51 protein-coding genes and 1 pseudogene (2 of these 52 running past the window's edge) are annotated in these 57,671 nt (G+C 37.4%); 46 read left to right on the top strand and 6 right to left on the bottom strand.

Annotated elements, in window-relative coordinates:
• From AAGU76_RS07900 to frlD, 24 genes are all read left to right on the top strand, one after another.
• Positions 1-614, top strand: the 3' portion of a protein-coding gene (locus tag AAGU76_RS07900; protein ID WP_342484931.1) for an alpha-1,2-fucosyltransferase. It extends 397 nt beyond the left edge of the window; 614 of the gene's 1,011 nt are visible here — the last part of the coding sequence; its start codon lies off the left edge, out of view; it ends in the stop codon at positions 612-614.
• Positions 615-657: 43 nt separating this feature from the next.
• Positions 658-1,704 carry an N-acetylneuraminate synthase family protein gene (locus tag AAGU76_RS07895; RefSeq protein ID WP_342484930.1) on the top strand — a complete coding sequence of 349 codons (1,047 nt, stop codon included), beginning with the start codon at positions 658-660 and terminating at the stop codon, positions 1,702-1,704.
• Between the two features lie 4 nt (positions 1,705-1,708).
• On the top strand, positions 1,709-2,863 hold the full coding sequence (neuC, locus tag AAGU76_RS07890) for a UDP-N-acetylglucosamine 2-epimerase (RefSeq protein WP_342484929.1): 1,155 nt from the start codon (positions 1,709-1,711) through the stop codon (positions 2,861-2,863).
• A gap of 15 nt (positions 2,864-2,878) precedes the next feature.
• On the top strand, positions 2,879-3,589 hold the full coding sequence (locus AAGU76_RS07885; RefSeq protein ID WP_342484928.1) for an acylneuraminate cytidylyltransferase family protein: 711 nt from the start codon (positions 2,879-2,881) through the stop codon (positions 3,587-3,589).
• Positions 3,590-3,616: 27 nt separating this feature from the next.
• Positions 3,617-4,951: a hypothetical protein gene (locus AAGU76_RS07880; RefSeq protein WP_342484927.1), complete on the top strand. Its 1,335-nt coding sequence runs from the start codon at positions 3,617-3,619 to the stop codon at positions 4,949-4,951.
• A gap of 46 nt (positions 4,952-4,997) precedes the next feature.
• On the top strand, positions 4,998-6,044 hold the full coding sequence (locus tag AAGU76_RS07875; protein ID WP_342484926.1) for an acyltransferase family protein: 1,047 nt from the start codon (positions 4,998-5,000) through the stop codon (positions 6,042-6,044).
• Between the two features lie 44 nt (positions 6,045-6,088).
• Positions 6,089-7,078: a UDP-glucose 4-epimerase GalE gene (gene galE / locus AAGU76_RS07870; protein ID WP_342484925.1), complete on the top strand. Its 990-nt coding sequence runs from the start codon at positions 6,089-6,091 to the stop codon at positions 7,076-7,078.
• 52 nt (positions 7,079-7,130) lie between these two features.
• Positions 7,131-8,174: a Wzz/FepE/Etk N-terminal domain-containing protein gene (locus AAGU76_RS07865; protein WP_342484924.1), complete on the top strand. Its 1,044-nt coding sequence runs from the start codon at positions 7,131-7,133 to the stop codon at positions 8,172-8,174.
• A 229-nt stretch (positions 8,175-8,403) separates the two neighbouring features.
• On the top strand, positions 8,404-8,994 hold the full coding sequence (locus AAGU76_RS07860; protein WP_342484923.1) for a TetR/AcrR family transcriptional regulator: 591 nt from the start codon (positions 8,404-8,406) through the stop codon (positions 8,992-8,994).
• 130 nt (positions 8,995-9,124) lie between these two features.
• Entirely contained in the window at positions 9,125-10,510 is a 1,386-nt protein-coding gene (locus AAGU76_RS07855; protein ID WP_342484922.1) for an AbgT family transporter, read from the top strand.
• A gap of 6 nt (positions 10,511-10,516) precedes the next feature.
• Positions 10,517-11,701, top strand: a complete 1,185-nt coding sequence (locus AAGU76_RS07850; protein WP_342484921.1) for an MFS transporter — start codon at positions 10,517-10,519, stop codon at positions 11,699-11,701.
• Positions 11,691-12,887 carry a M20/M25/M40 family metallo-hydrolase gene (locus AAGU76_RS07845; protein ID WP_342484920.1) on the top strand — a complete coding sequence of 399 codons (1,197 nt, stop codon included), beginning with the start codon at positions 11,691-11,693 and terminating at the stop codon, positions 12,885-12,887. The genes AAGU76_RS07850 and AAGU76_RS07845 overlap by 11 nt, the downstream gene beginning before the upstream one ends.
• Positions 12,888-12,912: 25 nt before the next feature.
• The gene (locus AAGU76_RS07840) at positions 12,913-14,046 is read left to right on the top strand and encodes a M20/M25/M40 family metallo-hydrolase (protein WP_342484919.1); all 1,134 of its coding nucleotides are present in this window, start codon (positions 12,913-12,915) and stop codon (positions 14,044-14,046) included.
• 395 nt (positions 14,047-14,441) lie between these two features.
• On the top strand, positions 14,442-16,403 hold the full coding sequence (locus AAGU76_RS07835; RefSeq protein WP_342484918.1) for a flavocytochrome c: 1,962 nt from the start codon (positions 14,442-14,444) through the stop codon (positions 16,401-16,403).
• Between the two features lie 284 nt (positions 16,404-16,687).
• Positions 16,688-17,005 carry a type II toxin-antitoxin system RelE/ParE family toxin gene (locus tag AAGU76_RS07830; protein ID WP_342484917.1) on the top strand — a complete coding sequence of 106 codons (318 nt, stop codon included), beginning with the start codon at positions 16,688-16,690 and terminating at the stop codon, positions 17,003-17,005.
• 308 nt (positions 17,006-17,313) lie between these two features.
• The gene (locus AAGU76_RS07825; protein ID WP_342484916.1) at positions 17,314-18,759 is read left to right on the top strand and encodes a sensor domain-containing diguanylate cyclase; all 1,446 of its coding nucleotides are present in this window, start codon (positions 17,314-17,316) and stop codon (positions 18,757-18,759) included.
• A gap of 254 nt (positions 18,760-19,013) precedes the next feature.
• On the top strand, positions 19,014-19,745 hold the full coding sequence (locus AAGU76_RS07820) for a GntR family transcriptional regulator (protein WP_342484915.1): 732 nt from the start codon (positions 19,014-19,016) through the stop codon (positions 19,743-19,745).
• 46 nt (positions 19,746-19,791) lie between these two features.
• Positions 19,792-20,892, top strand: a complete 1,101-nt coding sequence (locus AAGU76_RS07815; protein WP_342484914.1) for an ABC transporter ATP-binding protein — start codon at positions 19,792-19,794, stop codon at positions 20,890-20,892.
• Positions 20,893-20,905: 13 nt separating this feature from the next.
• A complete protein-coding gene (locus tag AAGU76_RS07810) occupies positions 20,906-21,775 on the top strand; it encodes an ABC transporter permease (protein WP_342484913.1) in 870 nt (289 codons plus the stop codon).
• Complete coding sequence (locus tag AAGU76_RS07805; protein WP_342484912.1) at positions 21,776-22,678, top strand: ABC transporter permease; 903 nt, start codon at positions 21,776-21,778, stop codon at positions 22,676-22,678.
• Complete coding sequence (locus tag AAGU76_RS07800; protein ID WP_342484911.1) at positions 22,599-23,666, top strand: spermidine/putrescine ABC transporter substrate-binding protein; 1,068 nt, start codon at positions 22,599-22,601, stop codon at positions 23,664-23,666. The genes AAGU76_RS07805 and AAGU76_RS07800 overlap by 80 nt, the downstream gene beginning before the upstream one ends.
• Before the next feature lie 24 nt (positions 23,667-23,690).
• Entirely contained in the window at positions 23,691-24,686 is a 996-nt protein-coding gene (locus tag AAGU76_RS07795; protein ID WP_342484910.1) for an SIS domain-containing protein, read from the top strand.
• A 66-nt stretch (positions 24,687-24,752) separates the two neighbouring features.
• Complete coding sequence (gene frlC, locus AAGU76_RS07790) at positions 24,753-25,574, top strand: fructoselysine 3-epimerase (RefSeq protein WP_342484909.1); 822 nt, start codon at positions 24,753-24,755, stop codon at positions 25,572-25,574.
• 7 nt (positions 25,575-25,581) lie between these two features.
• Positions 25,582-26,376: a fructoselysine 6-kinase gene (gene frlD / locus AAGU76_RS07785; RefSeq protein WP_342484908.1), complete on the top strand. Its 795-nt coding sequence runs from the start codon at positions 25,582-25,584 to the stop codon at positions 26,374-26,376.
• A gap of 143 nt (positions 26,377-26,519) precedes the next feature.
• Here frlD and nhaC (AAGU76_RS07780) read toward each other — a convergent pair whose 3' ends face one another.
• Entirely contained in the window at positions 26,520-27,929 is a 1,410-nt protein-coding gene (gene nhaC / locus AAGU76_RS07780; RefSeq protein ID WP_342484907.1) for a Na+/H+ antiporter NhaC, read from the bottom strand.
• A gap of 326 nt (positions 27,930-28,255) precedes the next feature.
• Here nhaC (AAGU76_RS07780) and AAGU76_RS07775 point away from each other — a divergent pair, with 326 nt between their 5' ends.
• Complete coding sequence (locus tag AAGU76_RS07775) at positions 28,256-28,858, top strand: hypothetical protein (protein WP_342484906.1); 603 nt, start codon at positions 28,256-28,258, stop codon at positions 28,856-28,858.
• Positions 28,859-28,933: 75 nt separating this feature from the next.
• Here AAGU76_RS07775 and AAGU76_RS07770 read toward each other — a convergent pair whose 3' ends face one another.
• From AAGU76_RS07770 to AAGU76_RS07750, 5 genes are all read right to left on the bottom strand, one after another.
• Entirely contained in the window at positions 28,934-29,530 is a 597-nt protein-coding gene (locus tag AAGU76_RS07770; protein ID WP_342484905.1) for a chromate transporter, read from the bottom strand.
• Entirely contained in the window at positions 29,514-30,113 is a 600-nt protein-coding gene (locus tag AAGU76_RS07765) for a chromate transporter (RefSeq protein ID WP_342484904.1), read from the bottom strand. The genes AAGU76_RS07770 and AAGU76_RS07765 overlap by 17 nt, the downstream gene beginning before the upstream one ends.
• Positions 30,114-30,287: 174 nt before the next feature.
• Positions 30,288-30,962 (bottom strand): FadR/GntR family transcriptional regulator, encoded by a 675-nt coding sequence (locus AAGU76_RS07760; protein ID WP_342484903.1) that lies wholly within the window; start codon positions 30,960-30,962, stop codon positions 30,288-30,290.
• Positions 30,963-31,182: 220 nt separating this feature from the next.
• Positions 31,183-32,613 carry a Na+/H+ antiporter NhaC gene (gene nhaC / locus AAGU76_RS07755; RefSeq protein WP_342484902.1) on the bottom strand — a complete coding sequence of 477 codons (1,431 nt, stop codon included), beginning with the start codon at positions 32,611-32,613 and terminating at the stop codon, positions 31,183-31,185.
• A gap of 26 nt (positions 32,614-32,639) precedes the next feature.
• A complete protein-coding gene (locus AAGU76_RS07750; protein WP_342484901.1) occupies positions 32,640-33,581 on the bottom strand; it encodes an aminotransferase class IV in 942 nt (313 codons plus the stop codon).
• A 160-nt stretch (positions 33,582-33,741) separates the two neighbouring features.
• On the opposite strand from AAGU76_RS07750, the pseudogene AAGU76_RS07745 reads away from it, so the two are divergent.
• The 21 genes and pseudogenes from AAGU76_RS07745 to AAGU76_RS07645 all read left to right on the top strand — a co-directional run.
• Positions 33,742-33,852, top strand: a pseudogene (locus AAGU76_RS07745) (fructoselysine 6-kinase); the annotation flags it as partial.
• A 320-nt stretch (positions 33,853-34,172) separates the two neighbouring features.
• Entirely contained in the window at positions 34,173-35,339 is a 1,167-nt protein-coding gene (locus AAGU76_RS07740; protein WP_342484900.1) for a thiolase family protein, read from the top strand.
• Positions 35,340-35,379: 40 nt separating this feature from the next.
• Positions 35,380-36,600, top strand: a complete 1,221-nt coding sequence (locus tag AAGU76_RS07735) for a CoA transferase (RefSeq protein WP_342484899.1) — start codon at positions 35,380-35,382, stop codon at positions 36,598-36,600.
• Between the two features lie 74 nt (positions 36,601-36,674).
• Positions 36,675-37,985: a hypothetical protein gene (locus AAGU76_RS07730; RefSeq protein ID WP_342484898.1), complete on the top strand. Its 1,311-nt coding sequence runs from the start codon at positions 36,675-36,677 to the stop codon at positions 37,983-37,985.
• Positions 37,985-38,728 carry a 3-oxoacyl-ACP reductase FabG gene (fabG, locus tag AAGU76_RS07725; RefSeq protein ID WP_342484897.1) on the top strand — a complete coding sequence of 248 codons (744 nt, stop codon included), beginning with the start codon at positions 37,985-37,987 and terminating at the stop codon, positions 38,726-38,728. Before AAGU76_RS07730 ends, fabG begins: the two co-directional genes overlap by 1 nt.
• A gap of 32 nt (positions 38,729-38,760) precedes the next feature.
• Positions 38,761-39,615, top strand: a complete 855-nt coding sequence (locus tag AAGU76_RS07720) for a 3-hydroxyacyl-CoA dehydrogenase family protein (protein WP_342484896.1) — start codon at positions 38,761-38,763, stop codon at positions 39,613-39,615.
• 317 nt (positions 39,616-39,932) lie between these two features.
• Complete coding sequence (locus AAGU76_RS07715) at positions 39,933-41,531, top strand: helix-turn-helix domain-containing protein (RefSeq protein WP_342484895.1); 1,599 nt, start codon at positions 39,933-39,935, stop codon at positions 41,529-41,531.
• Between the two features lie 297 nt (positions 41,532-41,828).
• The gene (locus AAGU76_RS07710; RefSeq protein WP_342484894.1) at positions 41,829-42,797 is read left to right on the top strand and encodes a nitronate monooxygenase; all 969 of its coding nucleotides are present in this window, start codon (positions 41,829-41,831) and stop codon (positions 42,795-42,797) included.
• Positions 42,798-42,815: 18 nt separating this feature from the next.
• Entirely contained in the window at positions 42,816-43,781 is a 966-nt protein-coding gene (locus AAGU76_RS07705; RefSeq protein ID WP_342484893.1) for a nitronate monooxygenase, read from the top strand.
• A gap of 15 nt (positions 43,782-43,796) precedes the next feature.
• Positions 43,797-44,972, top strand: coding sequence for a CoA transferase (locus AAGU76_RS07700; RefSeq protein ID WP_342484892.1), 1,176 nt, complete (start codon positions 43,797-43,799; stop codon positions 44,970-44,972).
• Between the two features lie 37 nt (positions 44,973-45,009).
• A complete protein-coding gene (locus AAGU76_RS07695) occupies positions 45,010-45,795 on the top strand; it encodes an enoyl-CoA hydratase-related protein (protein ID WP_342484891.1) in 786 nt (261 codons plus the stop codon).
• A gap of 9 nt (positions 45,796-45,804) precedes the next feature.
• The gene (locus AAGU76_RS07690; protein WP_342484890.1) at positions 45,805-46,587 is read left to right on the top strand and encodes an enoyl-CoA hydratase/isomerase family protein; all 783 of its coding nucleotides are present in this window, start codon (positions 45,805-45,807) and stop codon (positions 46,585-46,587) included.
• Between the two features lie 274 nt (positions 46,588-46,861).
• Complete coding sequence (locus AAGU76_RS07685; RefSeq protein ID WP_342484889.1) at positions 46,862-48,181, top strand: hypothetical protein; 1,320 nt, start codon at positions 46,862-46,864, stop codon at positions 48,179-48,181.
• A 340-nt stretch (positions 48,182-48,521) separates the two neighbouring features.
• The gene (locus tag AAGU76_RS07680; RefSeq protein ID WP_342484888.1) at positions 48,522-50,537 is read left to right on the top strand and encodes a transporter substrate-binding domain-containing protein; all 2,016 of its coding nucleotides are present in this window, start codon (positions 48,522-48,524) and stop codon (positions 50,535-50,537) included.
• Positions 50,519-51,883: a sigma-54 dependent transcriptional regulator gene (locus tag AAGU76_RS07675; RefSeq protein ID WP_342484887.1), complete on the top strand. Its 1,365-nt coding sequence runs from the start codon at positions 50,519-50,521 to the stop codon at positions 51,881-51,883. The genes AAGU76_RS07680 and AAGU76_RS07675 overlap by 19 nt, the downstream gene beginning before the upstream one ends.
• A 236-nt stretch (positions 51,884-52,119) precedes the next feature.
• Complete coding sequence (locus AAGU76_RS07670) at positions 52,120-52,857, top strand: creatininase family protein (RefSeq protein WP_342484886.1); 738 nt, start codon at positions 52,120-52,122, stop codon at positions 52,855-52,857.
• 27 nt (positions 52,858-52,884) lie between these two features.
• Positions 52,885-53,712, top strand: coding sequence for a carbon-nitrogen hydrolase family protein (locus AAGU76_RS07665; protein ID WP_342484885.1), 828 nt, complete (start codon positions 52,885-52,887; stop codon positions 53,710-53,712).
• Positions 53,713-53,729: 17 nt separating this feature from the next.
• A complete protein-coding gene (locus AAGU76_RS07660; protein WP_342484884.1) occupies positions 53,730-54,392 on the top strand; it encodes an RraA family protein in 663 nt (220 codons plus the stop codon).
• A gap of 17 nt (positions 54,393-54,409) precedes the next feature.
• Entirely contained in the window at positions 54,410-55,972 is a 1,563-nt protein-coding gene (locus AAGU76_RS07655; RefSeq protein WP_342484883.1) for an ABC transporter substrate-binding protein, read from the top strand.
• Positions 55,973-56,040: 68 nt separating this feature from the next.
• A complete protein-coding gene (locus tag AAGU76_RS07650; protein ID WP_342484882.1) occupies positions 56,041-56,973 on the top strand; it encodes an ABC transporter permease in 933 nt (310 codons plus the stop codon).
• A gap of 12 nt (positions 56,974-56,985) precedes the next feature.
• A protein-coding gene (locus tag AAGU76_RS07645) for an ABC transporter permease (protein WP_342484881.1) crosses the window boundary here: on the top strand, positions 56,986-57,671 show its 5' portion. It continues 220 nt past the right edge of the window; only the first 686 of its 906 coding nucleotides appear in the window; its start codon is at positions 56,986-56,988; the stop codon falls past the right edge of the window.

Genomic DNA, 57,671 nt, shown 5'->3' with positions numbered 1-57,671 from the left:
AAAGGCTTCTATACATTGTCTTTCAAAATGCTGTGATAAAAAAGGTATCAACACCGGAAAAATTATTCTATGCGACGGATGAAGATATATACGGAGGTCATTTTTTAAAATTTCAGTATAAAGGAAACGGCATTGATAATATAGATGCTGATATAAGGCAGGCCTTTAAATTCAGCGAGATAACAGATGATAAGAACTTAGTATGTCTAGATATAATAAACAGTACCAATTCTGTTTCAATCCATGCGAGGCGTGGGGATATGCTCGGCATCAACAAGTATTGTTATGAGTATGGATATTTCAAAAGAGCTGTAAAATTCATCAAAAGAAAAGTTGCAGATCCTGTTTTTTTCTTCTTCTGTGATCCTGGAAGCGTTGAATGGTGCAGGGAGAATTATGATATTTTTGGACTGGATAAAAATGAGGATACAGTCAATTTTGTAGACTGGAACAAGGGTAATCAAAGTTACAGGGACATGCAGCTAATGAGCAAATGTAAACACAACATAATAACCACCAGTTCATTTGGATGGTGGGGGGCTTATTTAAATGAAAATCCCAATAAGATAACATGTTCTCCGGATATTAGAATAAATACAACAAATTCGTTTTAAATGATAAGCTTTACTATATAATCAATAAGAAAGGATTGAAACCATGTCACGAAAAACTTTTTTTATTAAGGATATTGAAGTCGGTGAAGGAGCAATACCATTAGTAATACCCGATATAGGAATCAATCATGAGGGCAGTCTTTACGTTGCAAAACAAATGGTTGATGCAGCCTTCAGGGCAGGTGCAAGAATTATCAAACATCAGACTCATGTGATTGATGATGAAATGAGTTCAGCGGCTAAAAAGGTTCTGCCTGGAAATGCTGATGTATCCATATATGAAGTAATGAGCAGATGTGCTTTAAATGAAGAAGAAGAATATGAGCTGATGAGATATACCGAATCATTGGGTATGGTATTTTTAAGCACACCATTCTCAAGAGCAGCAGCTGATAGGCTAGAGAAGTTTGGAGTATCTGCTTATAAAATAGGTTCCGGTGAAATGAACAACTATCCATTACTTCAACACATTGCTTCATTTGGAAAACCTATGATCGTATCTACGGGAATGAACAATATAAGCAGTGTTTCAAAAGCTGTCAGAATACTTGAAAATTCCGGAGTAGACTATGCCCTGATGCATACAACAAATCTATATCCTACAGATCCTCGACTGGTAAGACTTGGAGCCATGCAGGAAATGATGAGAGAATTTCCCGGAATACCAGTGGGTTTGTCAGATCATACCTTAAATAACAATGCATGCATAGCAGCCATAGCCTTAGGAGCTTCGTTGGTAGAAAGACATTTCACTGACACCAAGGAAAGGACAGGGCCCGACATCGTATGCTCAATGGATGAACAAGCATTGAGGGAGATGATACAGGCAGCAAATGAGGTTCCCTTGATGCTGGGAGGAACCAAGGAAGCAGCCAGAGAGGAACAGGTCACCATAGACTTTGCATTTGCTACGGTTGTCACAATTAAACCCATAAAAAAGGGTGAGACTTTTACTAAAGACAACTTGTGGGTAAAAAGGCCTGGAACTGGAGAGATACTGGCAGAGGAATATGAGTCGCTGCTTGGTAAAAAGGCAAGGCTTGATATTCCTGATGATGTTCATTTAGAATATGATATGATAGAAGGTTAAGTCCATGTTTGACAATGGAACGCAACAGAAAAAAAACATATTATTCATAACAGGTACCAGAGCCGACTACGGAAAAATTAAGTCCCTGATAAGGTCTGTAGAAGACAGTGATTCGTTTGAAGCATATGTATATGTTTCTGGCATGCATCTGCTTGAAACGTATGGCAGTACTTATAAGGAAGTTCTTAAAGATAATTATAAAAATGTATATGTTGCTTTCGGCTTAGTATATACTCAGGATATGAGCTATAACCTTGGTGACTTAATATGCAATCTGACGGGATACGTAAAGAACATCAAACCAGACATGATTATTGTACATGGTGACAGGATAGATGCTCTTGCAGGCGCAATGGTCGGAGCGCTGAACAACATAAGGGTGAGCCATATTGAAGGAGGAGAACTTTCAGGTACAATAGATGAGTCAATACGCCATGCTATTTCGAAATTTTCACACTTGCATTTTGTTTCCACAGAGGATGCAAGAAACCGATTAGTGCAATTAGGAGAAGCAGGTGACAGGATTTTTATTATCGGATCGCCGGATATTGACATAATGTTGTCGGATAAGCTTCCAACTATAGAAATGGCTAAGAGAAGGTATGACATCAATTTTGAACAGTTTTCTTTATTGATGTACCATCCTGTTACGACTGAGTATGAAAAAATAGGACAAAATATCAAGGCTCTTGTTGATGCAGTAATTGATTCAGATGAAAATTATATAGTTATATATCCAAACAATGATTTGGGGTCTGAGGTCATTTTAAACGAATACAGGAGATTCAACAATAACAATAGGTTTTTAATCTATCCTTCCATCAGATTTGAATATTTTCTGACTTTGCTGAAGAGCGCCTCATTTATGATTGGAAACTCCAGTGCCGGAGTAAGGGAAACGAGTGTCTATGGTATACCGTGTATTGATGTGGGAAGCCGACAGTCAAACAGGTACAATCCTGAAGTGATCAGAAATATACAACATGTAGAAGAAAAATATGATGATATTTTGACTGCAATAAAACAAATTGATAATTATAGGGTCAAAAACAAGATTTTCGGAAACGGTAACAGCACGGAACATTTCATAAAGACAATAGAAAACGAAGAAATTTGGAAGCTGCCAATACAAAAAAACTTTGTGGATTTAGACTGGTAGATGAAGGAGAAATAAATGATATCCGATAGACGAGTTCTGGCTTTAATTCCAGCAAGGGGAGGAAGCAAGGGCATTAAAAACAAAAATATTATCAGCCTATGCGGCAAACCTCTTATTGCTTATTCAATAGAAGCTGCTAAAAACAGTGAGTATGTAGACGATGTCATCATCACTACGGACAGTGAAAAAATTGCAGAAGTCAGCAAACAGTATGGTGCAGAGGTACCTTTCATGAGGCCTTCAGAGCTTGCTGCAGACACTTCAAAAACAATAGATGCAGTAGTTCATGCAATAGATACGCTGAAAAATTCGGGCAGGATGTATGATATTTTGGTCCTGCTGCAGCCTACTGAACCTTTAAGAACAAGTAAGGACATAGACAATGCATTAAAAAAGCATGTGGAGTCAGGATATAAAAGCATTGCATCAGTATCAGAAGTGAATGACCATCCTATTTTAATAAGGAGTATCGGCCAAAACGGAGAATTGCTACATTTAACAGAACAAAACAGTACTGTCAGGAGGCAAGATATGCCTGCTTATTATAGAATCAATGGCTGTATCTATATAAACGAAATTTCTGACATAAATTCTGAAACAAGCTTTAATGACAACAGTTTTGCTTTTGTCATGGAACAAAGCCATTCTGTTGATATAGATGATCCTGCAGACCTGGCATTGGCGGAGTATTATATAAAAACACTTAATTCAAATGACAACTTGTAATGAAAACATAAGGATAAGGAAGTATTTATGAATTTTAAAGGTACTTTGAACAGAAACAAAGACATAGTTCAGAATGTAGTATTTGCATTTATTGTCAGGGGACTGTCCATGATAGTTTCTTTATTTACTATGCCTGCATATATCAGGTACTTTCAAAATCAGACAGTGCTCGGTTTATGGTTTACCATCCTATCAGTTCTTAACTGGGTGCTGATGTTCGATTTAGGTTTAGGAAATGGTCTTAGAAATAAACTTCCGCATGCACTGGCAGAAAATGATTATGATAAGGCCAAGAAGTATATTTCTTCCACCTATCTTTCGGTTATTGTTCTGATTGCTGTATTAAGTGCATTAAGCATGCTGGTCTTCCGGTTTATACCGTGGAATACAATTTTTAATATAGACTATTCATTGATTTCGCATGAAGTTTTGGTACAGAGTGTGAAAATAGTTTTTATAGGGATCATGCTTCAATTCCTGCTGAAGTTGATTGCTTCGATACTGTATGCATTGCAAAGATCTTCAATAGTAAACTTCCTTAGTTTACTATCGAGTATCCTGATATACATTTTTGTCAGAATGGCTCCAAGTTCCGGTTTGGAACAGAATCTAGTACGTATGTCGTGGGTTAATGTGTTTGCAGTTAATATACCATTGATTGCTGCAACAGTTATTATATTTTCCACAAAATTAAAGAACTGCAGGCCAAGCTTTAAGATGTACAGTAAAAAATATGCAAGGGAAATATTAAAGATAGGCGGAGTGCTGCTTTGGCTGCAGATAGTATTTATGGTTATTTCATCAACCAATGAGTTTTTGATATCACACCTTACATCGCCGGATTCTGTAGTTGAATATCAAATATATTTTAAGATATTCAATGCATTCAGTTCTATTTTCTCACTGGCACTGGTACCTATCTGGTCTGCAGTAACTAAAGCCCATGCTGAAAAAAGCTATTCATGGATTATGAAGCTTTATAATTTGCTGCTAATCATGGCTGCCCTTGCTTTTATGGTGGAATTGGCAATTGTTCCATTTTTGCAATGGCTCGTCAATATTTGGCTTCAAGGTTCATCAATTACGGTAAAGATGCCTTACGCCATAGCCATTGCAATATCCAACAGTATTTTTGTGCTTCATAATGTAAATACTAGCTTGGGCAATGGAATGTCATATTTTAAGACTCAAATTATCTGGATGAGTTTTGCAGCATTGGTGGACATTCCGCTTGCGTATTTGTTTGTTAATTTGACTGGAAGTTGGATTGGTGTTATAATAGCAAATATTATTGCATTATTGCCGTATGAAATATTGGAACCAATCTACCTTAAAAGGTTTATTAAGAGACAATTTAATTAAATTAATCATGTTTATCAATAAATTACAAATAAGGATATAACAATAAATGGAAAGACGTAATCATTCAAGAAATGAGTTTCTGGATTATTTAAAAGGAATATCGATAATCTTGGTTTTTATCGGGCATTGTATTCAATATGGCAGTGGTGGAGTGTTTTTCTACAATGCGGGTTTCTTTGAAAATAATTTGTTTAAATTTATATATAGCTTTCATATGCCTTTATTTATGCTGGTGAGCGGATATCTTTTTTATTATACAGTTAACAGATATTCAACTAAACAGGTTTTAGTAAACAGAATTAAAAATGTATTAATACCGATTGTGGCATGGGGTATATTATCAGAATGCATCGTTATATTGAAAAATATCATTGGTCATGATCCAATAATATTGTATGAGGTTCTATATAATTTTGTTAGAATTACACTCCTGAATTTGTGGTTCCTCTGGGCTGTTTTGTATTGCAGCTTGGCAGTTGTATTTGTAAGAAGGTTTTTTAATGACAGCATATGGATGTACCTGTTGTTTTTCATGGCGTCATTTATATTGCCGGATCAGTTGAATATGCATTTGTATAAATTTATGTATCCGTATTTTGTCTCGGCATATCTGTTAAATAAGTTTAACGCAATCACCTTAACAACAAAATTAAAGAAATGGCAGATCCTGATATGTTCAGGCTTGATATTCTTTATTATGCTGTCAATATACAATAAGGATACATTTATATACAATACCGGAATTACTCTGATAGGAAAGAACATTCCTCACCAAATAACTATAAACTTATTCAGATGGGCTATAGGATATATAGGAAGCATATTTGTAATTTGTCTGTCGAAATTGTCATTTGACAGCATTACCATTGCTAATGCAAAGAAATTAATAGTTGAAGCAGGTATGAATTCATTGGGCTTATATATTCTAAATAGCTTCATGAATCAGCTGTTAATCAGACTAACTTCGAAATTCACTCTGAATTATATGATCATAATGGCTGAAACTGTAATTATGTTGATTCTGGCCTTGTTTATCAATAATATTATTAAAAGGATTCCGATAATGAATAAAATATTGCTTGGATATAGATAAGCTTTTAATTAAAAAAAATAACTGCAATAATGGGGGGAGTATCAATGAATATACTGGTAACAGGCGGAGCCGGTTACATCGGCTCACATACATGCGTATCTCTTATAGAGTCCGGACACACGGTTACGGTCATGGACAACTTATGTAACAGCAAGGTTGAAACCATAGATAAAATTGAATTAATCACAGGAAAAAAAGTCACATTCTATAATATAGACGTAACAAATGAATCTGAAGTTGACAGGATTTTTTCGAAACATGACTTTGATGCCATAATTCATTTTGCGGGTCTAAAATCTGTAGGAGAATCAGTGTCCAAACCTCTGGACTACTATTATAACAATTTACTTGGAACAATTGTAGTCTGCAGGGTTAGTCTAAAATATGGAGTGAAAAGATTTGTATTCAGTTCATCAGCTACTGTTTACGGAGATAATGAAAGCCCATTTGTAGAAACAATGAAACTACTTCCTGCCGCAAATCCTTATGGTGAAACAAAAGCCATGTGTGAAAGAATATTGATGGATATGGTTAAAGCTAATTCTGGTTATTCTGTTACCTTGTTAAGGTACTTTAATCCGATAGGAGCACATGAAAGCGGATTAATAGGAGAATTGCCTAACGGCATACCAAATAATCTAATGCCGTATATAACGCAGGTAGCAAAAGGTAAGCTGGAGAAATTGAAAATATTCGGAAATGATTACCCTACTGCAGATGGAACAGGTGTCAGAGATTACATTCACGTCATGGATCTTGCTGAAGGACATGTTGTTGCTGTTGAAAAAATGAAAGACGGTTTACAGATATATAATTTAGGCACAGGAAAAGGCACCTCTGTACTCCAATTGGTAAATGTGTTTGAAGAAGTAAACGGAATAAGAGTTCCATATGAAATTACTGACAGAAGACCTGGAGACATAGCAGAGTGCTATGCGGATGCCGGTAAAGCTGAGTCGGAGCTGGGCTGGAAGGCAAGGCAAACTATTCGTGATATGGTTAGAGATTCATGGAGATTTGAACAGAACTTATAAAAAGAGATTATTGAAAGGAGATGTATGATTATATTAATCATACTAAAATCAAATGAACAATTTTCAGAACAATTCTGCTAGATACAAGGATGAAATTGATTTAAGAGATTTGTTTATAACACTGTGGAAAAGAAAGACAGTTATAATATGTTTAACATTGGTTTTTGCAATTATAACAGCAATGGTCAGTATGTTTGTGATTACGCCTGTCTATGATTCTAAACTAAATATAGTAATCAGCATGCCGGAGGAGTATTCTACCAGATTCGGGCAATACAAACTGCCTATTACTACAAATGAGCAATATATAAATCTTATAACAAGCAATGATGTATTGATAAATACAATACAAGACATGGAATATGATAATCAAAAAATTACACTGGAAAAATTGAAAAAAAGAATCCTTGTTGTAGGCTCAGACGTTAAGGCAAATACTATACAGAACAGCTTTGAAGTAATTGTTTCAGCTGATAATCCTGAAGAATCACTTAAGCTGGCGGAGTCATTATATGAGAATTATATCGAGTTTCTGGATGTTATGACAAAAGAAAGAGCCATCAGCTACTTTATCAATTATTTTAATGTTCAAAACAAGTCTCTTGCTAATGGATTAAAAAATACAAAAGAATTGTTGAAAAAGAATGAAAAGCTGCTGGCAGAAACAAGCCCCACAATAGCAAACGGACAGGGCAACATAGAAATTCAGACGCAGATGACTAATGTAAGCAATTATGTGATTCCGGTAGATACTGCTAATCCAAATTACATTAAGATTGAAAATGATATAGTTGCTAATAAGCAGCAAATATATAACATAGAAAACAGCATTGAGATGAATGGTCAGTATCTTACAGAGCTTGAAATAGAGGAGGAAGCAATCAGCAAGTATTATGAAACAGGCCGTGCAGAAAAGCTCGAGTCCAGCGTTATTAGCGTAGTGGAAACTAGTGTGTATCTGCCGTCACCACCTGTGGCACCTACAAGAAAAACCAGTCCGAGCAATACATTTAACACATTGATTGGAGCTGTTATAGGGGGAGCAATTGGTGTTATGATAGCGCTGATCAAGGAATACTGGATTAAAAAAGCATAATAGAAAACTTAAAGATGATTGAAAGTAACCATCAAATATAAGGGGACCTTCCCACTTTTGAAAGAAGCACTTGAAGAATTATATTCACCGGATTTGATTTAAAATCCGGTGAAGTATTATTTGGGAAAGGCTTATTTGACGCTTACGATTAAAAACAATTATCTTCAAGAATTAGACATATAGAATTGAAAGTAGAGATAAGATTTATATTTGAAGGAGTAGTGTTTCTATGAAACGAACAAAGGAAGATGCGGAGCAAACCAGACAAGCTATACTGGATGCCAGTTTCGATATAATAAATACAAAAGGTTTTGAAAGAATGACAAGAGATGATATTGCCATGGAGATGGGAATGACCAGAGGAGCGGTAAATTGGCATTTCAAGACTAAAGAAGAAATTTACTTTTCAGTTCTCCAGGATATCTTAGATCGCCTTGAAGCTATCAGAAAGAAATATCAGAATGATTCCAGCATGTCTGCTGAGGAACGGCTGACAAATCTTTTTCTTATGCCCATCAGGTATGTGAAGTGGTTTGTGTTTGTTAACAGAATTCCCCATTATCTTTTGGAACAATCTGAATTCTCCAGTATTGAAAATAGAATATATCAAAACAGAATGAAGTTTTTAGAGTATTTGGAAGAAGTATTGACCGAGATTGAAAATAAATCCGGGAAAAAGCTAAGAATGCCCAAAGATAAATTGGCACAGGCATTGTATCTTATTTACGAAGGCCTCCACACCAGAAACACCTGGAATAATTCCATGATTGAATTTTCTGAAAAAGAAATTTGGGAATTATTAAGCAATATAATCTACTGACAAAGAATTTTATATTGACAAATAAAAATTTTAGTGTTATACATATATTAACGAATGTATGTATACGTAAAGTTTATAGAGCTCGGACTTTTCGTAATCATCCAACAAAATTAAACTTAGGAGGCATCAAATGGAAGCAACAAAGAGGAAAAAGTTATCATTTCCGCACGAATTCATTATCGTAATTGCAATGGCAGTATTGGCATGTATTTTGACCTACATTATTCCAGCCGGTGAATATGAGCAAATAAAATCAGAAACAGGAAAGATGATTATCAATCCGGATGTTTTCAGGTACATAGAAAACACACCAGTTTCTATATGGAAAATTCCAATGCTTTTGGTGAAAGGTTTTTACGATTCCAGCAGCTTAATATTTGCGATACTAATTTTTACCGGATCAATGCAAATTATTATGGCAACAGGAGCATTACGCGCTTTAACAAGTACAGTCATAAAAAAATTCAGCAAACGTCAGACGATAGCAATTGCAGTTATTATGTTTGTGATTGCAATATTAAGTTCCCCGATGGGGTATAATCCGTTTATAGCATTTGTACCTGTTGCACTTTTGCTGTCGCATCAGTTAGGATATGATGAATTGGTTGGGGTGGCGATGATTACCTTGGCTGCAGCAATGGGACCTAATGCAGGGATGCTGAACCCGTCCACTACAGGTATAGGCAACCAATTAGCCGGGCTGCCAATTTTTAATGGAATAGGGTTTAGGTTGATTGGATTTTTTATATTCACAGCTGTAACCATTATTTATGTGATTCGCTATGCCAACAAAGTAAAAGCTAATCCATCATATAGCTATGTTTATGGCATAAAGCCAAGTATAGGTTCAGATACAGGTGCCATTGATGAAGAATTGACAGGTCGTCAAAAACTGGTTCTGGTTACAGTAGGTATTGCTCTTATTGTATTAGTTTATGGATGTACAAAACTTGGTTGGGGTTTCCAGCAAATGTCTGCCTTTTTCCTTGTCTTGGGTGCTCTTGGCGGTATTGTTTATGGTATGCGTGCAAATGAAATATGCATGCAGTTTGCAGAAGGCAGCAAGTTGGTCGTGCGTGCCATAATTCTGATTGCTTTTGCAAGAACGATCTCTATAGTGCTTGAAGGCGGCCATGTTTTGGATACAGTTGTTTACAGCGTGTCCGGCTGGTTAAGTTATTTCCCTAAATTTCTGCAGGCTCCCGGAATGCTTCTGATACATACAATCATAAACTTTTTCATCACGTCCGGCAGCGGACAGGCAGTGGTTACAATGCCGGTAATGCTTCCGGTTGCCCAGATTATAGGGATGTCTCCTGAAACGGCAATTTTGGCACTCAACTATGGCGATGGCTTTACAAACATAATTTTTCCACACTCTGCAGCGTTGATGGCATTCTTGGTATTGTCTAATGTTCCTTATGAAAAGTGGCTTAAATTTATTTGGAAGCTGCTGTTATTATGGTATTTAATAGGATCTGTTCTCCTGGTTATAGCACAGATGATAGGATATTAATTATAAATGAAAGATAAAAAAGCTTTTGCAATACTATCAGTTTCCACGATAACAATTCTAGGCAGCTTAGCCGTAGCACCTGCTCTTGGAGGAATTAAGAGTGCATTTCCACAAATGAGCGATGAGCAAATTCAACTGATACTTACAGTAACACCGCTGTTTATAATTCCGTCATGCTTTCTGTGCAGGTATTTTACTGAAAAGATGGGAATGAAAAAGGTATTGATTCTGGGAATTGTTTTATACCTGATAGGTGGCGTAGGGACTGGACTGATGCCAAACTATTATATGATGCTTGCAGGCAGAGCTGTCCTGGGAATCGGCTGCGGATTGGTCACACCGATGGCACAAGCATTGATAAGCGCTAATTTTTCAGGATCTAAAAAGGAGCGTTTAACGGGATATTCAGCCTCTGCATCATACCTGATGGGAATTATTTCTTCTGTTATAGTTGGAAAACTGGTAGGTATTCATTGGAGGCTCGCTTTTGCCATATATTTTGTTGCATTGATTACGCTGGTGCTAATACTAAAATATCTTCCCGATGATTCAACAGACAGAAAATGCATTAATGTGAAAAAAGCAAGGCTGATATTTAACTGGAAGGCTTTTCTGGTAATTGTGGGCATGGGACTGATAAATGCAGCATTTTATACATTTTCAGTAAGCATATCATTGTTTATGAAACAGGAAGGAATCGGGGGGACTTCGAGTTCAGGTTATGTTGTAGCCGCATTCATGCTCTTTGGATTCCTGACAGGCTTAATTACAGATAAACTTAGAAATATTTTCAAACAGTTTAATTTTGCCTTGGCCTGCATTATGATGGGTACAGGATATGCAGGCCTGGCAGTATGTTCCGACATGATTCTCATAGCAGTGTTCGCTGCACTGATTGGTGGCAGCTACAGCATTTTTTATTCCGGTGTGTTTCTTAAAATAGGCCAATTATCAAGAACGAAAGAAGAAAACACAAGTTTGGTTACATTTACCACAGCCGGTATGTTTATTGGCCAGTCCGTGTCTGTCTATTTATTGCAGTTCGTAGAATGGATATCACGACAAAGCGGCTACCGGTTTCGCTTTGAATTCCTAGCGGCAGCGCTTGGCGCTGTAGCAACATGGATTATAATTGAAGGAATTTATATAAGAAAGGATTTTGAAAACCGTGCAGGCATTATTGAAAAATGATAAAGTACTTAAGGCAATTCAGTTCATAAAAGAAGATGATGGCAGAACATTAAAGGAACACCTGGAACTATGCGAAATACCGGCACCTTCCCACAATGAAGGAATGCGAGCCGTATATGTGAAAAATAAATTTGAAGAGATAGGTCTGGACAATATAAGAATTGATGAGGTATTCAATGTCATGGGAACAATATCCGGAACGGGGAATGGACCGGTTATCATGCTGGCAGCCCATACGGATACAGTCTTTCCAATAGAAACAGATGTAAAGGTTAAAAAAGAAGGAAATGTTTATTACTGTCCGGGCATAAATGATGATACCAGAGCAGTTGCCGAGTTGTTTACCATAGCACGTGCGATGAAAGCTTGCGGAATCCAGGCTCAGGGAGACATAATTTTTTGTGCAAATGTGTGTGAAGAAGGACTGGGTGATTTAAAAGGAGTAAAACATATTTTTAAAAACAAAAATTTTATTGATGCATTTGTTTCAATCGACAATCCTGTGACAGGAGGAATAGTATATACGGCTACCGGCAGCCATAGATACGAGGTCACTTTCAGGGGGTGCGGGGGCCACAGCTTTGCAGATTTTGGTTTGCCGAATCCAATACATGCCATGGGAAGGGCTGTAAACACCATAGCGCAGTTTCAGGTTCCCGGGATTCCAAAGACGACTTTTAACGTGGGAATTGTACAAGGAGGAACATCTGTCAATACAATTTCTGCATCCTGTTCAATGCTTGTTGATATCCGTTCCGACAGCAGTGACGAACTGAACCGGCTTAGCCTGGAGCTTCAAAAGGCAGTTGATTTAGCGGTACAGGAAGAAAACAAGAGGTGGGAATCCAGTGAAAGTGTTGCTGCTGAAATTAAAATGAAAGGCAATCGCCCGGCAGGAATTCAGCCAAAAGATTGCACCATTGTAAAAACTGCATGGGAAGCAGCAGAATTGCTTGGAATCGAACCGGAGCTTCGTGATGAAAGCAGCACAGATGCCAATATTCCAATTAGTATGGGAATTCCTGCTATTACAGTGGGACGGGGAGGAAAGGAAGGGAAGGTTCATACAATTCATGAATGGTTTGAACCGGAAGATGCATATTTAGGACCTCAGAAGGACCTTCTTTTGATTCTTGGACTGGCGGGACTGGATGGCTGTCTGAAACATCGCATAAAAAAACTGTAATTACTGTAGAGGATGGTAAGAAATTATGGAACAAGAACAGATTATCAAAGACTATGTTGATGTTCACATGCAAGAGGCAATTGAACTTCTGGAAAGGCTGGGGAGAATTCCTGCACCAAGCCATCATGAAGAAAGACGAGCAGAGTTTTGCAGGCAGTGGTTTATGGAGCAGGGGGCAGAAAAAGTTTGGATTGATGAAGCTAAAAATGTTATATGTTCTGTGGATTGTGACAAACATGAAGATATAGTTGTGTTTATGGCACATACGGATGTTGTGTTTCCTGACACCGAAGAACTGCCTATGCGAAGAGAAGGGGAAAAGTTGTATGCACCCGGAATCGGAGATGATACAGCCAATCTGGTAAATCTTATGATGGCAGCAAAATATTTTTTAAGCCATAAGATTTCAACTAAGAAAGGTGTTTTGTTTGTTGCTAATTCCTGCGAGGAAGGGCTGGGAAACCTGGATGGATGCAAGGAAATATTTAAATGTTTCGGTAATCGCATTACGGAATTTTACTCCTTTGACGGATATCTGTCCCAATGTACAAGCATACCGGTGGGCTCCTACAGGTACCGAATTTCTGTAAAGGCCGATGGAGGTCATTCATATCTGGACTTCGGCAATGAAAATGCGATTCATACAATTTCCTCAATCATACAGAAGCTATATGAGGTGGAAGTTCCCACAGAAGAAAAGACAACCTACAATGTCGGATTTATCGAAGGCGGAACAACGGTTAATTCAATTCCGCAGGAAGCAGCATTTATCTATGAATATCGCTCTCCCAGTCAGGAGTGCCTGTCTGAAATGGAAGAAAAATTCAACAGAATCATCTCTGATTTTATAAGTGCAGGTAAGGATGTCAACACAGAGATATTAGGAATTCGTCCCGGAAAAGGGAAGATGAACGATGAGCTTTTCAAAGCATGGACTGATAGCAATATTTCAACCATTAAAAAGTATTATGACGGCCCCATGGATTTGCAGCCATATTCCACTGACGGAAATATACCTCTTTCAAGAGGAGTGTTTGCCAATACAATTGGGACGATTGTAGGTGGAGAGGCACACAAGAGGGAAGAATGGGTGGATCTGGACAGTTTAACTGCTGGAATGAGCATAGCGCTTGATTTAATGTTAAAATATACGAAGTAAACCTAAAGACTAAAGCATTCAGCAGTGTGAATTGCCAGACAATTTGCACGCTGAATGCTTTTCATTATGTAGAATCCATGGACGAGAGATTAATGACAAACATATATCAAATCTTCCTCCCTTTCGACAAATGGGGTAAATTGTCGAAAAGTTAATTGATGATAAAAATTAAGACGCGTTCAGCTGAAATGAGGATGTACAGGCTATAGTACCGATTATGTTGCTTCAGCAGATGAATTGTTTATTTATTGACAAAAAGGTGAAGTGCTATAGAATTATAGTGTGATGATTTGTATTATTACAAAGCAGAGTTTATAAACATCAAAAAATAGTTTTTACCGATGTGACTTATAAACTCTTATCAACTGAAACAAGTACATAATTGGGAGGAGAAAATGAGTAAAAAAGTTCTATCAATCGTATTAGTAATCTGTATGCTGCTGTCTGCGATGTCCGGGTGTTCAAAGCCGGCTGAACAACCTGCAGCTCAGCCAGCTGAACAGGCTGCTCAAGAACCGGCAGGTATGAAGGATGGTACGTATACTTCAACAGTCAACGGAATGCACGGACCTTTGTCGGTAGAGGTAAAAATCAGCAACAATGCCATAGCTGAAGCAAAAGTCACCGGACATATGGAAACTCCGGGTGTTGGCGAAGTTGCCGTCAACCAGATACCAGCCGCCATAGTTGAAAAACAGTCTTTGGCTGTGGACGTGGTTTCAGGTGTTACCATCACAAGCCGTGCCATACTCAGTGCTGCTGAAGAATGCCTGGTTCAGGCAGGTGCTGATGTAGCTGCAATAAAGGTTGCAGGCGAAAAACCAGCTCCAGGTAATATTGAGGAGACAGCTGATGTAATTATAGTTGGCGGAGGCGGAGCAGGTTTGTCAGCTGCTGTAGCTGCTACCAACAATGGTGCCTCTGTTATACTTATCGAGAAAACTGGTTTCCTGGGCGGCAACTCAATAGTTGCAGGCGGTATTTACAATGCGCCTGATAATGAACTTCAGGACTACGCAGAAGAAAAAAGATCTGATAGTTTAGAGACTCTCATTACATCTGCAGTCTCAGAAACTCCGGTCAATGATGAACACAAAGCTTTGATGGAAGCTGTAAAAAAAGAATATGAGGAATACTTAAAGACTGATAAGACACTGTTTGACAGTCCAGACTGGTTTGCACTCCAGACATGGAATGGCGGTGACAAGATTGCCAATTTAAGACTGGTAAAAATCCTTACATCTAGTGCTTATGATGGATTAAAATGGCTGGAAAGTATGGGAGCTGAGTTTAGTCCAATAATTACGCATGGAGGCGGTTCACTGTATCCAAGAACACATTCATCAACATCGCCGAATGGAACTGCATATATTAAGGCGTTTACAGATGACCTTGAAGGCAAAGATAATTTCAAAAAAATAATGAACTGCACCGGTAAATCACTTATAACTGAAGGCGACAAGGTTATAGGAGTTATGGCTGAAGGCAGTGATGGAAGCAAGTACACTCTTAAAGCAAACAAAGGAGTAATTCTGGCTACCGGAGGATTTGCAGGAAACGTAGAGTTGAGGCAGGAATATTGTGAAGGCGAAAAATGGCCTGATTTAGGACCTAACGTTCCTACATCCAATATGCCCGGTGTTACAGGAGACGGAATATTTATGGCAAGAGATGCAGGAGCAGAGCTCATAGACATGGATCAGATTCAGCTTCTTCCATACTGCAACCCACAAACGGGTGCAACATATGACATTGTTATGGGAATTGGAAGCGCATTGTTTATCAATAAGGAAGGGGAACGTTTCGTAAGAGAGGACGGCAGACGTGATGAAATGTCCAAGGCAATAATCGCTCAGACAGACGGTGTTATGTACATGCTTCAAAGTGCAGACGGTATACCTGATCCCAAAACACAAAAAGCATTGGGAGGACAGCTGTTATCTTACTATCTTGATAATAATATTGCAGGATATGTTTCAGGTGACACACTGGAAGAACTTGCAGGTAAATTAAATGTACCTGCTGATGCACTTAAGAAAACAGTTGAAGACTACAACAGCTATGTAGATTCAGGAAAAGCTGATCCGTTTGGCAGAGTATCATACAGCGGAAAGCTTGAGAATGGTCCATATTATGCGTATCCACGTAAACCTGCCGTTCATCATACAATGGGCGGTGTAAGAATCAACGAGAATGCAAATGCATTAAGAGCTGATGGTACTGAAATTGAAGGATTGTACTGTGCAGGTGAAATTACCGGAGGTATTCACGGCGGAAATCGTCTTGGCGGTAATGCCATAGTGGACTTCGTTATATTTGGAAGAATAGCAGGAACTTCTGCTGCAAATAATAAATAATTGATTGCTAGATGCCCTGGTTGCTTGAACTGCTCTCCCGTCAAGTAGACAATTAAAAAAATATAAATCTTTTCTGCCAGCTGGTAATACCTACTGGCAGTTTTTATGCTGCTTTCATGTACAGTTCATGTTTTTCCATTGGTGTTAGCACACCCAACTATTTATTGATGCTGAGAAAAGAATGAAATCTGCAGCAGAAATTGATTTTATAGTCATGAACAACTTATGAAAAAACTCAATATACAAAAAGATGAACTTAAAGATATTGAGTTGGAAATTGAATAATGGCTTGGAAAATTGAATATATCCAGGAAGCGCAAAAAGATATGACAGAGCTTGATCATTCACGGAAATTACATGTTCTTAAGGCAATTGAAAAAGTTTCTGAAAATTCACTACCAAGTTACGAAGGCGGCTATGGTAAGCCTTTAGGAAATAATTCAGTAACTAAACTTGCAGGTTATTATAAGATAAAACTACTCAAGCTTGGAATCAGAGTTGTATATAATCTTGAATTTAAGGATGATGTTATGAGGATAATTGTAATTTCTGTTCATGCAGAGGATGCAGTTTACAAATTAGCAGACAAAAGAATAAAGTAAGATTTTTGCCGGCTACAAAGGCGAAGCCGAAGGGAATGTCATCAGTTACGCCAAAAGTTACACTGATAGTGATAAATCAATCATTACTGTTCACATGCTAGCTACAACAATCTAAAAAAATCCAGCATTCAGATATACGTTTTTTGAATGCTGGATTTTTAATAAAAACAGTCCTGCCCCCGGTATTATTGATTATGCAAGAGTTATAAAATAATAAACTGTCATGATTCGATTTTATTAATGTTTTTATGACATAAAATGGTCTATTATGATATAATATGAATGATAAATCAACATAGGAGACAGAAATGATAAAGAATTTCAAATACAAAATTAATTTACTTGTAAGTGCAATCATTATATTAGGATTTGTAGCAATTATTATTGTTAACTACAATAACTACAGTAAAATTATAAAAGATGATATTAAAAATATATCTAAACTTACATCAACTAATATATATTCTGATATTAATAGTGAATTAACAAAACCCATCTTCGTATCTTTAACCATGGCGAATGATTCTTTTTTAAAAGATTGGTTATTAGAGGAAAACACGATGATTGATGATGAGGTACATTTATTGAAACTACAAAATTATTTAAAAGGTTTTGAAGTTAAGTACGGCTATAATTCTGTATTTCTTGTATCTAATAAGACCAAGAGATATTATCATTATGCAGGCATACTTAAAACCATTGATGAAAAAAATGCGCATGATCAATGGTATTTTAATTTCATTAATGATAATAAAACAAATGTTCTTGATGTTGATAATGATGAAGCTGCTAACAATACTCTGACTGTTTTTGTAAACTGCCGTATACAAGACGAAAACAATGTTTTAATGGGCGTTACAGGTGTTGGATTAGAAATGAATCAAATACAGACAATGCTTATGTCTTTTGAGGAAGACTATGGGTTAGAAGCATTTTTAATTGATGAGAATGGCTTAGTACAAGTACATACTACTGATAGCTATATAGAAAAATACAATATTTTTAGCGACCGATCGATGAAATTACTGAAAGATGATATAGTTAATAATAAAACAACTCTCGAAACCTTCCCTTATAAAGAAGCTGGTATCGATGGATATCTGATTACTAGGTATATTGATGATTTAGGATGGTATTTAGTTGTTAAAAAGGATACCTCAGTTTTAAAGAAAACTTTCATGTCTCAATTATTTGATGAGCTATTAATACTTATAGTAGTAATAGGTGTGGTAATTTTAATTATAAATAGTGTTATTAAAAGATATGGAATTCAGATTGCAAAAATGGCTAATACTGATTCTCTGACAGAGCTTCTAAATCGTAGAGGCTTTGACGAAGCATTGAGTTCACTTTTTATAAACTTTAAAGCCAACGACTCTTCTATGTTCGTTTTTGACATCGATGATTTTAAAATCATTAATGATACCTATGGTCATATTTTTGGTGATCGTGTCATTTGTCTTATAGCAAGCTATGCTTGTGAAATCATTGGAAAAAAAGGTATAATTGCAAGATGGGGAGGCGATGAATTTGCAGGTATTTTACAAGGCAACTTCGAAGAGTCTAAAAAAATTACAAAGTTGATCACAGAAAAAATCAGTCAAGACATAGAACTTAAAAAATATAAAATTACAATTAGTTTAGGATTAACACATGTAGAAAAATTAGACACAGCAAATAATTTAATGGTACGAGCTGATAAAGCACTATACGAGGCAAAAAGTAATGGAAAAAATCAAGTTTATATATTATAAAGTAACTACTCAAGATTCTTAATGTATCAGTGCCAAGGAATATCGGTACAAGGCATATTTCACTAACGTTTAGGATTACACAATAAATTTTCGGTGGACGCTATCTGTCCCTGCTGACAACTATCGACCACAAATGGCAGCCTTTCAACATTTTTTAAGGCTGTCTTTTAATTTTATCTTGCATAGATTGTCCTGCTGTGATAGTATTAATCAAGTGGTATATACAAGTATACCACAATGAAAGGATAGAACATATGAAACAGAAATCATATATTCCCCCGGTGTACATACAAATAAGGGATATACTCATTGAAAAGATAAATTCCGGAGAGTTGGAGAGCGGCAGTCAGCTGCCATCTGAAAGGGAAATAAGCGAAACGTACAATATAAGCAGAATGACGGCAAGGAATGCGTTAACACAGCTTGTGGATTCCGGATACGCTTACAGGGCAAAAGGCAAAGGCACTTTTGTAAGGCTTCCGAACCTGGAAAGAGATTTTGTCAAGCTCAGCGGTTTTTCTCAAATGCTAAGGTCCAAGGGAATAAAGCCAAGCAACAAGGTTGTGAAATCAGGAGTGATTGAAGCTGATAAAAAAATTGCCTCGCTGCTGGAAACCACCATCGGAACAAAGGTCTATGAAATAGTCCGTGTAAGATACGGAGACAACATACCTCTTGCTTTGGAATATTCGTACCTGCCCGTGAGTCTTTTTGACAACCTTCTTCAGTACGACTTTGAAAACAATTCCTTGTACAAAGTCATCGAAGAAGTGTACAAGCATAAGTTGAAATTTTCCAAGCAGTGGATAAGGATAACCACCTTATATAAAAACGAAGCGAGAATGCTGGACGTTGCAGAGCATACACCTGCATTTTTGCTGGAATCCATTTCTTACGACATGGATGAAAGAGTCGTGGAAGCAACAAGGTCCCTGAACATAGGAGACAGGACCACGTTTTATACGGAGCTTTGGCCGACGTTGTAGTAAAAAATAATTCATAAAAGTAAATGCTTAAATTAAGAGGTGTAAGATGTCTGATTCTGTTTTAACTTCAGCAATGTCTGATTCCGAATCTATTGTTTCATTGATAGATGTTGAAAAAAGTTTCGGGAAAAACAAGGTTGTAAAGAAAATGAATATTGAAATAAAGGCAGGAGAATTTATTACTCTTCTCGGACCTTCAGGCTGCGGGAAAACCACTACCCTCAGAATGATTGCAGGTTTTGAGGAAGCTTCTTCCGGAGTTATCAAGGTTCAGGGAGTGAGTGTTGAAGACAAGGAGCCTTTTGAAAGAGATGTAAACACAGTCTTTCAGAACTACGTTCTTTTTCCGCACATGACGGTATTTGATAACATAGGCTACGGACTTAAAATAAGAAAAAAACCCAAGGATGAAATAGCAAAAAGAGTTAATGAGATGCTGGATCTCGTACAGCTTAAAGGATATGAAAATAGGAAGCCTGATGCTCTTTCCGGAGGTCAGAAACAAAGAGTTGCAATAGCCAGAGCCCTCATAAACAATCCAAAGGTACTGCTGCTTGACGAACCGCTGGGAGCTCTTGATTTAAAGCTTAGAAAGCAGATGCAGGTTGAGCTTAAAAGGCTGCAGAAAAAGCTTGGAATAACATTTGTTTATGTAACTCATGACCAGGAGGAAGCTCTCACCATGAGCGACAGAATAGCCGTAATGAATGAAGGCGTCATAGAACAGCTTGCTACGCCGCAGGAAATTTACAACAGGCCGCTCACAAAATTTGTGGCAGGTTTTATCGGTGAATCCAACATTTTTGACGGCAAGGTCACCGGGCATCACGATGGAATCCTTGAAGTTGATACTGCAGCAGGGACCATGAAAGTCAAAGGAAACGGATTTGAAGCAGGAGAAGCAATCCATGTGTCCATAAGGCCTGAATTTGTGAAGGTGAGTGCTGAACAAACAGAAGGATTTAATCTTAAGGGAATTGTCAAGGACTTTACATACATGGGAACCGTTGTAAAGACATCCGTTGATTTGAAAGACAACACTGAAATAAAGTATTCACGCTTTGAGAAGGATGAAGATTTCAAAGAAGGGGATACCATATATATTTACTGGAATCCTGAAAGAGCTGTAGCCATAAAGGCTAAGTAGCATGGAGGATACTATGAATCAGAAAAATACTTTTAAGCGAAAAACACTGCCGGCCTTAGCCATGGCCGGACCGGTTTCTTTATGGATGATTTTGTTTGTGACACTGCCAATGCTGTTCATCATTTACATAAGCTTCATGTCCAGGGGAGTGTTCGGTGATGTTGTTTATGAATTTTCACTGGAAAGCTTTAAGACGCTGCTGGATGCCACATACTTCAAGGTTATAGTGAAATCCATAAGAGCGGCATTCACCACTACTGTGCTGTGTCTTCTCATAGGATATCCCTTTGCGTACTACATAGCCAAAAAACCTAAGGAAACGGCTTCAAAGCTCATAATGCTCATCATGATCCCGTTTTGGACAAACTCTCTCATGAGACTCAACAGCTGGCTTCTGTTGTTTCAGACAAGCGGACCTGTAAACAGCTTCCTTCTGAGCGCAGGCCTCATAGCAAAACCCATGAGTTTCGTGTATACTGACGGTCTTGTAATGGTGGGGATGATAACAAACATGCTTCCATTTGCAGTGCTTCCCATGTACAGCTCCATTGAAAAGCTGAGCAATTCACTTCTGGAGGCATCGGCGGACCTGGGAGCTTCAAGGCGAACCACATTTTTCAACATAACGCTGCCCCTTACTTTCCCGGGGATATTCTCCTCAATAATACTGGTATTCATACCTTCTCTGGGGATATACACCGTAACGGACATGCTGGGGGGAGGAAAAGTTCTGTACATAGGCAATATAATAAAAAATCAATTCGGGTCCATAAGAAACTGGCCTCTGGGGGCTGCCCTTTCTGTACTGTTGATTGTCATTACGGGACTGCTGATATTTATATACACCAGATTTGCAAAAATTGAAGACATGGAGGTGTTATAAATGAGCATTACAAAAAAACAAAGAAGAAAAAGGCTGGAAGAAGCCATAGGAGCAATTTACTCCGTTGCCATATACGCCATTTTGTATATTCCGGTATTCGTAATGATGATGTTTTCATTTAACAACCAGAGATACAACTATTACTGGAACGGCTTTACAACGCAGTGGTATTCAAAACTGTTCACGAACTCAGCCGTAATCGGAAGCCTCTGGTACTCGGTGGTGATTGCAGTGCTGGCAACCGTGATTTCCGTAACCATAGGAACAATCGGTGCATTGGGACTAAAGAAATATGAGTTCAGGGGAAAGAAATTCATCAACAACATGCTGTACATACCCATAATAGTTCCCGAAATTGTCATGGCCGTTGCACTTCTGATCATATTTATGAAAATAGGAATTGCTCTTGGAATGGGAACCATACTCATTGGTCACTGCACGTTCTGCATTCCATATGCGGTGGTTACCATCAAAGGACGAATCAGCGGCGACGGTTACAGCCTTGAAGAGGCATCAATGGACCTGGGGGCCAACAGAGTTCAGACATTTTTAAATGTCACCCTTCCCAGCATCATGCCGGGAGTAATGAGTGCGGCTTTTCTGTCATTTACTCTTTCAATAGATGACGTAGTAATGAGCAACATGCTGGCAGGCGCAAAAAATTCAACGCTGCCGGTTTTGATTCTTTCAATGAACAAGACAGGGGTAACTCCTGATGTGAATGCACTCACAACAATCATGATTCTAGTCATTGTAGCAGCAATGATTTTGAATAATTTAATTAAAAATGCGTTAAAAAACGCAATAAGGCGGAGGCGACAATATGAAGAAAGTAATTTCCATACTTTTAACCATGGTATTGATCATGGGGCTTTTCACAGGCTGCGGAGGAAGCAAGACTGAGCCGGCAGCAGAGAGCGGCAAGGCAGCAGCTCCAAGCACAGAGCTGAACATTTACATGTGGCAGCAATACATATCAGATGACCTGATAGCAAAATTTGAGCAGGAAAACAACGCAAATGTAAATCTGTCCTACATGAGCGATAATGCTGATGCAATCACAAAGCTTACAGCAGGCGGAGGACAGGAGTATGACCTTATCATGACATGTGATGCATATATGGAATCCCTGGTAGACGGTGGATATGTTGAGAAGATAAACTTTGCAAACATCCCAAATGCATCAAACATCAACGAATCATACTGGACTGCAAAAGAATACTGCGTACCGTATCTCATGAACTATATTTACGTAGTTTACAACAAGGATACATGCCCGGTTGAAATAAAAAGCTACAACGACCTTATAAACCCTGCACTGAAGGGACAGATAGCAACCATAGACGGAGCCAGAAACCTGTTCCCAATAGCGCTGATTGCACTTGGATATGACCCTAACTCAACAAATGAAAAAGAAATAGCAGAAGCGTATGAGTGGCTTGTAAAATACAACGAGAATGTTGTTGCATATGGAAATGCTGAACAGAACCTTACAAACGGAACTGCATCAGTGGCTTTCACCTATGACGGAAATGCTTCATGGGCTATGTCAGAGCTTGGAGACAAGAACAATCTTGTAATAGCAGATTTCGAAAAAGATCCTGTACAGCTTGGTTTTGACCTTTATGTAGTTCCAAAAGGAGCCAAGCATGTGGACCTGGCTGAGAAATTCCTAAACTACATCACAGATCCTCAGGTAATGGCTGCAAACCTTGTGGAATATCCGTATTCATGTCCTAATGACGCTGCAGTGGAAGCAGCTTCCGACACATACAAGAACGACCCTGCAAGAGATTTCGACTACAAGGAAAATGTGTTTTTCCAGCAGGATGTTGGCAATGCAATAACAATATACAATGATTATTATCAGAAATTAAAAGTTGGGGAATAAATTAAGATTTGGGAGAACAGAATAATGTTAAAATTTGACGAACAGAAACAGTTGGACAGCGTAAATGGTGCATTGGCTCTTAGAGGTGACATAGAATCCATCGTAGACGGAATATGCAATCAGGGATATAAAAATATCTGCTGGCTTGGCATAGGAGGCACATATGCGTCCTGTCTGCAGGCTGAAGTGCATATGAAGGAAAAATCAGCAATAAACTTCTTTGTTGAAAATGCAGCAGAATACATCAAGACAGGAAACAAAAAGGTAGGAGAAGGCACAGTAGTGATTATATCTTCTGTTACGGGAAGCACGGCGGAAATGGTTGAAGGAGTAAAAAAGGCCAAAGACGCAGGTGCCAAAGTAATAGCCTTTGTTGATTATCCGGAAACAAAGCTGGCCAAAATGGCAGACTACCTCATTTCATATCCTAAAAATGAGCAGCTCAAGTTCTTCATGACAGCCGACAGATTCATGTACAATGCCGGAGAATTTGATGAGTACCATGAGCTTTATGCCGAGCTTGACCAGCATCTTGCCCAAGGTCTTGTTGATGTTGAAAAAGCAGCTGATGAGCTTGGTGAGAACATAGCGAGAAAGCATATGAATGACAGCATACATTATTTTGTTGGAGCAGGAAATCAATATGGAGCAACATATTCCTATGCAATGTGCTTCTGGGAAGAGCAGCATTGGATTAGGACAAAATCCATTCACAGTGCAGAATTTTTCCACGGTATGTTTGAAATAATAGACAGGGATACTGCAGTGACGGTATTCATAGGCGAGGATTCGCAAAGACCGCTCAGTGAAAGGGTTGCAGCATTCCTGCCTCGAGTATGCGCAAACTACAACATAATTGATACAAAGGATTACGAGCTGAAGGGCATAAGTGAAAAATTCAGGGGAAATCTATCTCACCTTTTAATGAGGGCAATAACCACAAGAATAGATGTTCATCTGGAAAAACTGAACTGCCACCCTATGGAAATCAGACGATATTACAGACAGCTTGATTATTAATGGCTATCTGCGTACATTAAAGATGCAGGCTGCTTTTGCAGCCTGTTTTTTAAAATGGAGGAGATTATGAAGGTTGGAATGTTTACGTCCGGATACCAGCGAAGCGATATGGAGGAAATCTTCAGGGACGCTAAAAGATTCGGGTATGATTATATTGAGCTGTGGGGAGGACGCCCTCATGCATATGCCTATGATTTAATGAGAGGTCAAATAGATAAGGTGCTGAACCTCAGGAACAAATATGAAATTCCCATAAAGGTGTACACACCGGAGCACAACGCATATCCGTACAATTACATGATTGGTGATGAATATCAAAGAAAAGAGTCAATGGAGTATCTTAAGACTGCTATCCAAATGGGGAAATCTCTTGGTGCGGAGTATACTGTAATATCGGCCGGTCATGCGGGCTATAATGCAACCAAGAAGGAAATTTGGGAAAGGCTGTGCAAAAGCATGAGAGAGCTGGCGGACTATGCTCAGGAAATAGAGCATATGCTTCTTATTGAAGCCCTTACTCCGTTTGAATCCAATGTATGCACGACAGCCAACGACCTTTGTGACATAATTAAATACATAGATTCACCGTATTTTGGAGCCATGCTGGATGTTGTTCCTCCATATGTACAGCATGAAAGCATAATGGGTTATTTCCACAAGCTTGGAAATAAGCTTAAGCATCTTCACATAGTGGACAGCGACGGAAAAAGCGATACCCACCTTGTGCCCGGAGATGGAAACTTGCCTCTTAAGGAACTTATAGAAGAGATTCAAGCGTATGGGTACGACGGAGGGGCAACCATCGAGCTTGTCACTGCATACATCAATGAACCATCCCTTTATGCAAGACAGGCAATAGACAGATTCAGAAAAATTACAGAGCGTTGAGGATATTATGGAAAAAGAAATAAAAATAGCTGCAGTGGGCGACAACTGCATAGATGTTTATGACAATACAGGTGAGTTCTATCCCGGCGGAAATCCTGTTAACGTGGCAGTGTATGTGAAAAGGATGAACGGAAATTCATCATACACAGGCGTTGTGGGCAATGATGATTACGGAAAATTCATGATAGATGCCATAAAAGCAAAAGGAGTGGACACATCCCACATCAGGATACTAGAGGGCAAGACTGCAGTAACACATGTTGAACTTAAAGACGGCGACAGGGTTTTAGGAGAATACGAAGAAGGTGTAATGGCAGATTTCAGGCTGACAGAAGAAGACATAGATTTCTTGTGCAGCCATGACCTTGTTGTAACCGGAATCTGGGGAATGATAGAATCTGAGCTTCATAGAATCAAGGAAAGAGGAGTACCTGTTGCCTTTGATTTTGCAGATAAGATAGATCATGACATAACAAAAATTGCTTTGCCGTTTGTGGATTACGCATTTTTTTCCTGTGACCAGAAGAGCATAGAAGAGCTGCATGAATTTATGAAGATGATAAAATCCAAAGGACCAAAATTAGTGGTGGTCACAAGGGGAGAACAAGGAAGCATTGCTTATGACGGTAATGTGTTCACTCAGTTTGGAATAATAGAGTGTGAAGTCGTGGACAGCATGGGCGCCGGAGACAGCTACATAGCAGGATTTCTTTTAGGCCTTCTCCAGGAAAAATCAATGGAAGAGTGCATGGAAAAAGGAGCACAATGCAGCGCCGAAACCATAGGTTACCACGGGGCATAGTAAAAACTCTGGGGACAGACCTTTCAGTTGAGAGGAAACATAGGGGACGTTGATACGTCCCCATTAGCATGTAAGAACACTGAAAAAGTGTCTAGTCATGAAACGATAAATCTGATTCAGTGTTTTTAAATAATCAACAAATATTATTTGGTTTTTGAAATAAATAAACCTGTATAACCAAATATTATAGCAAATACAACACTCATGTAACACATAATAGCCCACGGTAAATAGTCTAATGTTGATACGCCTAAGGTCGTTGCCATGTATGTTCCGGCAATAGACCATGGAACTAATGGAACAACGCAAGTTCCGGAATCTTCTAATGTTCTGGATAAATTCTTAGGATGCAATCCTTTTTCTCTATATAATCCTCTAAACATCTCACCGGGAATTAATATAGCTAAATAAGAACTACCTGTTACGATGGACATTAAAATACATGATAATGATGTGGAAAGTATTAAGTCACCTGTTGATTTTACATATTTCATTATATTTTCAAGAATGACTTCCATAGAACCTGACTTACTAACAATACCAGCAAAGGCGAAAGTTGTGAGTATTAATAGAACAGTTCCCATCATACCTACCATACCGCCACGATTTAATAAAGTTGTGATTTCTTTAATGACATTTGCATTATCAAAGCCGACAGCATTAACCATAGAAACGTTAAAACCATTTAAAATGGCTGTAAATACATTCTTTATTGAAAAGTTCTGTATTAGAATACCCAGTAACGCAGCTACTGTAGAAGATAATAGCATAGTTGGAATTGTAGGTTTCTTTTTGTATGCACCATATAAAATTATTATAGGTGGTAACAGTAATAGTATATTCCAATTAAACATTATATCTAAAGTTGTGAGCATCATTAGAACCTTTTCAGGACTAGCTATTGAAGAATCAGAAGTGTTAATTCCAATTATTAAATAAACTATAAGACCTAAAATTGTTCCCGCACCAGTTGTAAATAACATATGTTTAATATGTTCATACAATTCACTGCCGGCAGCAACAGGTGCCAGGATTGTTGTATCTGAAAATGGGGATAATTTATCACCAAATACAGAGCCGGCTACAATTGCACCGGCAACAGGAGCAAGAGGTACATTAAGTGCAATAGCAATCCCCATTACAGCTACTCCTGCTGTACCAGCAGATCCAAATGAAGTTCCTGTAAAAGTTGATATGAGTGCTGTTACTAGAAAAGCCGTAGCTAATAAATATTTAGGATTTATAACTTGAATCCCATAATAAATCATCATTGGAATAGTACCAGAAACCATCCAAGAACCAATGAGTGAACCAACACATATCATAACAAAAATTGAAGTTAAGGAACTATTAACTTTTTCACTTATACCATCCATCATGTCTTCCCAAGTTAGTCCTAACCTCTTACCTACCATAGCTGCAATAAATGATGCAATAAGTAGCAGAATTTGTATAGGTAATTTCATCTTGCCATAACCGACGCCAAGAATAAGGAGCATAGATAAAATAGGTAAGATTGCTTCTTTAAAAGTAGGCTTTCTTTTTATATTCATACAAAACCTCCCTGTTTTATATTTTTAACTATCTATATGCAAGTTTATGACAAAAAATGATTTAGTAATAATAAATGGAATGCCAAATAAAATGGTATTAGTGGCATATATAATAATAGTAAACGAATAAGCCGGATCAGAATTTCAATCTGTCTGTTCATTAATTCCAATTGTTTCGTAAAATGTTCAATAAATTCATATGATGTACCAAGAAATATAATGGAGTTATGGGATCAGTGCAGTGATTTTTATAGAAATGCAAAAATAATGAATATTCACCTTATAAAATATATGCTGCAAACAGATCATAAAATGGAGGAATAATTATGAAAGAAGAAAATAGTGAAGTTAAATGTTTTGTTGATAGCTTAAAACTAGATGAAGACGTAAAATTAGAAGAATTTCATAAAGCTGTAAAAAGTGCCTACATGGATAGAACAACTCAAATTTATTTCATCTGGAAAAAGCTAAAGGAATTATATCCTGATGTTGATGCAAATAAAGTTATAAGAGAAGGCTCTTGGGATTTCGGTTTATTTCAAGGTAATCAAATTGCAGACAAATACGGCGCTGACAAAATAGGCCCAAAAGAAGCTATTCTAGGCCAGACATCAAAAGGCGGTTGGCTGGTATTTCAACAAGAAATTACAGAATTTACTGAGGATAAGGCTATTAAAGTCTTTCATAATTGTCCTCATGTAGAAGCACTGGAAAGATTAGGAGTTTCTAAAGAGTTACAAAAAGAGTTTTGCAGAGATATGCTAGGACAATGTGATTATGCTATCTGTTACCCATTTCCAAATGTTGAAATAAATTTTCCAACCACAGTTGCAGATGGTGAAGGATATGGATGTGCAATGACAATAACTAGAATTAAAAATAAGGAAGAGCAAGAAGTAGATTTAGAGAAAAAAGATTGTAAACGCTGAAAAAAGACCGTATTACTTTGCTGCCATATACCTATATAATGGCAGCAAAGTAATACTTTTTAACTTACGCTGACACTATATTAGAGGGATGAAGAAATATATAACTATACCTGCAACTCCAGCTCCAGCAATTGTAAATATCGGATTAGCTTTTAATTTGGCTAGTGCTATGAATGAAATAAGCATAATAATTATTCCACCAAAATCAAAATAATTTACAGGATTGCTGAGGAAGTTGCCAAAAGTTTCTAAAGATATGATTTTATTAAAAATTGCTGTTTCAGCTACAAAAATCCCTGCTGCAGCTATTAACCCCGTAATAACTGGCCTTACACCATAAAACACCATAATATTTATAGGCTTCTTTTGAATTTTGAAGAAAAATCCTGAAACTAAAATAATCAATATCAATGATGGCAACGCAACACCTAAGGTTGCTATTATGCTTCCTAATAAACCGGCAGCTTTATACCCTACAAATGTCGCTGAATTTACAGCGATAGGCCCTGGTGTCATTTCAGCAATCGCAATGATATCTACAAATTCTGTATGACTAATCCACCCGTGATTTTCTATTTCTCTTTGTATAAGAGGAATCATTGCGTATCCACCACCATAACTAAACAATCCGATTTTAATAAAGGAAAATAGCAAATTAAGGTATATCATCATTTTTGACCTCTTTCCTTAAAATTTCATCAGCCTTATTAGGCCACAGCTTGTACACGGCCAACCCAAAAACAGCACCTCCAATTATTACAAATATTGCATGAACATTAAATACTACAACCAATAACATTCCAATAATAGAAATAAGAAAGCCTGTTTTATCACTAATGGAAGTTTTACCTACTTTATATACTGCAAAAAATATCAGTGAAACAACTGCAGGTCTGATTCCAGAAAAGATTGATTTTATAATAAGATTATTTCCAAACTTATTAAAATAAGATGCAATGACAGAAATGATAAAAAAGGATGGTAATATCACTCCCAAAGTAGCAGCTAAGGCTCCTTTTCTTCCATATATTTTAAACCCAATGAAAGTTGCTGAATTTATAGCTATCGCACCTGGAATAGATTGAGATACAGCAAAAATATCTGTGATTTCTTTCCTTTCAATCCACTTCTTCTTTTCAACTATTTCCCTTTCTATTAACGGTATCATTGCATATCCACCGCCAAATGTAAAAAGGCCAATTGTAAAAAATGCAATAAAAATATCTTTTAGTTGCCTAATATCATGTTTATTCATCTATTTTCACTCCATAAAAGTAGTTTTTGATTACATCACATGTATGTCTAATGTTTTCTGTCAACTTGCGAATTATATTACTAAATGACTCACTTGTTTAAAAATTCGATGATTAAACTTACTGGAAAAGATATGATAATGGGACAGACTTGCGCCTGTCCCACATTACAGTTTTTATTCAGCATAATATTTAAAATTAGGAAATTTAACTAAAAAGTGACTTAACATAGATTTTGCAGCACCATCTGAATTCTTTTCCCTTATTAGTTGCACAATCTCATTGTGAGAAGAATAAAAGTTGCTGCCGTCAGTAGATGTAATCTGCTCTCCTATAAGATCAATTATGCTTTCATAAAAATTAATAAGTAGTGGGTTTCCGCTTATTTTTATAAGTTCTAGGTGGAATTCATTGTTAAGTAGAACTCTTTCTTTAAGTGTTTTCGGGCCTTTCATGCGTGAAATTATTTCTTCCAGAATAGACAGTTGTTCTTCAGTTCGTTTACGTGCTGCTATTTTGACATTCTGTACTTCGAAAATATATCTTACCTCTAGTATATCATCCATGTTTCCATGCGCAGCATAGAATGAAAGAATTATTGGGTTAAATATTTTCTTTTGGTATGGAAGAATATAATTTCCATCACCCTGACGCGATTCAACAATTCCCATAGCTTCAAGTATGCTTATTGTCTGTTTTAGAGCAGGTCGGCTAACTGCCATCATTTTTGCAAGCTCCCTTTCAGGCGGGAGTTTTTCGCCTGGCTTAAGTTCTCCATCTTTTATAAGCTGAGTAATTTGTTTTAGTATTTTATTTGTTATCTTTTCGTTTGGTTCTATTTCTGTAAACATTTCTTCTCTTCCTTATTAAAATGAGATTGTTGTTTATAGGATAGAATATATCATTATAAAATGACATGGTATCCCTGCAAAACTACTATCTTCTTGAGAATAATATATCATTTTTAACTATTATTAGCAAGGATACGTTATTTCTTTGTTAGTCGAAATCGAAGTATATCTTACTCAATTTAGTTTAGCCATGCCGCACTTAACCTAGAGTTAAAAAATATCATTTAATTGTATACGGTTTACTGACATCCTTAAGTTTCGCAATACCAAAACCAGTAAAGCCCCAAAGTATAGCAAAGAGAAATCCTGTGTAGCAGAATATAGCCCATGGCAAATATTCCAAAGTAGCAACGCCTAACGTTGCTGCCATATATGCACCACCTGCAGACCATGGTACAAGAGGAATCACGCATGTACCTGCATCTTCTAGTGTTCTAGAAAGATTTTTTGCATCAAGATTTCTTTCCTTAAAGACATCTTTGAAAAGTTCTCCACAGAGAAGAATAGGTATATATGCATTCCCTACAACTATGCCAACAATTAATGTTGATATAACAGTTATAAGGATTAGTGTGCCGTCACTATGAACAAAAGTCTTGAATTTATTTAGAATTACATCCATGAAGCCAGCTGCACTCATTGCTCCTGCAAATAGAAATGCACATAAAACCTTAAGAACGGTTGTCATCATACTTGACATTCCTCCACGTTGTAAGAGTGATTGTACTGATGATGGTATTAACTCTGCATTTACATTTGGAAGCATATTCATTTTAAATCCTCCAAAAGCTGCAGTGATTGTTGCTCCCAATGCAGCCTTTTGGAAATACATCGCTAGAAATGCTGCTACAAGGCTAGAGGTAAACATAACCGGAATTGTAGGTTTGCCCATCGCAGATCCTACAAGAACAATAATAAGTGGTAGAAGAAGCAAGATATTAAAAGTAAATGTTGTTGACAGTCCCTTTATCATTTCTACTGCTTCTATCGCTTCGCCAGTTGAAACAATTGAAGATGAACGGCCTGCAATAAAGTATACTACAAGGCAGATTATTGTCGCAGGAATTGTTGTATAAAACATATGTCTGATATGTTCAAAAAGTGTGGTGCCGGCAGCGACAGGTGCAAGGTTCGTCGTATCCGAAAGAGGTGACATCTTATCTCCAAAATAGGCTCCGGAGATTATTGCACCAGCTGCAGCTGCCATGTTTACACCGAGACCTGAGGCAACACCTATGAGAGCAAGCCCCACAGTTCCTGCTGAACCGAAGGAAGTACCTGTACATATGGATACTATTGTTGTAATAATGAAAGCGCTTACAAGAAATAATGATGGACTAAGCAGCTTTAAGCCATAGTAAATCAACATTGGAATTGTGCCTGAAAGCATCCATGTTCCTATTATCATTCCTACAAATACAAATATGAAAATAGCCATAAAGGATTTTCCAATCTTTTCAGAAACAGCATCAGATATTTCATTCCAAGTAGTACCGTAAAGCATTGCCAGAATTATCGTGAAGAATGAACATAGGATAAGTAAAACTTCAACACTGTAACGATACTTTCCAAAACCTACCCCCATAACAACCGCGATAACTATTAATGGAAGGACTGCTATAATAAAGGGTGACTCTTTCTTAGTTTTCATAAATATTTCCTCCGATAGTATTTTAGTTAATCATCAATTGAAACACCGAAAATTTCGGTCATCTTTTTGTATTCATGTGAAACCTTTTCCGTAATTAGGCCAGGAATCATAGTACCTATCTTTTTGCCATCAATCATTTTAACGGGAACGATTTCACCAACTGTACCACAAATGAAAACTTCATCCGCATTATAGAATTCTGAAATCGATACGTTTCTTTCCTGAACTTCCATTCCAAAATTTTTTGCTATTTTAATTATTGCTTTTCTTGTTATTCCAGGTAATTGCGAATCCAATGTAGGAAGTACAAGTATGCCATCTTTTATTAACTGAAGATTTGTAGAGTTTGTTTCAGCAACATAGCCGTTATGATCAAGCATAATTGCTTCATCTGCACCCTGCCTTATCGCTTCACATGCAGCCATAATCTGATTGAGCTGGTTGCAGCAGTGAATTTTCGGATCCATGTACTGAGGATTATATCTTTTTAACCAAGTTGTTATTAATATTATACCATCTTTATTAAAAATAGGAGGTTTTTCATCAACGCATATAACAATTGAAGAATTTGTAATATTAAGCGTAGGATGCATACCTGTTTGAGCTTTAAAACCTCTTGTTACCTGCAATCGCATATGAATATCATGTATGCCTGCCTCTATGTTTTTTTTCACAAGTTCCTTCACAATGAGCTTCATTTCATCCTGAGTAATACCAATGTCAATGTTAAGTGTGTAGCATGATTCGTAAAGACGCTTAATATGTTCATCTAAACGATATACCTTTCTGCCATAGGCACGAATGCCTTCGTAAACCCCATCGCCATGCTGGAAACCTGAATCATAGACGGAAATAACAGCTTCAGATTTTTTGACATATTCTCCATTAACATAAAGAATTGTATCAGTAATTTTTTTGCCATTAAGCATAATACTACCGTCTGGTGTGAGTTGTGACAATTTGTACATAATTCTCCTCCTTAATATTGGTTATATAAATATTGGTAATACCAATAACCGGATTATAACATCTCATTTGCAGAAAGTCAAAGGTTTTTTATAAGAAATAACTTTTATTTTTACATATGGTTAACTTGGAGGAAAGCCTAAGCTAAGAGCCGGAGACAGCTACATAGCAGGATTTCTTTTAGGCCTTCTCCAGGAAAAATCAATGGAAGAGTGTATGGAAAAAGGAGCACAATGCAGCGCCGAAACAATAGGTTACTACGGGGCATGGTAAAAACTCTGGGGACAGACCTTTCGGTTTAGCGGTAACATGGGGACAATTGCAAAACAGAATATATAAATAAAAAGACGTGAGAAGAAGTGGTTCTCACGTTTTTTTATCCATTGATTTGCAGTGCAGGCATCTGAAGAGTTATATCAGGCATCCTCACAGACTAATTTTGGTATATTGCAAAACAACAAAAAATAAAAATTAATCCGTTTTTATTTTGGATGTTCTCACATTGAATGAGTTGTTAAATTTGTTCATAATTAAATAAAGCAAGATAAAATTCACTTGCTTTTTAGCGAATTAATAGAAATGGAGAAGAGAAAATGAGAAAAGTAGTTGTTGTATCTGCTGTTAGAACAGCAATCGGGAAGCATTTAGGCCAATGGAAAAGTACTCCAACAGAAGTTATGACTAGTGAAGTTATAAAAGAGGCTATAAAAAGAGCAGGAGTGGATCCTGCATTGATTGAAGATGTTTGCATGGGTAATATACATGGTCCGCACGGAAATATAGCAAGAGTTTCATCCCTTATGGCCGGACTTCCAATTGAATCCGGTGCTGTAACAATTGACAGGCAATGTGGTTCCGGTACACAAGCTATAGTTACTGCGGCTATGTCAATAGCATATGGTGCAGGTGATGTTTATATAGCTTGTGGAGCTGAACATATGACATTGAATCCTTATCAGATGTCAAAAACTTCAGAACTATCCTGGGCTCCGCCAAAATTCCTGGGATCATACCTGGCTCCTGTTGATGTAAGTACCCTATCAATGCCTGAGACTGCTGATAAGTTGGCTAAGATGAAAGGCTTCACAAGAGAACAATTGGATGAATTTGCGCTTATCTCTCACCAAAGAGCAGCAGAAGCTATTAAGAACGGCACATTTAAAGAAGAAATACTTCCTTTCGAAGTAAAGATCAGCAAAAAAGAAACTGCCATCGTTGATACTGATGAGCCTGTAAGATATGATGCCAGCTTGGAGTCTATGGCTAAGTTAAAGCCTCTATATCCTAACGGAGTTACTACTGCAGGTAATTCTTGCCCCAGAGCTGATGGAGCCGGTGCCATGGTACTTATGTCTGAAGAGAAAGCTTTGGAATTAGGCATTAAACCGCTGGCTTATGTGAAAAACTTTGCTGTTTCCGGTTGTCACCCTGACATTATGGGTTATGGTCCGGTTCCTGCCGTAACAAAATTGCTTGAAAGAACAGGTTTGAAAATTGAAGATATCGGCGTGGTGGAACTGAATGAAGCTTTTGCCGGACAGGCTCTCCCTTGCATAAATGATTTGAAAATGGATATCAGTCAGGTAAATCCCAATGGCGGTGCAATTGCACTGGGACATCCGTTAGGCGGAACCGGGGTCATTTTATCAACGAAATTATTATATGAAATGAAACGAAAGTCACATAAGTACGGTATCGTAACCATGTGCATTGGCGGCGGTCAAGGTATGGCTACCTTATTTGAAAGATATGAAGGCTAAGGATTCAATCAACATAAATATTGGGTAGAGGAGGAGTAAAATGAGTAAAATTTTAGATAAACTTAAAGTAGTGGAACTTACTACCTTTGTTGCTGCACCCACCACCGGCAGAATGCTGGCTGACTGGGGTGCCGATGTTGTTAAGGTCGAGCCTCTTGAAGGAGATTTTTTCAGAGGATATGGAAAAGGTTTAAACGTTCCTGCCGACACAGGGGAAAATCCTCTTTTCGATATGTATAATTCCGGCAAAAAGAGTCTGGCACTAAATCTTAAAACTGAAGAAGGCATGGCAGTATTACATGATCTGTTAAAAGACGCTGACGTTTTTATTACCAATAATCGTACCAAAGCTCTGAAAAAGATGGGGATTGATTATGACTCGTTAAAACAAAAGCATCCACGATTGATATACGCCACAATAACAGGATTTGGAGATAAGGGGCCCCTAGCAGATGCTCCCGGTTTTGATACGGTGGCTTTCTGGGGCAGTTCAGGGGCTTTGGTTGACCTATCCATCGAAACCGGAAATTCATACCCGTTAAATACTCCGGCTGCCGTGGGTGATGTAGCTTCCGGCACGAATTTATTCGGTGCAATAATGGCTGCACTTTATGCCAGGGAACTTAACGGCAAAGGAGACAAGGTTACGGTTTCTTTATACGGCTCTGCTGTTTGGAGCATGAGTTTCATGAATGTCATAGCCCAAGAAAAATACGGATATAAATATCCAAAAAAACGCTATGAAGTCAATCCTACAGCTGCCCCTTACCGCACGAAAGACAATGAATGGATTATGCTAACCATATTAGACCATGATCGTTACTTCCCCAGTCTTTGTGAAATAATCGGCAGACCGGAATTATCAAGAGATCCAAAGTTCATAGATAAAATTGCTTTATTGAACATGGACAACAGAAAGGAACTTATGCAAATTCTAGAGGACGCTTTTAATAAAAAAGACGCTCATGAGTGGCATTTGCTCCTTACACAAAAGGATATCGTTCACGATATATTAAAGCATTTCAAAGACATTTCAACAAGCGAACAAGCCATGGCTAACAACTATATGAGCGAATTTGCATTTCCTAACGGTCAAAAAGCAATGTTAGCCAAACCATCTTTGCAATCTGATAACCTTGGAGAAATTGAAAATTTCAGGGGACCGTATTTAGGAGAACAAAGTATCAGCGTATTGGACAGACTGTCATACAGTAAGGCTAAAATTGAAGAGTTATTGTCAAAAGGAATTATTAAACAATGAGTTTATGACAAGCATTTTGCAGTGATTAAGAATAAAAGTTTTGGTTAAATATTTCAATAATAGGAGGAGTTTAAATGCAAGTATTAAGTTTGTTTGGCGTATTTTTAAGTGTGATTGTCTTTATAGTTCTGATTTATAAAGGCGTACACATCCTAATTTCATCAATATTGTCATCGTTAGTCGCAATAGTGTTTTCAGGGCAACCATTGCTGGAAACGATTAAGAATCCATTTATTCCAGGATTAACAGGGGTTTTCGGTTCATATTTTCTGATTTTTGCGCTAAGTGCATTGTTAGGGAAATTAGTTTCAGATTCAGGTATAGCTAAGTCTTTGGCTATTGCTCTTGCTAACATAGCAAGGAAGAGCGAAAAACATAAGAAATTGTTTGGAGCATTATCTCTTGTTGTATTAAATGCAATTCTAACATTTTCCGGTATCAATCTTTTTGTTGTAATCTTTACAATTGTTGCAATTGGAAAAGACTTATTCGAAGAATTAGACATTCCATGGCACCTGTATGGATTGGCTACAATAGGTTCGGCTACATTCACTGTTTCAATGTTGCCTGGTACTCCTGCTGTTCAAAACCTGGTGCCTATGAAGTATTTAGGGACAACTCCTATGGCAGCGCCTACTATAGGAATTGCATCAACGATATTAATGTTAATATTGTGTATTACATATTCAAAATATGCTGTTGATAAAACTATAAAAGCAGGGGAAGGGTTCTTACCCACGGGAGCTTTGATTAAAGAGTCCCAGGCATCAGTTGGCGATCAGGAACTTTCTCCGGTTTTGAAGTGCATAATTCCTTTAGCAACTACTTTTATAGTTATGAATGTATTAAAACAAGCACCAGAGGTTGCTTTACTTTCTGCCGTAATAGTAACAATTGTAATGTTTTGGAATAAGTTTACTAACTTAAAAGCCACGATAAATAATGGTTTTACTGCTGCGATTAATCCGTTGTTAGCTCTTTCGGCAGCGTCAGCATACGGCAAGGTTGTTGCTATCTCCCCCGGCTTTGAACTGTTCAAAGATAGTATGTTTGGACTGCCACTGCCAAGCATTGTAATATTAATTATATCTGTTTTAGTACCAACTGTGGTTACCGGTTCTTCTTCAGCATCCCTAACCATTTCATTTGAAGCATTTCTTGATAAGTATCTGGCAACAGGTTTTGATCCCCAGGTTATCCATAGAGTAGCTACCATGACAAGCAATATGTCATTGATGCCTCACTGTGCAGGGGTTGTTAATGCTCTTACTGTTTCAAAACTTACACACAAGCAAGTCTATAAACATTACTTTATTATCAGTATATGTTTGATGTTTGTTACCGTAGTCTTTGCAGCGATTTTAGCTACACTGGGAGTGGTATAATGAGCGAGAAAATATTAAGCGGAAAAACAGCACTTGTCACTGGTGGTAAACAAGGCATAGGATATGCTATCGTTCACACCTTAGCACAAAATGGTGCCGACGTAATCATAAACGATATAAGAATTTCTGAAAATGATGAAATATATCAAGCAGCTAAAGAGCTGGGTTCAAATGCAATGTGCATAAGTGCCGATGTGTCGAATGAAGATGACGTTATAGCCATGTACGAAGCAGTTAAGGCAAAGTACGGCAAATTGGACATTCTTGTTAACAACGCCGGAATAACTGACGATGCTATGTCTTCTAAAATGACCTTCGCGCAATGGCAAAGAGTTATTAATATAAATTTAACCGGTATATTCTTAACTTCGAAATATGCTAAGGATTTGATGAAAACTGACGGAGGAAGCATCGTTAATTTTTCATCGTTAGCCGGAGTGAAAGGCAATGTTGGTCAGGCAAATTATACGGCAAGTAAAGCCGGAATTATAGGATTGACGAAAACTTTAGCTTTAGAATATGCAAGAAATAATATCCGTGTAAATGCAATTGCCCCAGGGGTTATAGAAAGTCCTATGACAGACGCCATTCCCAGCCATATAAAAGAGGGAATGATTGCCAGAATACCAATGCAGCGTATGGGTACTCCTTATGAGATAGCAGACTTAGTTAAGTTTTTGGTTTCAAAAGAATCATCTTATATAACAAGTCAGTTGATTCATATAAACGGGGGCTTGTATTAGAATGAGCAAAATAAATATAAGGGAGGAAAAAAATGATTAAAAAAGTAACAGTTGTCGGCGGAGGCGTAATGGGCAAGCAAATAGCCTTAAATTGTGCCATCAACGGAATGGAAACAAATTTGGTGGATAATGTGGAAGCTGCATTGGAAAAGGTTGGTGAATGGAGCAAGGAATATTTAAGCGGCAGGGTAGCAAAAGGTAAAATGACTCAGGACGAAATGGATGCTGCAGTTGCTAAATTTCATCTCATGAGCGATATGGAAGCTGCCTGCAAGGATACGGATCTGGTTATCGAGGCTATTGTTGAAAAACTGGAGGCTAAGAAAAGCTTGTTTGAAACATTGGATAAAATAACTCCTGAGCATACTATCCTGGTAAGCAACTCCAGTACATTCAAACCTTCTTCCTTGTGCGGCTCAACAAATAGAGCTGATAGAGTAGCGAACCTTCACTATTTTAATCCTGCACTTCAAATGAAGCTTGTGGAAATAGTAATTTCGCCGGAAACAAGTGAAGAAACTGTTGCAGAATTAGAGGAGTTTGCAAAAGCTACCAATAAGGTACCCATAAAAGTATTAAAAGAAATCGATGGTTTTGTAGTAAACAATATTTTGGGTGGTATCACTAAAGTTGCCTGGTTTTTATTAGAAAACGGATATGCATCTGCAGAGGATATAGATTTGGGTGCTGAAAAAGGTTTAGGACACCCTATGGGGCCTTTCAAGACCTTAGACTTAGCGGGGTTGGATACTATTCTCGATGTTCGCAGGGCTCGTTACGAAGCCTTTGGTGATGAATCGGAAAAACCGCCTAAAATTTTGGAGGAAATGGTGGCTAGAGGAGAATTGGGCAGAAAGTCCGGTAAGGGCTTCTACGAGTATAAATAATAGTTTGACTAATATGCAAATAACCTGAGCGGATTTCACTCAGGTCTTTTGCATGTGACTACCTTGATATGATTCAAACATACACAACATACACAACTTCAAGACTGATATTAAATACATATTGCATTTTAATGTTTTAGTTGCTAATATATATATACTTCTCATTTATGTTAAGGAAATTCAATAAATTATAAGCAAACTCAGCATACAATCGTTTGCCTGCGATTGAATATTGCTTAGAAATGATATTTTTTAGACAAATTGTATTCCATAATTGGGTGGGTTGTAGTGAAGCAAACAAAAAGGGAGGAATGTTTTTGAAGATACCATTGGGTGTTGTTCTAGATCAGCTTAATGCATTTAACCACAGCAATGAGCTTAAATTCTCTGCTGTAACAAGCTATAAAGGCGTTCAGATATTTGAGTCAGATACTGTTAATAATGATCCTGAATACATTTACATAAACTTAAATAATGAAAAAATAGATTTATGTCAGGATATACGTCAAATTACGATTATTACAAACAGAGGTTGTCTTGACGATGCAGACGCAGCTTTTGAAAAAAAACTAACGATTATTGAATTTGTTGAAAACACTTCTATGATAAAGCTTTTTAACCATTTACAAAAGTATTTTAACTATTTGTTTGAATGGGATAAAAAGATGACCTGTCATATTAGAAATAAGGAAAGCCTTAACGTGCTATTTGAAGAATCAAAGGATCTATTCAAAAATCCTGTAATTATTCTGGATCTGGCTTTTAACGTAATTGTGCATAGCAAAGATTTTCCTGACAGCAATGATTTCTTAAATCAAATACTGATCAGAGGCTCTTTGGACAAAGAAACAATAGAGAGTCTTGTTCAAGGCAAATTTTTTCGGGAAAATTACAGGAATATTGCAAAATTCGAACCGCCCAATCGATCAAATACTGTTCATTATATAAAATCGCTATTTTATAACAACAATAAGATGGCAACATTTGTTTATTATTGTTTGAATGGTGATGCAACGCAGGGACAGTTGGATTTCATTCATATGTTTATTCAATATGCTGAAGAACTTTACAATTGGAGCAACTCAGGAATCGTTCCGTGTATAAGCGGTTGGGATTTATTCATTAAAGAAATTGTTCTCAATCATGAAATTTCTAAAGAAGAAATCAGCAGATATGCAAAATTATTGAAATTGGATTATTCTTCTCGTTACTGTGTCGGAGTTATTAAGTTAAAGGAAACATCCGTCCGCTGCATTAAATATTTGATAAATATCATTAGAAGCAGAAATCCTTTTTATTACGTTTCCACATATGATAACCTGATAGTAATACTTTACGATATAAAAAGAGATAAAGGCTATGAAAAGAATATTGAAGACAGAATCAGTTGGCTGGAGGATTTTATATACAAGTATGAAGGTGTTATGGGGATCAGCTCTACTTTTTATTGCCTTGAAGATTTTTCGAACGAATATAAGAAAGCATCCGTTGCACTTGATCTTGGCAGTAAATTTAATAAGAATAAATGTGTTCATAAATATAAGGATTATCACATTTACCATATGATTTCAAGTGTTTCTAAGGATATCACATTAGATTCTCTTTGTTACAAAAAACTTAAAAAACTAATGGATTATGATATGTGTAACAATATAGACAACTCAGAAATTTTACGTATCTACCTGGAAAATGACAGAAGTGTTTCAAAAACTGCTTCAATAAAAAATTTACATAGAAACAGTATTATTTATAGAATAAATCAAATAGAAGATATCTTAAAAATAGACCTGGACAATTTTAACGAGAGAATGAGATTAATTTTAACGTATCATGCTATGGATGTAATGGAACATATGAAGAAGGAAAAGCTGGAATATGCAATTGATGGCGATGATATAGATAGTCAGGCTTTATAATTTAAATAAAGGCTTTTGCAAGTAGCTTTGGTCAAGCTACAAGCAGGGCCTTATTTTATTGATGAAATCCTTCGGCTACGCCCTCAGAATGACATACTCAAGGATGCTTTTTCGTAAAACTAATGCGGATTCGAAAAAATCCGCAGATAGACTTTGGAGAATTCCGCAAATGCAAAACTACAAAAATAAGTCTTTGCCAGCAGTTTTTTTTGTACGTCTATCCATAGAAAGGATTATCAGAAGAGTAGATAATATAAGTGTTAACAAAAGTTATATTTTATAGATGGAGGAAAAAACATGTTAAAAACAAGATTTACAGAAATGTTCGGAATTAAGTATCCAATAGTACAAGGTGGTATGCAGCATCTCGGCCTGGCAGATTTTGCATCAACGGTATCCAATGCTGGTGGTATGGGAACTCTTAATATTACTTGTTATGATTCGCCTGAAGAATTTAAAAAAGATGTTATAAAAATGAAAACTCTCACTGATAAACCTTTCATTGTAAATATTTCATTGGTGCCTGACTTAACAAAAGGCGAAGAAATAAGAAAGTACATAGATATTTGTGCAGAACAAAATGTAGCTGCCATCGAAACAGCAGGAGCAGACCCCTCAGAATTTATTCCACAGATTAAAGAGGCAGGAATTAAATTAATACATAAAACTCCGTCGGCTAAAATTGCTAAGCGTATGGAAGATAAGGGCGCTGATGTTATCACAATAGCCGGATATGAGGTTGCCGGGCATCCGAGTACAGATGGAATAGGTACGTTCGTAATTGCGAACAAGGTTGCTTCCATTTGTTCCATTCCGGTGCTTGCAGCAGGTGGTGTGGCTGATGGAAAGGGTTTGGCAGCAGCATTGTGTTTAGGCTGCGAAGGTGTTGTTATGGGTACTCGCTTTGTTGCAACTAAAGAGTGCATAATTTCCGACAACCATAAACAATATATTTTGGATCATACAGAGAGAGATACTGTATTGATTCAGCAATCAATTAAAAATATGGCGCGTGTTGCGGATAATATGGCATCAAGGTTAGCAGCTGAAATGGAAAGACGCGGTACAACCTTGCAGGAATTAATGACAGTCATATCAGGTAAACGCGGACGTGTAGCTTACAGAACAGGCAATGTGGACGGAGGAATATTTGCAGCCAGTCCTGCCATGGGTCTTATAAATGAAATCCTGACAGTCCAGGAATTGATGGACAACATGTGTGCTGATGCTAATTCAATTATAAGCGGACTTAGCAAGAGTTTATAATTATCAGGGAGAATGGATATGAAGACGAGAATTACTGAGTTATTAGGAATTGAGTACCCGATTATTCAGGGAGGTATGCAGCATTTAGGAGTACCGGAGTTGGCAGCGGCGGTTTCAAACGCTGGAGGGCTTGGAACCATTAATGTAACAATATTTCCAGAATTAGATGAATTCAGGGCAGCACTAGAAAAGATGAAGTCCTTAACAGATAAACCGTTTTGTGTAAATATTTCCTTGCTGCCGGAGACTTCTGCAGGTGAAAAAACTTTAGACTATATAAAAATCTGCGGTGAAATGGGAGTTAAAGTCATTGAAACAGCCGGCAGAAAGCCCGACACATTGGTTGGGCCTATCCATGAACAAGGAATTTTTCATATACATAAAGTACCAACGGTAAAACACGCGCTGTCTGCTGAAAAAACAGGCGTTGATGCTGTAACCATAGTAGGTATTGAATGTGCAGGACATCCGGGAAAAGATGAAGTCACCACTTTAGTTTTAGCTGCTAAAGCAGCAAAACAACTAAAAATACCTGTAATGGCTGGCGGCGGAGTTGCTGATGGCCATGGCGTCGCAGCACTTTTAGCTCTTGGTGTAGAAGGTGTGGTTATGGGTACTCGTTTTGTGGCTACAGAAGAATGTCAAATACATCAAAATTTTAAGGAATGGTGTGTCAGCGCTTCCGAAAAAGATACGACATTGGTTCAGAAAAGCATAAATAATATGGCCAGGGTAGCGAACAACGATACTGCCAAAGAATGTTTGGAGCTTGAATCCAAGGGAGTTACTCTGCAACAATTGATATCCACGATTTCGGGTAAAAGAGGAAAAACCGCAATGGAAAAAGGTGATGTTAACGGAGGTATTTTCGTTGTAGGCCAAGCGTTAGGATTAGTAGATGACATACTTTCCGTTGATGAGCTGTTTCAAAGGATAGTTTCTGAAATGAAAGAATCCCAAAATAGACTAAATTCTATATATTAAGAAAAGAGGTTAACAATGTGTAATTATAAATTACTGGAAGGTATAAAAGTTGTTGAGATGTCTACCATGGTAGCCGCTCCCAGCTGTGGACGCATTCTTGCTGATTGGGGTGCTGAGGTAATAAAGGTTGAAACCCCAAAGGGAGATAACTACAGAAATTTTGGAAAAATGTTTGGTGTTACCTGCACACCTGATGCAAATCCTCTGTTTGACAACTTAAATGCCAATAAAAAAGGGGTAACTTTAAACTTGAAAGACTCTGATGATATGGAAAAAATGCATCAGCTGCTTTCAGAGGCAGATATATTTATAACGAATACCAGACCAAAAGCATTAAAATCCTTGGGTATAGATTATGATGCGTTGAAAGAGAAATATCCAAGACTAATTTATGCACTGCTTTCCGGTTATGGAGAAAAAGGGCCCAAGGCTGATGATCCGGGTTATGATACTATTGCATTTTGGGCATCTACCGGGTTTTTGGCTGACATGACGGTGATGAATGATGACAATAGCAGTTTCCCTGTTATGGGGCCAGCCGGTCCCGGGGATATTATTTCAGGAATGGCTTTATTAAACGTAATTCTTGGTGCTTTATACAAAAGAACCGTTACAAATGAAGGAGATTATGTTTCTGCTTCGTTATACGGTACAGCACTTTGGTGTTTCCATATTATGTCTGTTTCTGTTGAGCCTCAATTTGACAACAAATATCCGAAAAAGAGAATTGAATCGAATCCGCTGTCATCACCTTTTAGAACAAGTGATGGTGAGTGGATTATGACAACAGTATTAGATTTTCCGAAAGACTGGCCAAAAGTCTGTAAAGTGCTGGACCTAGAAGAATTAATCGAAGATCCAAGATATGATACAGTAGTGAAACAGCGTGATGTCTCAATTCGTAATGAACTTCTGCAAATATTCGGTAAGAAATATGAACAAAAAACTGCTGCGGAATGGATGACACTTCTGAAAGAAGCAGATATAGTTCATGATAAATTAGGACATTATTCAGACATGTATCAATGCGAGCAAGCGATAGCCAATGAATTTACCCACAGCGTTGATTATGGGCTGGGTGAGGATGTTGTTTTAGTAAGACCAAATATGCTAAGCGCTAAAAGCGGATATGCACCATTTAACAAAGCACCTAAATTAGGTGAGCATAATGGTATGTTTGACAAAAAATAATGAACCGACAGAACATTGACTAAATAGGAGGAAAAGTATGCAAAAACCAACCTTTACCCATTTTTTACTAGAGGAAGACCATGGTATTGCCGTATTTACGATTAATCGTCCGGAAGTAATGAACGCGTTAAATTTAGAGTGCCAATTAGATTTAATTGCGTTTATGGACTATTATGAAGGAAACGAAAACTTAAAAGTTGCAATAATTACCGGTGCCGGAGATAAAGCATTTATTGCCGGTGCAGATATTAATAACATTAAAACAGCAACAGCTAAAAAAGCGCTGAATAGTAAGCTGCGTACTGTGCTGGACAGAATAGAGAATTCACCTAAGATTATAATTGCAGCAATCAATGGATATGCCTTCGGTGGTGGATTTGAACTAGCTTTGGCATGTGACATACGATTAGTATCAGATAACGCCTTAGTGGGGTTGCCGGAAGCTAATTTAGGGATTATTCCCGGTGCCGGCGGTACCCAGAGACTTGCAAGAATGGTAGGAATCAGTGTTGCTAAGGATGTTATAATAGGTGGACGAAATCTGAAAGCCGACGAAACAGTAAGCTATGGTATAGCCATGAAATGTGTTTCACAAGTAGAATTATTGGAAAAAGCTAAAAACGTTGCTTCTAAAATTATGGAACGGGGACCTTTGGCAATACAGGTTGCGAAAATGGCTATAAATACATCTTTAGATGTAGATAGAAGCACAGGAATGATGTATGAAGCATTAGCATTAGCAGTTACTTTTGGCAGTGAAGATCGTTTGGAAGGTGCGAGTGCATTCTTAGAAAAAAGAAAAGCTGATTTTAAAGGCTGTTAGGAGGAAAATATGTATTCGACAATTTTAGTAAATGTGGAAGACAGAGTTGGAACAATAACTATAAATAGGGAAGAATACCTTAACGCATTGGCTCGTGAAACATATGGGGAGATAAGAGATGCGGTGAAAGAATTAGACGATAGAAAAGATGTCGGTACTATCGTAATAACCGGTAAAGGCAAGCACTTTAGCGCCGGTGGGGATATTAAGCGTTTTAAGACCTTAATCGATTCTAAAGAATACTTAAGCCAGGATGGGATTTACTATGCCGGTCAAATGACGAAAGCCATGAAGCAATGTGGTAAGCCAATTATTGCTATGATAAACGGTGTTGCCACCGGTGCTGGTTTCAGTATCGCATTAGGTGCAGACTACAGAATCGTTACTCCAAGTTCAAAATTAATCATGGGATTCATAAAAATCGGATTACCCGGAGATACAGGCAGCATATATTTGTTAAGTAAATTAATCGGTATCGAAAAAGCTTCTTATATGATGATGACTGGAGAACCGGTAAAAGGCGAAGATGCTGTACAAATGGGTCTGGCTACCCGCTTGGTTGAGGACGGGAAACTAGAGGAAGAAACGTACGCTTTTGCTAAAATGCTGGCTAATATGCCAACCAAGGCAATAGCAAGACAAAAAGCGCTGCAATACAACTATTTCTACAGAGATCTGGATTGCTTCTACTATGATGAGGCGTTACAGATGGCTGTTTCTTCAAGAGAAGGAGATTTTGAAAATGCAGTACAAGCCTTCATAGAAAAGAAGATGCCTGAATTTAACAAATAATATAAATTGAATAAAAAGTATTGTGCGGCTGTAGCGTAATACAGCTGCACAGTAAAGTTGTACAAACATACGAAAGATAATATAATATTAACAATTATTTTGGCAATTTGCCAATGAAATTCATATGGAAAAATGTTAAAACTTTTACAAATGGAATTCCCGCATAAGTGTTCAGTAAATTCACTCCATAATAGAAAAATTATGGAGTGTGATATACGGATACTGAATATGTATTGGGAGCGTCTGAAAACTTTGTTTAATGGGAGGAATATTTATGGAATGGATTAGTTTATTGGGTGTTGGTATAGCACTTGCGGTATTCATTTATTTTGCTTATAATGGCCATAACATTGGATTATTGACCATCATTGCATCTGTGATTGTGTTGGTATTTAGTGGTATTCCTTGGTATAAGGGTTTGTCTGAAACATATATGGGCACTTTTGTAGGTTTTTTTCAGAAATGGTTCCTGGTTTACTTGTTTAGCTCGCTGTTTGCACGAATGATGAGTGACAGTGGAGCTGCATATTCTTTGGCGGTTAAGATAGCTCGAATATGTAAGAGATGGCCAAAGCATCAGAAATTTCTGGCAGTTATGTCAATTCCGTTCATAAACTCCATTTTGACATATGGAGGGGTTAGTTCGTTAGTAGTTGTATTTATCATGGTTGGATTAGCGAAAGATTTATTTAGAGAACTTGACATACCATGGCATTTCTATGGAGTAGCCGCACTTGGGTCTGCAACATTTGCAGTAGGCTGGCTTCCGGGAGCTCCGGATGTTATAAATCTTACGCCCACCACGTATCTGGGAACTACACCCACAGCCGCTCCGATACTTGGTATTATAGGTACAGTTATTATGATAGTACTCTCAATATTTTATGTAAAAACTACACTGAAAAAAGCCGAAGAAAGAAACGAAACATTTTTGCCTACAGGTAAAAGAATACAAGAAGATTCCACTATAGGCAGAACAGATTCTGTAGAGTACAGTGTGCTGAGAAGCGTGTTTCCATGTATAGTATTGCTGGTTGTAATGAACGTGTTAAAGCAGCCGCCTGCTGTTGCTCTCATAGCTGCAAACATTGTTTGCCTGGCACTGTTTTGGAAGCAAATTGATCTCAAAAGAGTTTCTCAAGTGGGAGTGCCTATAGGTATAAACACATGTGTCATGATAAGCGGTACAATAGCTTTTGGAGCAGTTATTACAATTACCAGTGCTTATAATTTTATTACTACGGGTATGGATGCATTGGAATTCTTGCCTCCGGCATTCCAGATATTTATCTGTGTTAACGTAATCGCTGCATTGACAAGTTCCGGAACACCGGCTGTTACAATAACGATGCAGACATTCGCTGAGAGATTTTTACAAGCCGGAGTTCCTGCAGAAGCAATTCACCGTTTGGCTACAGGTACAGCTCTTTCATTAAATACTCTGCCTCATAGCCCTGGTGTTGTAAATGCGGCAACGGCTGCTAAACTGGAAGTTAAAGAAATATATAGACACTACTTGTGGATAACAGTAATATTCCCCTTTATTGCGGCTTTCATAGTGGCTGTGCTTATAACTGCAGGTTTTGTAATGTAATTGATTTGGGTAACTCCGGGACGTACCTTTTAGTCGGATGGAGAAAACAGGGCGGTTCGAGACTTTTAGCAGTCTCGGACCGCCATTTTGCATTTGCAGTCTGAAGTGATGGACAGTGAGAACCGACCCCGGTGACATACCCGATGACAGCGATGGCATGCTATGAAATGTATAATTCTTGACGATGTTGATTTGAGATAGTATAATGTTTGGTATCTCAATATTTATAATAATTATTGTAAGATTTTAAAGCATAGAATATTTTTGTTCTCAAAACCAATAATCGAAATGGGCTTAATTCGTAAATTTATTCTTAATCTAATTGTGTGGTGAAATTATCATGAAGTGTAAAGCATTTAAAATAATGAGTAGTATCATTATTTTTATTTTAACTTTTTCTACAGTCAAGGTGAATGGTATTAACACAATGCTCAAGGTTGCTTTTGAGCCTAATCTTCCGCCTTATCAGTTTGAAGATAACGGTGAATATGTAGGCTTTCATATTGACCTGCTGAATAACATTGCTGAAAGAAACAAGTTTATAATAGAGTACATACCTATGGAAAACGAATCAGACTGCTTGGATGCATTGGGAAATGGGGAAGTAGACATTGTTTTGGGAGTGAAAAATAATAGCTTGAAATTTAAGGACCAAATGACGGAAAGTATTTCTCAGTCATCAATAGTCATGATTGCTTCAAATGAAAACGTAGGCAGAATAAAAAATGATATCAGTATGAGCAGTATTACTGCTGTTATTGAAAATGAATCAATAGGCTATTCATATATGAGAAAAATGGGGAGCCTCAGATCAGTCATTGTTTCTAATCAAACTCGGGCATTTGAAATGCTTACCACTAAAAAGGTTGATGCCCTAGTAGGCGTAAGAACCAGTATTTTGTACCAGATTGAAAAATCGCATCTTGAAGACAGTTATACTATCATCAGCAATTATATGGTTCCCATAGAATATACAATGATTGTAAAAAATGGAGATAAAGATCTTCTTAAAAAGCTTAATGACAGCTTGCAGCAAATCCGAATCAGCGGCAATTATGAAAAACTTTATGACAAATGGATTAATGAAGATAAAAATGAAATAAAAGAAGTTATCAAAAAAATAATTGTAATAGCAACAATTGCATCGACAGTTGTTGTTACAATTATTATCATATATTTAAGGCTGAACATTAATCTAAAGAAACAAGTTAATGAAAAAACTAAGGAACTGCAGATAACCAATAATAATTTAATAAACCAAATTATAGAGACAAGAAACAGCAATGAACTAAGAAATAATATTGTGGAACATAGTCCAACCGGTATCATTGTCTTTGACAAGGAATTTAAAATAACCTTGTTTAACGAAAGCGCCTGCAAGTTAACAGGGACTTTAAATATACCCATAGGAGAAAATATATTCAGCATCGCCACATTAACAAAGATTTTGATGGATAAAATGGATAAGCTGTTTATTGAAGATGCGACATTTATAAACCAGGAAATAACAATAAAGACTAAAAATAAGGAAAATATAAGTTACAGATACAACATATACCAACTGCACAATAACGATGACAGCATCAGAGGTGCAATTCTTACTGTTGATGATATCACCGAAGAGCTTAGGATGAAGGAGCAAATATTTGAGAAGGAAAAGAATAAGGAACTAAACCGTATGATTGCAGGTATTGCACATGAAATAAGAAATCCTCTGGCTTCTATCAAAACATTTGTAGAATTAATTCCAACAAAAATGAATAATCAGAAATTTCTGGATCAATTTGCTGAGATTGTACCTAAAGAAGTTGATAGAGTTAATAACTTAATACGAAATCTTATTGATTATGCTAAGCCAGAAACAAAAAACAAAGAAATGATTTTGATTAATGATATTGTTAAATCGTGCACAACATTAATCAATCCTATGCTGAAAAAAGAAGGTATCGAGCTTGTTGTGGATGAAGAAGAATGTCCGGAAATACTTGCTGATAAAAATCAGTTGAAGCAAATCATAATTAATATTTTGCTGAATGGATATGATTCTATAAAGGATAAAATTGAATCAAATAGTGATGCAACTCGAAAATTTCATATATTTGTGAAATTATGGAAAAACGACGAATATAATTTTATCCAGGTTTTAGATGAAGGCACAGGCATGTCGGATGAACAAATTAAAAAGTGCACAGAACCGTTTTTTACAACCAAGGCAAATGGTACGGGGTTAGGATTGGCTCTATCAAAGCAATTTGTAGAAGAAAATAATGGTGTTATGATTTTAGAGAGTGAATTATCAGCCTTTACAAAAATAACCTTGAAATTTAGGAGGCAAGAATGGATAAAAGCATATTAATAATAGATGATGAATTTGGAATCTGCACGTCTTTAACTCTTGCTCTTGAGGACAAATATAATGTAAAAGCCTGCCTAAGCCCGAAAGATGGGTTTAAAGCATTGAAAGAAGACATGTTCGATTTATGCTTGCTGGACTTAAAAATAGGTAATCAAAACGGTCTGGATGTTTTAAGGGAAATGAAAAAAATTGACAAGAACTTGATTGTAATAATAATGACTGCTTACGGAAGTATAGATACATCTGTAGAAGCCATTAAAGCAGGTGCATATACATACCTGACGAAACCGCTTAACATAAGTGAACTATATCTCCATATTGACCAAGCCTTAGAATATAAAAAGCTGAATGAGAAGGTTGAGTTTTTAAGCAAGGAACTGGAGAATAAATATTATGGCGGTATAATAGCCAGAAGTCCTGCAATGAAAAATGTGTTTAAAATGATAGAAAAGTTGAAAGATGTTGACACGAATGTTGTAATAACAGGAGAAAGCGGCACTGGAAAAGAATTGGTCGCCAGGGCAATACATTATTCCGGTAAACGTAAAAAAGAAAGATTTGAAGATGTAAATTGTGCAGCCATTCCGGAAAGCATGTTGGAAGAAGAACTATTTGGTCACAAGAAAGGGTCCTTTACCGGTGCTGTAGAGGACAGGCAGGGGAAATTTGAATATGCCAACAATGGGACGATTTTTCTGGATGAAATAGGAGATATGCCGTTTGCAATCCAGTCTAAGTTACTTAGAGTTTTACAGCAAAAGGAATACTCTCCTTTGGGAAGCAACGAAAAGAAAAAACTAAATTTAAGAATTATTGCTGCTACAAATAAAAATTTGAAGTCGTTGGTAGAGAAAGGTGAATTCAGGCAAGACCTATACTTCAGACTCAATGTAGTCGAGATTACACTGCCTTCTCTCAAAGACAGGAAGCAGGATTTACCTTTGCTGTTCAGTCATTTTATAAAAAAATTCAATGAAGAATTGAGTAAAAACATAAGAGGATTATCAAAGGAAGCAGAACAGAAACTGTTTAAATATGATTATCCGGGAAATGTCAGGGAGCTTTCAAACATTGTGGAATGCGCAATGATATTGTGCAGCGGTGACACTATTGAAATAGTTGACTTACCCAACGAGGTTATCAGGTATGATACGATAAATAAGGGAGTTAATGCAATATTTTCCGAAGATCTTGTGGGTATGACGCTGAAGGATATTGAGGAAATAGTTATTAAGGCAAATTTAATCAAGAATCGCGGCAAGAGAAAATTGACTGCTGATTCATTAGGCATAAGCGAAAAAGGACTGAGGAATAAAATTAATGAATATAAAATAGATATCAACTGAATTCATCGGATAAAATTTCTGAACATGTGAAACCGGTAAAAAATACTGATGGGGGTAATTTTTTCCGGTTTTTTATTATATAAAACGGATAAAGCTCACAGACCTATAAATTGTGAGTTTAACAGAATGCTTAAATTAAGCGGAAAATACATGAAAATAAAAAGAAAACAAATCACTGCGACTTTGGCATGTAAATTGCTTTTATATTAGCAAATTACAAATACAGAGGTGGTTTAATGAGCAGCATAATAAAGGAAATGAGTTGGATGGAATTTGATGAAAGGAGAAAACATACGGACACAGTCATCATCCCTTCGGGAGCAATAGAGGTATATGGACCTCAGCTTCCATTGGGAACAGATACTATTGTAGCTGAAGAAGTATCAAAGATGATAGCCCAAAAGCTTGATGCATTAATCGGACCTACGGTTCAAGTTGGAGAGTCTTATTCGCTTGGAATGTTTCCCGGAACTCTGGTTATCAGGCCTGAGCATTTCAAGAATTATATATCCGATATTTTTGAAAGCTTAATAAAATGGGGATTTACAAGATTTATATTTATGAACACGCATGCCGGAAACACACCCATAATTAGCCAGGTAATCAGGGAATATCAGGATAAATTCGACCTGAAATGTGTAGAAATTGACTGGTGGAGATTTGTTCAGCCAAACGGACTTGACATATTCGAGAATAAAGGATATATGGCACATGGACATGCCAGTGAATGCGGCACATCTGTAATGATGTATTTAAAACCGGAAATGGTTAGAATGGATAAGCTTGTAAATGCATTGCCAAAGAAAGTCGGGCACTATACGGAATACACAGACTTTATAAAGTTCAGGTCTTTTGATACTCTCACAGACATAGGGTCAGTAGGAGATTCAACAGCTGCAAGCGTTGAAAAAGGTGAAAAAATAGTTAATAGGTGCGTTGACAGAATTGTTGAATTCGTACAAAACGAACTTTAAAAATCAGCAATATGGAAGAGGGATAAGATGAAAAAATTCACAGCAGCAGTAATTCAATATGATTCAAGAAATGATAAGGGCGAAAATCTTAAAAATTTTTGCAAGCTCATAGATGAAGCGGCTTTAAAAGGAGCAAAGCTTGTTGCCATGGCAGAATACTTCAATTTAATTGGCGACAATATAGGAGAAGGAGGAGCAGAAGAGGAGATACCCGGGCTTACAATAGACCTGATGAGAGAAAAGGCAATTGAACACAACATGTGGATTCTTTGCGGAAGCATTGCAGAAAAAAACCATGATGGAAAACCATACAATACATCTGTGCTGTTAAGCAACAAGGGAGAAATTGTGTGCAAGTACAGCAAGCTTCACATGTTTGATGTCGAACTGAACAGCGGAATTTCTGCAAAAGAATCAGATACAAAGCAGGCTGGAAACAGAATTGTCACGGCAGAAACAGAATTGGGACACTTTGGATTCTCTATTTGTTATGACATGAGGTTTCCAGAGTTATACAGAATCATGGCTTTGAAAGGCGCACAGGTCATTTTTGTTCCTGCCAATTTCACAATGCCGACAGGAAAAGATCACTGGGAACCATTGCTGAGGGCGAGGGCTATAGAAAACAGCTGTTACATAATAGCACCGGGACAGATAGGCAAAAAGACAAGGTTTGACGCTTATGGCAAAAGTTTGATAATAGACCCATGGGGAAACATAATAGCCAAGGCAAGTGATAAAAATTGTGTAATAACAGCAGAAATAGATTACGATTATCTGCAAAGCATTAGAGATCAAATACCTTCACTTAAAAACCGGAGAACGGACGTATATGAAATAAAAGAGAAAATCTGATAGGAAAGGAGAAGAAAATGGAGTTGACACAAGAAATAATAGACAGATTTATGAAAGTTGATCCGGCACAGGTAGGTCATTATGTAAAAAGCGGGTATATGAGTCCTAAAATTAAACCTATATATAAAGCTGCAAAAATTGTGGGACCCGCTTATACAGTCAGAATTCCCGGTAAGGATTCTACCGCATTGTATTACGCAATGAAGAGAGCTCCAAAGGGATCGGTTATTGTTATTGACAGAGCAGGTGATGATTTGTATGCCTGCACAGGTGAAATCGTGGCGACAGTCGCGAAAAGATTGGGGTTGGCAGGCATAGTAATTGACGGACCTGCAACTGATTCTATAGCGATAGAGAACATGCAATTTCCTGTGTTTTGTGATGGGTTGTCTCCTGTAACCACCAATTTGCTGGGGATTTCTGGTGAATATGACGTTACGGTGCAATGTGGAGGAGCTGTGGTGAATCCAGGTGACATAATCTTTGGAGATGCTGATGGCGTGATTGTGATACCACCGGACAATTATGAGGAATTGCTGGAAAAGGCTGAAGAAGCTACTAGAGCAGAATTTAAAACTAAAAAATTAATAGAAGAAACAGGTTTTGTCAGCACTAATGTTGATCGTCTGTTTGAAACAGATGTTTTGGCTATTATTGCAGAACTAAAAAAATTTGATTAAGTTAAATTGGAGGAAATATGAAAAATAGAATTCTTAAATCCGTACTATGTATGATGCTTAGTTTGACACTGATTTTAACCGGCTGCTCCGGACAAAGCAAAAGCAACTCGGAAAGTACAGCTTCACAGAGCGCAACAGAAAACACTAAAAAAGATTCGCTGATGTACAGCATACTATCAGACATTGTTACATTGGATCCCGTCAAATCCAACGACTCAACATCTCAATATGTACATTATCAAATATTTGATACATTGATCAGAGAAGAAAAGGATGGGACATTGGTTCCTTCTTTGGCTGAAAGCTGGGAAATCTCAGAAGATGGAAAGGAAGTTGTTTTCAACCTGAGAAAAAATGTAAAATTCCATAACGGCGAGGTAATGACTGCTGATGACGTTGCGTTTTCATTGAACAGATCAATTGCATCTGCATTTACTACTAAAATTACCGGAGCTATGAAATCAGCAGAAGTGATTGATGAAAACACAGTCAAACTTAACATGAAGCAGGCGTATGGTGCAGTATTAGGATGCATGTCATCAGCTAATGTTGCTATAGTGAGCAAAAAAGCAGTTGAAGCAAATGAAGAAGGCTTTGCAAGAAATCCGATAGGTACAGGACCATACAAGTTTGTCGAATGGAAAAATGGAGAAAAGATAGTATTAGAAAGTTTCCAGGATTATTTCAGGGGCGAAGCTGCCATAAAAAATCTTACATTCAAAGTGATTTCAGATTCAAACACCGCAGTTGTCGCTCTTGAAAAAGGGGAAACGGACATAATGGACACTCCTCCTAAGAGCGCAAGACAAAGCTTAATCGATAACAAAGATCTGGAATATTATGAAGCAGACCAAGCATGTTACTACTTGATATCATTCAATAATGAGAAGGGCATTTTTTCGGATAAGAAACTTAGAGAAGCAGTAAATTATGCCATGGACAGAGAATCAATCATCATTGGGGCACTTGAAGGCGTAGGCACGCCAGTAGAAGCAGCAATGGTGCCATTAGTTGATGAATATCCTAAAGACTTTAAAGCAAATGAATTCAATGTCGAAAAAGCTAAACAATTGATGGCTGAAGCCGGTTACGCAAATGGATTCACAGTTAAAATGAAAACCATTGATTCCCCTACATATATCAAGCCTACTGAAATGATTCAAGCTCAGCTTGCTGAAATTGGTATAACGGTTGAGATAGAAGTTATGGAAAGAGGTTCGTGGATGGCAGATGTATTGACAAACAATAACTATGAAATAACATTCTGGGCTATACCTATAACCGTAATGGATCCGGATTTCGCCACATATTCAGCATTCCACAGCAGCATGATAAACGGCGGAGGCAATTTTGCCAGAGTTAACATTCCGCAATTAGATACATTGCTGGAAAAGGGGAGGGCATCTCAGTCAAAAGAAGAAAGAGCGCAAATATATGCTGATGTATGCCAGATAATTAAAGATGAAAGTGTTATAGTCCCTCTTTTTACAGGGAGAAGATGCATCGCAGCAAACAAAGATTTAACCGGAGTTGTAGCTATTCCAAATCTGAAATATTACGTTTACGACTGGTCATGGTAGTGATACCAAAAAGTATAGTCAACATTCAAGCAGGTATTATATCTGCTTGAATGTTCTAAGGAGGTAAAATGTTAAAATATATTGGGAAAAGAATTCTTCTTATGATACCTGTTATGATTGGTATTTCATTTATCATATTTTCTATAATGAATTTAACGCCAGGGGACCCGGCGAGATTGATATTAGGAGAAAATGCAACTTTGAGCGATGTTGAACAGCTCAGGGAGGAAATGGGACTTAATGATAATTTCTTCATAAGGTATTTAAATTACATCAAAAACGCGTTGCACGGGAACTTCGGGAATTCATACAGAACAAATCTCCCAGTGGGAGAAGAGCTTGCGGCTAGATTTCCAAATACATTGAAGCTTGCATTTTGGGGTATGACTCTGGCAGTTATAATAGGTATCCCCGTAGGAATAATATCTGCAGTAAAGCAATATTCAATTATTGACGGAATGGTCACTGCAGTATCGCTTTTTCTGACGTCAATTCCAGGATTTTGGCTGGGCTTAATGCTCATATTGATATTTGCACTGAATTTAGACCTATTGCCGGCTACGGGAGTAGATACATGGAAGCATTTCATCTTGCCGTCAATCACTCTTTCAGCAAATACGATGGCAACAGTAATAAGAATGACACGCTCAACAATGCTCGAAGTCATCAGACAGGATTATATCAGAACTGCAAGAGCAAAAGGTGCAGGAGAAAATAAGGTAATATTCAAGCACGCCTTGAAGAATGCGCTATTGCCGGTAGTAACAATTATAGGTATAAATTTTGGAATCCAGTTGGGTGGAGCTATAATAACAGAAACCGTATTTGCAATGCCGGGATTAGGAACACTTATGATAACCTCAGTAAGGATGAAAGATACACCAATGGTAATGGCTTGTATTATATTTGTTGCATTGCTTGCAGGTCTGATAAATTTGGCTGTAGACATATTATATACGTATATTGACCCAAGAATAAAATCTCAGTATGTAAAGGCTTAGTCGGTGATGAATATGGCAGAGATTAACAATGTTGCATCAAATTATAAGACATCAAACAAAAAAGTGAAAAAAAGAAGCCAATTGGGATATATTTGGTTTCGTTTCAAGAAAAATAAACTGGCAATGATAGGGCTGGCAATGCTTATAGTATTAATATTCATAGCAGTGTTTGCAGATTTTCTTGCAGATTATAAAGCTGACGCAATAAATCAAAATGTCAAAATAAGGCTGCAGACACCCAGCAGTGAACATTTTTTCGGAACTGATCAATACGGAAGAGATCAATTTGCCAGAGTTATATTCGGCACAAGAATATCATTGTTTGTAGGAATTGTAACAATAGCAATTTCATTGGTGATCGGCGGAATAATTGGATCCATAGCTGCATATTACGGAGGAAAGACAGATAACTTCCTTATGCGAATTATGGATGTGTTCCTGGCGATCCCAGCGACTATATTTGCAATAGCAATAGTGTCCGCGCTAGGGCCAGGCATAAACAATTTGCTGATTGCATTAAGCATTTCAAGGATTCCGCAATTTGCAAGAGTGGTCCGTTCCGCAATAATGCCAATTAAGGAACAGGAATACATAGAAGCCGCCAGGGCATACGGAACTAAAGACAGCAGAATAATTATGAAATATATTATCCCAAACGCAATAGGACCCATAATTGTACAGGCAACAACAACTATGGC

This window comes from Sedimentibacter sp. (assembly GCF_038562225.1).
GTDB lineage: Bacteria > Bacillota > Clostridia > Tissierellales > Sedimentibacteraceae > Sedimentibacter.
The sequence above is the reverse complement of the archived record's forward strand: the minus strand, read 5'-3'. Positions and strand labels throughout refer to the sequence as shown.

Excerpts from the sequence above, each read along its gene's own strand:
- AAGU76_RS07895 (WP_342484930.1), top strand. The coding sequence starts at position 658 with ATGTCACGAAAAACTTTTTTTATTAAGGATATTGAAGTCGGTGAAGGA.
- neuC (WP_342484929.1), top strand. The coding sequence starts at position 1,709 with ATGTTTGACAATGGAACGCAACAGAAAAAAAACATATTATTCATAACA.
- AAGU76_RS07885 (WP_342484928.1), top strand. The coding sequence starts at position 2,879 with ATGATATCCGATAGACGAGTTCTGGCTTTAATTCCAGCAAGGGGAGGA.
- AAGU76_RS07880 (WP_342484927.1), top strand. The coding sequence starts at position 3,617 with ATGAATTTTAAAGGTACTTTGAACAGAAACAAAGACATAGTTCAGAAT.
- AAGU76_RS07875 (WP_342484926.1), top strand. The coding sequence starts at position 4,998 with ATGGAAAGACGTAATCATTCAAGAAATGAGTTTCTGGATTATTTAAAA.
- galE (WP_342484925.1), top strand. The coding sequence starts at position 6,089 with ATGAATATACTGGTAACAGGCGGAGCCGGTTACATCGGCTCACATACA.
- AAGU76_RS07865 (WP_342484924.1), top strand. The coding sequence starts at position 7,131 with ATGAACAATTTTCAGAACAATTCTGCTAGATACAAGGATGAAATTGAT.
- AAGU76_RS07860 (WP_342484923.1), top strand. The coding sequence starts at position 8,404 with ATGAAACGAACAAAGGAAGATGCGGAGCAAACCAGACAAGCTATACTG.
- AAGU76_RS07855 (WP_342484922.1), top strand. The coding sequence starts at position 9,125 with ATGGAAGCAACAAAGAGGAAAAAGTTATCATTTCCGCACGAATTCATT.
- AAGU76_RS07850 (WP_342484921.1), top strand. The coding sequence starts at position 10,517 with ATGAAAGATAAAAAAGCTTTTGCAATACTATCAGTTTCCACGATAACA.
- AAGU76_RS07840 (WP_342484919.1), top strand. The coding sequence starts at position 12,913 with ATGGAACAAGAACAGATTATCAAAGACTATGTTGATGTTCACATGCAA.
- AAGU76_RS07835 (WP_342484918.1), top strand. The coding sequence starts at position 14,442 with ATGAGTAAAAAAGTTCTATCAATCGTATTAGTAATCTGTATGCTGCTG.
- AAGU76_RS07830 (WP_342484917.1), top strand. The coding sequence starts at position 16,688 with ATGGCTTGGAAAATTGAATATATCCAGGAAGCGCAAAAAGATATGACA.
- AAGU76_RS07825 (WP_342484916.1), top strand. The coding sequence starts at position 17,314 with ATGATAAAGAATTTCAAATACAAAATTAATTTACTTGTAAGTGCAATC.
- AAGU76_RS07820 (WP_342484915.1), top strand. The coding sequence starts at position 19,014 with ATGAAACAGAAATCATATATTCCCCCGGTGTACATACAAATAAGGGAT.
- AAGU76_RS07815 (WP_342484914.1), top strand. The coding sequence starts at position 19,792 with ATGTCTGATTCTGTTTTAACTTCAGCAATGTCTGATTCCGAATCTATT.
- AAGU76_RS07810 (WP_342484913.1), top strand. The coding sequence starts at position 20,906 with ATGAATCAGAAAAATACTTTTAAGCGAAAAACACTGCCGGCCTTAGCC.
- AAGU76_RS07805 (WP_342484912.1), top strand. The coding sequence starts at position 21,776 with ATGAGCATTACAAAAAAACAAAGAAGAAAAAGGCTGGAAGAAGCCATA.
- AAGU76_RS07800 (WP_342484911.1), top strand. The coding sequence starts at position 22,599 with ATGAAGAAAGTAATTTCCATACTTTTAACCATGGTATTGATCATGGGG.
- AAGU76_RS07795 (WP_342484910.1), top strand. The coding sequence starts at position 23,691 with ATGTTAAAATTTGACGAACAGAAACAGTTGGACAGCGTAAATGGTGCA.
- frlC (WP_342484909.1), top strand. The coding sequence starts at position 24,753 with ATGAAGGTTGGAATGTTTACGTCCGGATACCAGCGAAGCGATATGGAG.
- frlD (WP_342484908.1), top strand. The coding sequence starts at position 25,582 with ATGGAAAAAGAAATAAAAATAGCTGCAGTGGGCGACAACTGCATAGAT.
- nhaC (WP_342484907.1), bottom strand. The coding sequence starts at position 27,929 with ATGAATATAAAAAGAAAGCCTACTTTTAAAGAAGCAATCTTACCTATT.
- AAGU76_RS07775 (WP_342484906.1), top strand. The coding sequence starts at position 28,256 with ATGAAAGAAGAAAATAGTGAAGTTAAATGTTTTGTTGATAGCTTAAAA.
- AAGU76_RS07770 (WP_342484905.1), bottom strand. The coding sequence starts at position 29,530 with ATGATGATATACCTTAATTTGCTATTTTCCTTTATTAAAATCGGATTG.
- AAGU76_RS07765 (WP_342484904.1), bottom strand. The coding sequence starts at position 30,113 with ATGAATAAACATGATATTAGGCAACTAAAAGATATTTTTATTGCATTT.
- AAGU76_RS07760 (WP_342484903.1), bottom strand. The coding sequence starts at position 30,962 with ATGTTTACAGAAATAGAACCAAACGAAAAGATAACAAATAAAATACTA.
- nhaC (WP_342484902.1), bottom strand. The coding sequence starts at position 32,613 with ATGAAAACTAAGAAAGAGTCACCCTTTATTATAGCAGTCCTTCCATTA.
- AAGU76_RS07750 (WP_342484901.1), bottom strand. The coding sequence starts at position 33,581 with ATGTACAAATTGTCACAACTCACACCAGACGGTAGTATTATGCTTAAT.
- AAGU76_RS07740 (WP_342484900.1), top strand. The coding sequence starts at position 34,173 with ATGAGAAAAGTAGTTGTTGTATCTGCTGTTAGAACAGCAATCGGGAAG.
- AAGU76_RS07735 (WP_342484899.1), top strand. The coding sequence starts at position 35,380 with ATGAGTAAAATTTTAGATAAACTTAAAGTAGTGGAACTTACTACCTTT.
- AAGU76_RS07730 (WP_342484898.1), top strand. The coding sequence starts at position 36,675 with ATGCAAGTATTAAGTTTGTTTGGCGTATTTTTAAGTGTGATTGTCTTT.
- fabG (WP_342484897.1), top strand. The coding sequence starts at position 37,985 with ATGAGCGAGAAAATATTAAGCGGAAAAACAGCACTTGTCACTGGTGGT.
- AAGU76_RS07720 (WP_342484896.1), top strand. The coding sequence starts at position 38,761 with ATGATTAAAAAAGTAACAGTTGTCGGCGGAGGCGTAATGGGCAAGCAA.
- AAGU76_RS07710 (WP_342484894.1), top strand. The coding sequence starts at position 41,829 with ATGTTAAAAACAAGATTTACAGAAATGTTCGGAATTAAGTATCCAATA.
- AAGU76_RS07705 (WP_342484893.1), top strand. The coding sequence starts at position 42,816 with ATGAAGACGAGAATTACTGAGTTATTAGGAATTGAGTACCCGATTATT.
- AAGU76_RS07700 (WP_342484892.1), top strand. The coding sequence starts at position 43,797 with ATGTGTAATTATAAATTACTGGAAGGTATAAAAGTTGTTGAGATGTCT.
- AAGU76_RS07695 (WP_342484891.1), top strand. The coding sequence starts at position 45,010 with ATGCAAAAACCAACCTTTACCCATTTTTTACTAGAGGAAGACCATGGT.
- AAGU76_RS07690 (WP_342484890.1), top strand. The coding sequence starts at position 45,805 with ATGTATTCGACAATTTTAGTAAATGTGGAAGACAGAGTTGGAACAATA.
- AAGU76_RS07685 (WP_342484889.1), top strand. The coding sequence starts at position 46,862 with ATGGAATGGATTAGTTTATTGGGTGTTGGTATAGCACTTGCGGTATTC.
- AAGU76_RS07680 (WP_342484888.1), top strand. The coding sequence starts at position 48,522 with ATGAAGTGTAAAGCATTTAAAATAATGAGTAGTATCATTATTTTTATT.
- AAGU76_RS07675 (WP_342484887.1), top strand. The coding sequence starts at position 50,519 with ATGGATAAAAGCATATTAATAATAGATGATGAATTTGGAATCTGCACG.
- AAGU76_RS07670 (WP_342484886.1), top strand. The coding sequence starts at position 52,120 with ATGAGCAGCATAATAAAGGAAATGAGTTGGATGGAATTTGATGAAAGG.
- AAGU76_RS07665 (WP_342484885.1), top strand. The coding sequence starts at position 52,885 with ATGAAAAAATTCACAGCAGCAGTAATTCAATATGATTCAAGAAATGAT.
- AAGU76_RS07660 (WP_342484884.1), top strand. The coding sequence starts at position 53,730 with ATGGAGTTGACACAAGAAATAATAGACAGATTTATGAAAGTTGATCCG.
- AAGU76_RS07655 (WP_342484883.1), top strand. The coding sequence starts at position 54,410 with ATGAAAAATAGAATTCTTAAATCCGTACTATGTATGATGCTTAGTTTG.
- AAGU76_RS07650 (WP_342484882.1), top strand. The coding sequence starts at position 56,041 with ATGTTAAAATATATTGGGAAAAGAATTCTTCTTATGATACCTGTTATG.